We start from the raw sequence: 55,497 nt of genomic DNA, 5'->3' as shown, positions 1-55,497 counted from the left end.
CCCGGCCCAGGCTGCTCATCGCCACCCGCCAGCCGTCGTTCACCCGGCCGATCACGTTCGCGGCCGGGATCCTGACACCGTCCAGGAAGACCTCGTTGAAATCGGTGGTCCCGGTGATCTCGCGCAGCGGCCGCACCTCGACCCCCGGACTGCGCATGTCCAGCGCGAACGCCGTGATGCCCCTGTGCTTCGGGGCCTCGGCGTCGGTGCGCGCGAGCAGGTAACCCATGTCGGCGTGCTGGCCGTTGGTCGTCCAGACCTTCTGGCCGTCGACGACGAACACCGCCTCGTCGCCCTCGCGGCGTGCCCGGGTACGCAGCGCCGCCAGGTCGCTGCCCGCCTCCGGCTCGCTGAACAGCTGGCACCACACGTCCTCACAGCTGCGGATGCGGGGCAGGAAACGTGCCCGCTGCTCGTCGGTGCCGAAGTCGATGAGGGCCCCCGAGGCCAGCGAGGCCGCGCCGACGGGCGGCCAGGTGCGGGCGCGGGCGATCTCCTCGGCGACGACGGACGGTTCGAGGGGGTGGGCGTCGGGCCTGCCGCCGTACTCGACGGGCCAGTCGATACCGAGGAAGCCCGCCTCGTAGAGCTTCGCGGTCCACTCCCGGATCGCCGGCATCAGCCCGGGTTCGGGGGCGCGCACTCCGGAGTGCGTCTTGATGCCGGGCGCGTGCTCCGTCACAAAGGCGCGCACCTTCCCGCGGAACGCCTCCAGCTCGGGCATGGACTCCAGTCGCATCGCTGTCGGCTCCTTGTCGTCCTGCGGCCGTGGGACGGGTCGTCCTGTGACCATGAGGCGAAATGAGTATACTTTAACCATGGCCTTGGCCCGTCTGCCAGTGCCCGGTGTTTGTGGCGAATAGACTGGGGATCCGCAATATCCCCGCAGAGGAGTTGGCCCATGGCGACTGCCGTCGACCGCGAGCCCGCCGACGGCGAGACCGGTCTGCCGGTCGGGAAGCTGGCCGCGCAGACCGCGCAGCGCATCGAGGCGACCGTGATCCGCCAAGGCTGGCCCGTCGGAGAGTCGCTGGGCTCCGAAGTGGACCTGCGCGAGCAACTCGGCGTGAGCCGCGCGGTGCTGCGTGAGGCCGTACGGCTGGTCGAGCACCACCAGGTCGCCAGGATGCGGCGCGGCCCGAACGGCGGGCTGATCGTCTGTGCCCCCGACGCGGGACCGGCTACCCGGGCCATGGTGATCTACCTCGAGTACGTCGGCACCAGCGTCACCGATCTGCTCCAGGCCCGCCAGCTCCTCGAACCGATCGCCGCCGGCCTCGCCGCCGACCGGATCACCGAGGAGGGCATCGCCACCCTCCGCGCCACCCTCGACTCCGAACTCACCCACTGGGACGACCCGTCGGTCCACTCCCAGGACCCCCTGCACCCGGTGCTCGGCCAGCTGTCCGGCAACCCGGTCCTGCACCTGTTCATCGACGTCCTCACCCGCCTCACCGCCCGGTACGCGCACACCTCCCGGCGCATCTCCAAGGCGGAGATGCACTCGGCGAAGGAGACCTCGCACCGCGAGCACCGCGCCGTGGTCGACGCCGTTGTCGCCGACGACGGAGCCCGCGCGCAGACCGAACTCACCGCTCATCTGGAGTCGGTGGCCGCCTGGATCGAGAAGCACCGGGTGCGCCGCGGGCAGCGGATCTCCGGGAACGTCGTGGAGCCGGAGCTGGTCGAGGGGCCGCGGGCCAAGCTCGCCGAAGTGGTGGCCGCCCGGATCCACGACGACATCGCCGCGCGGGGCTGGCAGGTCGGCATGGTGCTCGGTTCGGAGACGGATCTGCTCTCCCGCTACGAGATCAGCCGGGCCGTCCTGCGCGAGGCCGTACGGCTGCTGGAGTACCACCAGGTTGCCCGGATGCGCCGCGGCCCCGGCGGCGGTCTCGTCGTCACCGAGCCCGAGCCGCAGGCCAGCATCGACACGATGGCGCTCTTCCTCGAATACCAGGGAGTCAAGGCCGACGACCTGCGGATCGTCCGCAACGCCATCGAGCTCGGCATCGTCGCCCGGGTGACCGCCCGCCAGGCCGCGGGCGACACCGAGGTTGCCGAACGCCTCGCGAAGGCGGTCCGGTGGACCACCGAGGGCCCGGCCGACGACCTCCGCAAGGCCGACCTGTTCCACTCCGAACTGGCTGCGCTGGCGAACAACCCCGTGCTCTCCCTCTTCCTCGCCATCATCACCGAGCTGTTCCGCCGGCACGCCTCCGGCCACGACCGGCCGCTCCCGGGAGACAGGGCGGCCGACGAGGTCCAGCACGTCCACCAGCGCATCCTCGACGCGATCGCGCAGGGCGACGCCGGGGTCGCCCGGCACCGGATGCGACGGCATTTGGATGCACTCATTCCCTGGTGGCACTGATCATTCGGCAGATTACCTAGACCCGTAGGGGCAATTACGTATACTCAATAGGGTCCGATCGAAGGAGATTCGATGCGCCGGACTCTGTTCGAGCAGGATCACGAGGATTTCCGCCTCCTGGTCCGCGACTTCATCGCCCGCGAGGTGCTTCCGGTCTACGAGGACTGGCGGCGGGCCGGGCTGGTCCCCCGTGAACTGTTCACCGCACTGGGCAAGTTGGGCATCATCGGCACGGCCATTCCCGAGGAGTACGGCGGGGGCGGCCAGGACGACTACCGCTTCAACGTCGTCATCCAGGAGGAGTGCGCCCGCGCGGGCGTCACCCTGGGTGGCCTGCGGACCCATCTCGACGTGGTGGTCCCGTACTTCACGGGTCTCGCGAACGCCGAGCAGCGGGTCCGCTGGTTCCCGGGACTGGCCTCGGGCGACCTGTACACCGCGATCGCGATGAGCGAACCGGGTACGGGATCCGACCTGGCCGGTGTCGCGACGAGGGCGGTCCGCGAGGGCGACCACTACACGCTCAACGGTGCCAAGACCTTCATCACTGGTGGCCACCACGCCGATCTGGTGATCGTCGTGGCCCGCACCGCCATCGACGCGGACGACCGGCGCGCCGGACTGACCCTGCTGGTCGTGGAGAAGGGCACGCCCGGCTTCACCGTCGGGCGCAAGCTGGAGAAGATCGGCCTCGCCGTGCAGGACACCGTGGAACTGTCCTTCGACGACGTCCGCGTGCCTGTCGCCAACCTCCTCGGTGAGGAGGGCGCCGCCTTCACACTGCTCGGCCGCAACCTCGCCCAGGAGCGGCTGGCCATCGCGGTCGGAGCCGTCGCTCAGACCCGTGCCGCGATCGACCTGACTCTCACCTACGTCCGCGACCGCACCGTGTTCGGCAAACCGGTCGCCCACTTCCAGAACACCAAGTTCGAACTCGCCGCCATGGCCGCAGAGTTGGAGGCCGCCCAGGCCCTCCTGGACGCGGCGATCACCGCGCTCGTCGCCGGTGAGCTGAGTCCGGCCGACGCGGCCAAGACCAAGCTGTTCTGCACCGAGACGCAGGGCCGTGTGGTCGACCGCTGTCTGCAACTGCACGGCGGCTACGGCTACATCCTCGAGTCGCCCATCGCCTGGCTGTACGCCGATGCGCGGGTGACCCGCATCTACGGCGGCACCAGCGAGGTCCTGAAGACCATCATCAGCAAGTCCCTGGGCCTGTAAGGAGTTTGATGTGAACATCGACGGATCGTCGGGGCTGGTCACCGGCGGCGCCTCCGGCCTGGGACTGGCCACCGCGCGCCGCATCGTCGACCGTGGCGGCCGGGTCGTCCTGGCCGACATCTCCGAGGAACAGGGCGTCAAGGCGGTCGCCGACCTCGGTGAAGCCGCCCGCTTCGTCCGCGCCGACGTCACCGACGAGGCCTCGGTCAACGCGGCCCTCGACGCAGCACAGGATGTCGGTCCGCTGCGCTTCGTCGTGCACTGCGCCGGGCGCGGCGGCGACCGCACCCGGATCATCGACCGCGACCGCACCCCCGGCGAGCTCACCGCCTTCGCCGAGGTCATCCGCGTGAACCTGATCGGCACCTACAACGTGCTGCGCCTGGCCGCCGCCCGCCTCTCCGGCAACGAGATCGTCGGTGGCGACCGCGGAGCCGTCGTCCTGACCGCCTCCGTCGCCGCCTTCGACGGCCAGATCGGCCAGACTTCCTACACCGCCGCCAAGGCGGGCGTGCACGGCCTGACCCTCGTCGCCGCCCGCGACCTGGCCAGCTGGCAGATCCGGGTGAACACCATTGCCCCCGGCATCATGGACACCCCCATGCTCGGCCGGCTCCGCGCCGACATCCGCGACGGACTCGCCGCGACCGTGCCGCACCCCAAGCGCCTCGGCGAACCCGACGACTTCGGCCGCCTCGCCGTGGAGATGCTGGAGAACCCCTACCTCAACGGCCAGACGATCCGCCTCGACGGCGCCATCCGCATGGCCCCGCGATGACATCGGCGACGACACAGGCCGAGACCGACGAGCAGTTCCGCGCCCGCCTGCGCGCGTTCCTGACGGAGCAGCACCCCGGCCGCCGCCCCAAGGACCCCGTCGAGCGCCTCGCCTGGCAGAAGAAGTGGCTGGCCACGCTGTACGACGCCGGTTACGCCGGCCCGAGCTGGCCGCGTGAGTACGGCGGCATGGACCTGTCCTTCGCCCGCCAGGTCAGCTACCAGGAGGAGTACGCACGAGCCCGTGTCCCCGGCCCCCTGGGCACCGGACTGGGCATCGCCGCCCCCACCCTCATCAAGTACGGCACGCCCGAGCAGAAGGAGCGCCACCTGCGCCCCATGCTGCGCGGTGACTCGGTGTGGGCCCAGGGCTACTCCGAACCGGAGGCGGGCTCCGACCTCCCCGCCCTGCGCACCACAGCACGCCGCGAAGGCGCGGAGTACGTCGTCAACGGGCAGAAGGTGTGGAACAGTTCGGCCGACATCGCCGACGTCCTCTTCACCCTCGTCCGCACCGGACCGCCCGACTCCCGGCAGAACGGCATCAGTTACCTCCTGATCGACGCCCACGCCCCCGGAGTGACCGTCCGCCCGCTGCGGGACCTCACCGGCGACGCCCACTTCTGCGAGATCTTCTTCGACGACGTGCGCGTGCCGGTCGCCGACCGGATCGGCCCCGAGAACGGCGGCTGGCCCCTGGTCCGCACGAGCCTCGGCCACGAGCGCGCCGCCGGAGCGATGAACCAGGCGGCCCTGTACCGGCGCGTGCTCGACGAGTTGGTCGAGCTGGCGCACGAACGCGGGGCGACCGCCGACCCCCTGGTCCGCGACCGGCTGGCGGACTTCGAGATCCGCGTGACGATCATGCGGCTCACCGGGATGCGGACCATCGCCGACATCATGGCGAAGGGCGAGCCGGGACCGGCCTCCTCGACGTCACGGCTGTTCATCGTGACCTTCGAGCAGGAACTGCACGAGTTCGCCCTGGAGTTGCTGGGCTCCTACGGCATCCTCGGCCGGCGCGATCCGCACGCCGTGCAGCGCGGCCGCTGGGTGTGGGGCTTCCTGCGCACCCGGGCCTCGACGATCGGCGCGGGCACCGCCGAGATCCAGCGCAACACCATCGCCGAGCAGGTACTGGGCCTGCCCCGGGACCCGGCGATGCCGACCACCGGAAGGACGCGATGAGAGCCGCACGCTGTACGCAGTACGGGCCTCCGAACCGTCTGGAGGTCGTCGAACTGGACGACCCCGCACCCGGCCCGGGCGAGGTCCTGGTCCGCGTGCACGCCGCCGCGGTCAACTTCCCGGACGTCCTGCTCGTCTCGAACCGCTACCAGGTCCCCGCACCGCTGCCGTTCACCCCCGGCAGCGAGTTCGCCGGAGTCGTGACCGCGCTGGGCCCCGGCGTGACCGGGCCCCCGGTCGGCTCTCCGGTGGCCGGGGCAGTCATGACGGGTGCGTTCGCCCAGCAGGTCGTCGTGCCGGTCACGGGCCTGCGCCCCGTCCCCGACGGGCTCGACATGATCCATGCCGCCGCCTTCCACGTGACGTACGCGACCGCCTACCACTCGCTGGTAACCGTCGGGCAGGCCGTCGAGGGGGAGTGGGCGGCCGTGCTCGGGGCCGCCGGCGGGGTCGGCTCCGCGGCCGTCGACATCGCGACCCGCCTCGGGATGCGCGTCGTGGCGGCGGCATCGAGCCAGGAACGGCTCACGGTCGCCCGCAAACTCGGCGCGGAGGCCGGTGTGGACTACGTCCACGAGGACCTGAAGACACGCGTCCGGGCGCTGACCGGCGGCGAGGGCGCGCACCTCGTCGTCGACCCCGTGGGCGGCGACCACGCGGAGGCCGCCCTGCGCGCGCTGCGGCGGAGCGGCCGGTTCGTCACGGTGGGGTACGCCGACGGGAAGATCCCCCGGATCCCGCTCAACCTGGTCCTGCTCAAGGACGCGGTCGTACGGGGCTTCGAGATCCGCATGCTGCGCCAGTACGCCCCGGACGCGGTGGCCGCCGGCGACCGGGCGCTCGCCCGGATGGTCCGTGACGGGATGCGCCCGCTCGTCTCCCGCGTCCACCCCCTCGCCGAGGTGGCGTCCGCCCTGACGGACGTGGCGGAACGGCGCACCACCGGCAAGGTGGTCATCGACTTGACCGCGGGAGCGTGAACTCCGCTCAGAACGTCGGGAGTTGGGGGCGCCGCTTGACGTAACCGCCGGCGTCCACACGCATCTGCATGCCGGTCACGTACTGGGACTCGTCCGACACCAGGAACAGCACCATGTCGGCGATGTTCTCCGGCTCGACGTAGGGGATGCCGAACCCGGTCGTCGCCGGGAAGGAGGGCAGTGCGTCCTCGCGGGTGGGGTTCTCCAGGTCGGGCCGGAACGTGCGATACATGACGTCGCTGTTGAGCATGTCCGTGTTGACGTTGGTGGGGTGGAGCGCGTTGACCCGGATCTGCCGGGACGCGAGGACCGTCGCCAAGTCATGGACGAAAGAGGCCACTTGGCGCTTGGCGAACGAATAGCCCAGCCCGCCGGGCCCGTTGGCCGGGTTGTCCGTGGTCGCGGGTATCAGCCCGGCGATCGACCCGGTCGCGACGATCGAGGCGCCGTCGGGCAGATGGGGCAGAGCGGCGTCGACCGCGTGCACGACGCCGTTGAAGTCGACCGTGACGGCGTCCAGGAAGGCCTGGACGCTCTTCCCGGCCCCGATCGGGCAGATGCCGGCCTGGGCCACGACCGCGTCGAGCCGTCCCAGCTCGGCCACCCCCTCCGCCACCACCGCCTTGAGCGCGGCCGGATCCCGCACATCGGCCTTGCGGGCGACGATGCGCCGGCCGAGCTTCTCGACCTGCCGGACCGTCTCCTCCAGGTCCTCGGCGGTGGCCAGCGGGTAGCCGTTGGTGGCGATGTCCTCACAGAGGTCCACGGCGATGATGTCGGCGCCCTCCGTGGCGAGCCGGATCGCCTGGGCCCGGCCCTGGCCGCGCGCGGCCCCGGTGATGAAGACGACCTTGTCCTGCACTCGACCCATGGGGTCTCCTTCCGTCGAACAAAAGAGTAGCCTTAATGCTGGCTCAGTGAGCCTGAGCGTCTCGATGATCGCCGAATCATGCGGGACATCGGTGATCGCTTCCGCTGAGTGGGACTTGTTCAGTGCACACAATGTGCCCGGTGCTAGAGAGTCTGCGAGACCGAGGGAGCGCAAAGTGCCGTTGCAGCCGTGGATGAAGTTGCTGTCGACCGACGACCATCTGATCGAGCCGCCGCACCTGTGGTCGGACCGACTGCCGGCGAGGTTCCGGGAGGCGGGTCCGCGCATCGTGGAGAAGCCGAGGGGAGAGGGGCAGGCGCCTGCCGAGGTGTGGGTCTACGAGGACCGGGTCTACCCCTACATCGGCCTGAACGCCGTAGCGGGCAAGAGCCCCGAGGAGTTCGGCCTCGAACCGACGCGCTACGACGAGATGATCCCGGGCTGCTACGACCCGAAGGCCCGGATCCGTGACATGGACCTGGACGGGGTGTGGGGCGCCCTGTGCTTCCCGTCATTCCCGGGGTTCTCCGGACATGTCTTCCTGGACGGCAAGGACCGGGAGCTCGCGCTGCTGTGCGTCCAGGCCTGGAACGACTTCGTCCTGGACGAGTGGTGCCCCACCGCGCCGGGCCGGCTCATCCCCCTGGCCATCATGCCGCTGTGGGACGTCGACGCCTGTGTCGCCGAGATCCACCGGACCGCCGCCAAGGGCGCCAAGGCGATCTCCTTCCCGGAGAACCCGGCCCCGCGCGGTCTGCCGTCCTTCCACACCGACTACTGGGACCCGCTGTTCTCGGCGGCCGAGGAGACCGACCTGCCCCTGTGCCTGCACTTCGGGACCTCGGGCCGGGCACCGAAGACCGCCGACGAGGCCCCGTTCGCCGTGACGATCGCCCTGTTCGGCTGCAACGCCATGTACGCCACCGCCGACCTGCTCTTCTCCCCGGTGCTGCACAAGCACCCCAAGCTGAAGATAGGCCTCTCCGAGGGCGGCATCGGCTGGATCCCCTACCTGCTGGAGCGCAGCGACGGCACCTGGGAACGGCACCGCTTCTACCAGAACGTCAACCAGAGCGTGCGGCCCTCGGAGCTGTTCCACAGGCACTTCCACGGCTGCTTCATCGACGACCGCTTCGGCGTCGAGAACCGCCACCACGTCGGCATCGACAAGATCACCTGGGAGTGTGACTACCCGCACTCCGACTCCTACTGGCCCAAGAGCCGCGCCTACGCCGCCGAGGTCCTGGCCGACGTGCCCGACGACGAGGTCCACCAGATCGTGGAGCTGAACACCCGCCGCATCTACAACCTCCCCGCATGAGCCGCCTCCCGGAGTCCGAGCGCTCCGACTGGACCGACCTCGACCTGCTCACCCGCGAGGAGGCCCACGGCCGTCTCCTGGCCGAGATCGCCGACACGGACGTTCGCCTGGCCGAACTCGGCGAGGGTGAGTCCGACGCGGCCGAACGTGAGCTCCTGCAGTCCCGGTTGCGCGCTCTGCGGGAGGCCGCCGAGGACCTGATCGACCACTCGAAGAAGGGCTGAGGCGGGCATGGGACGTGTGGAGGGCAAGGTCGCGCTCATCACCGGAGCGGCGCGGGGGCAGGGCCGCTCGCATGCCGTACGGCTGGCCGAGGAGGGCGCGGACGTCGTCGTCACCGACGTCTGCCACGACATCAGCGAGGAACTGCCGTACTCGCTGGCGACGAAGGAACAGCTCGAAGAAACGGCCGAGTTGGTGAGGAAGACCGGTCGGCGATGTGTCGCCGTCCAGGCCGATGTCCGTTCTATCGCCGAGATGCGCGCCGCCGTCGACGCGGCTCGCGAGGAGTTCGGGCGGCTCGACATCGTCCTCGCCAACGCCGGTGTCATGAGCATCGGTGCGGCCTGGGAACTGTCCGAGGACGCCTGGGACGTCGTCGTCGACGTCAACCTCAAGGGCGCCTGGAACAGCGCGCGGGCCGCGATCCCCTGGATGATCGAGGCGGGGGAGGGCGGCTCGATCGTCATCACCAGCTCGGCCGCCGGTATCCGCGGCCATGTGCCGTACGCCCATTATGTGGCCGCCAAACACGGAGTGGTTGGCCTGATGAAGGCCCTGTCCAACGAACTCGCCCCGCACCGCATCCGGGTGAACACCGTCCACCCCACCGGCGTCAGCGACACGGGCATCACCGTCGGCGTGCCCATCGAGGAACTCGCCGCGCGCGAACCGCTGTTCGGCCTCGCCGCGATGAATCCGCTCGCCCCCTACGTTGAGCCGCGGGACGTGTCGAACGCCGTCCTGTTCCTGGCCTCGGACGAGGCACGGTACGTCACGGGACTTCAGTTCACCGTCGACGCGGGGTCGACCAACAAGCCGTAGGTCGGGGAGGGCACATGACAATGTCGACGGTCGGGTTCCTCGGCGCCGGGCAGATCGGCGAACCCATGGTCGAGCGGCTGCTCGCGGCCGGTCACCAGGTGCGCCTGTACGCACGGCGGGCGGAGGTGCGCGCGCGGCTCTCGGCCGCGCAGCTCGTGGCGGAGCCGGCCGACGTGGCCGCTTCCGACGTCGTCGTCAGCTGCCTCTACAGCGACGCGCAGATGCTCGACGTATTGCCCGAGGTCGTGGCAGCCATGGACGCCCGCACGGTGCTCGTCTCGCACACGACCGGAAGACCGGGCACGCTCGAGCGCCTGGCCGCGTACTCACCTGAGGGGCGGGCCGCGATCGTGGACGCGGCGTTCAGTGGAACGGCCGACGCGGTGCGTGCGGGCCGGCTCGTGGTCTACCTGGGAGGCGAGGCCGGGCACGTCGCCACGGCCCGCCAAGTGGTCGCCGCCTACGCCGAACCCGTGCTCACCACGGGCGGGCGCGGCTCTGCCCTGCGCGTGAAGCTCCTCAACAATTTGTTGTTCGCCGCGATCGCCCAACTCACGCTGGGCGGAGTGGAAGCGGGGAAGGCTCTCGGCATCGAGGAGAGTGCCCTGCTCGACGCCCTCGCCGTCAGCAGCGGCGGTTCGACGGTCGGCCGGTACATCACCGCCCGGGGCGGGGCCCAGCCCTTCATCGCGACGGTCACGCCGTATCTGCGCAAGGACGTGGAGGCCTGCGGAGACGTCGCGGCGGAGGCCGGTGTCGACCTGTCGACGCTGCTGACCGCCGCCCGCAGTGGGCCGATACGGCTCGGCCGCCCCTCACCTTCGGAAACGGAGCTGTTGCATGAAGATCACCATTGACACGACGATGTGCTCCGGCCACGCGCGGTGCGCGGCTGCCGCACCGGAAGTCTTCCGTCTGGACGACGACGGCTACGCGCTGCCCTTCGACGGAGAGGTCCCGGAAGGCCTCGAAGAGGCGGCCCGCGACGGCGAACGGGCCTGCCCGGAACGGGCGATCACCATCGAGTGACACGACTGAGCCCCACGGTCCGAGGCCGTGGGGCTCAGTCATTCCCCCGCCTGCTCAGCCGGCCGGCTGCGGCGGCGGCGTGAAGTGGTGGCCCCAGAACGCGCCGTCCGTGATCTCGTAGACGGGAACCGGCTCGGGCACCTTCAGGCCGTTCCAGCCGAACTCGACGGCGTAGTTCTCCGGCGACCAGACATAGAACGACACCATGTGGTCGTTGGTGTGCTTGCCGAGCGAGTGCATCATCGGCACCTCGTACTTGCCGGCCCGGTCCAGGGCCCGCCCCACGTCGTCCAGCGTCGCGCCCTCGACCATGAAGTGCAGCAGCCGCCCGGGACCCGGCATCGGCGTGACACCGAGAGTGTGGTGGCGGGGATTGCAGCCCATGAACCAGGTCGTGCCGCCGGGGGAGCGCATGGTGTTGCGCTCGATGAAGCCCAGGACATTGACGTAGAAGTCGAACGTCGACCGCGCGTCCTCGGCCGAGATGATGGCGTGCCCGAAGCCCATGTCGCCGGTGACGAACTTCGATACCAGCGGGGTCTGCACCGGCACATGGTCGAGGGTCGTGCCGTAGAACAGCTCGACCGGGTTGCCGCCCGGGTCGTTGAACTTGACGAAGCCCGTGACCTTCCGCTCCGCCGCCTCGGCCTCGGTGCCGGCCGTCACCTTGATCCCAGCCTTCTCGACATCCGCGACCAACCGCGCCAGCTCCCGCTCGTCGAGGACCTCGAAGCCCAGCGCCGTCATCGTGGGCTGAGCGCCCGGAGAGATCACGATCCGGGCCGGATAGTCGTCCATCCGGAAGGACAGCGACTCCGAGTCGCCGCCCTCGACGGGCATCAGGCCGAGGAAGTCGGCTCCGAAGGCCCTCCACTTGTCGAGGTCGTTGGACTCCAGACGCAGGTACCCGAGTGAGCGAACACCCATCAGGCCCTCCCCTCACATTTGGTCAGGTCCGGGGCGGCCCGTCGGGCCCCCGGTATCGGTACCTTCGTGACGTTAGACAGCCCGGCCCCCCTGCCGCCGGGGCCGTCCCACTGATCGGGAGACGTACGGCGACCGAGCCCTCGCCGGTGCGACGGTGAGCGTCATGACACTCAGCTACGACGACACCCTGCGTGAACTCCCCACCGACGACGGCACGTTGCGCTACCACGAGGCCGGTGACGGTCCCCCGTTGCTCCTGTTGCACGGGTCGGGGCCGGGCGTCACCGGCTGGCGCAACTACCGGAACAACCTGCCCGTGCTCGCCGAGCACTTCCGCTGCCTGGCCCTGGAGTTCCCCGGCTTCGGGGTGAGCGACCCGACCGCCGAGAACCCGATGGCGGCAGGTCCCAAGGCCGTCCTGCGCTTCCTCGACGGCCTCGGCCTCGACCGTGTCGACGTCATCGGCAACTCCATGGGCGGGTTCGTCGCCGTGGGGCTCGCGGTCGCCCACAAGGACCTCTTCCGCAGGATCGTGACCATCGGCGGCGTGGGCCGCAACATCCTCTCCCCGGCGCCCAGCGAAGGCCTCAACCTGCTGGTTGAGTTCGCCGAGAACCCGACCCGGGACAACCTCGTGCAGTGGCTGCGGGCGATGGTCCACGACCCGGCCCTGCTCACCGAGGAACTGATCGAGGAGCGCTGGGCGAGCGCCACCGAGCCTCAGACGCTGGAGGCCTCCCGCCGGATCTACGGGCGGCAGGCCATGGCCGCGATCCAGGCCGCCCAGTCCCAGTCCGACCAGCCCATCTGGGCCGCACTCCACAAGGTCACCGCACCCACCCTGCTGACCTGGGGCCGGGACGACAGGGTCACGCCCCTGGAGAGCGCGCTGCTGCCGATGCGTACGATTCCCAAGGCCGAACTGCATGTGCTGCCGGACTGCGGGCACTGGGCGATGATCGAGCAGAAGGCGGCCTGGGAGAGCGCGGTGCTGGCCTTCCTGACCCGCCCGGAGGCCGGCTGAGTGCCGACTGCGGGAGCAGCCGACGACAGGGGGGACGACGACGTGGCGAGACCCGCAGAGGTACGGCAAGCAGCCGCTCCGACGTCGAGCCGGCAGGCCGCCCGTCGGGTCCGCATCCTGGGCGCGGCCGCCGAACTCGGCGCGCGCGAGGGGCTGGCGAGCGTGCAGATGCACGATGTGGCCAAGGAGGCGGGCGTCGCGATCGCCACGCTCTACCGCTACTTCCCCTCCAAGCCCTACCTGTTCCTCTCGGTGCTCGAATGGCACATCGACCAGTTCCTCGGAGGCCGCGACACCGGCCCGGCGGCCGACGAGGTGGCGGACCCCGCGGCCGAGGTGGCGGAGATGCTCATCGCGCTGAGTGGGAAACTGCTGGGCAGTCCGCTGCTGGCCTCGGCGGTGGCGCTGTCGTCGTTCACTGAGTACGCGAGCGCCGTCCCGACACAGATCGACATCGTGGAGCGATCGCTGGGACAGCGGCTCCTGCACCTGCTCGGGGACCGTGCGGACGCCCGCAGCAAGGTGCGCCTGCTCGTCTACACGTGGTGGGGTCTGTTCGTCGCCATGCTGACCGAGGAGATCTCCACCGATCAGGGTGAGACCGACCTCCGGCTGGCCGCACGGCTGATCACGGCGCCGTAGCGCACAGCACAGTGCCCGGGACACTCGCCGTGTCCCGGGCACACGTGCGTCACGTCAGTCCGCCGATCCCGCCATGTCCAGCACCGCCAGATACCCGAACGCGAGACTCGAACCGATCGGCGTACCCGCCCCCGGGTACACCCGCCCCGACATCGCGGCCGCGGTGTTCCCGGTCGCGTACAGGCCCTCGATCGGCCGGCCGTCCGGCCGCAGCACGCGCGCGTGGGTGTCGATCCGCAGACCGCCCTTGGTGCCGATGTCGGACGGGACGATGGTCGCCACGTAGTACGGCGGCTCGTCGATGGGCAGGAGCAGCGGGTTCGGCCACTCGGGCGACGGTTTCGCGGGGAAGTTCTGCCGGGGGTCGGCCGGGAAGGGGACGATGTGGTGGAACATCTGGTCCCACGGCGTCTCACCCCGGTGGAACCGCGCGTCGACACCGGACTTCGCGTACCCGTTGAACTCCTCGACGGTCCGCTTCAGGGCGTCGAACGGCACGTCGATCAGGCGCGCCAGCTCCTCCAGACTGTCGGCTTTCTTCAACGCCCCAGACTCCAGCCACTGTTCGGCCCCCGGCGTGGCGGGCGGGAAGCCGATGCCGTCCCGGTCCATCTGCCGCTGGTCGAAGATCCAGTGCGCCGGAATGTGGCTCACTCCGGTCGTGTGGTGCAGCCGTACGATCTCGTGCGCGGCCTGGTCGTACGGCCGTGTCTCGTTGACGAAGCGTTCGCCCGCGCCGTTGACCCAGATCCCGCCCCGGGTGCCGGTGTGGAAGACCGGCAGCCCGTCCGGGTGGACCAGCCCCGGGACGAACCAGGCCTCGTCGAGCAGGTCGGTGTCCGCGCCCACCGCGATGCCCGCCCGCAGGGCGTCACCGGTGTTGGCCGGGGCACCCTCGGACCACTCTCCGGTGAGCGGCGCCTGGTGCTTCTCACGGAGCTCGCGGTCGCGCTCGAAGCCGCCGGCCGCGAGGAGTACACCTCGCCCGGCCCGGATCCGGACCCGCTCACCGTCGCTGAGGACCTCGACGCCCACGACCCTGCCGTCCTCGACGACCAGGCTCTCCAGCGCGGTGTTCAGCCGCAGTTCGCCGTTGCCCGTCTCCAGGAACGCCGACAGCGCACGGCCGATCAGGGAGCGGCCGCCAGAGAGCATCGGGCCCTCGTCGAAGCGGAACCGCTCGGTGGGAAGCGATCCGCGCACCAGTGCCCGGCGCTCTGCGAGCTCCGCGACCTCGAGCGGGGGAGGGAAGACGGTGTGCCCGGTGGGTGACGATCCCGGGGCCGAGGCGTAGTAGTCCGGGACCGGCCCGTGGACGAAGGTCTGGAACCAGGAGTTCTGCTCCAGTTCGTCGATCAGCCGGGGCCCGGCCGCCAGATACGCGTCCTGGAGCGCCTCCCGGGACGGGTCGTCGACGACACTGCGCAGATATGCCCGCACCTCCTCGACGTCGTCCCCGAGACCGGCCCGGCGCAGCGGAGCGGATCCCGGGAACCACAGGCCGGCTCCGGAGTACGCCACGGTGCCGCCGACCCGGTCGGTCTTCTCGACGACGAGGGTGCGCAGGCCGCGCGACGCCGCCACGTACGCCCCGACCAGACCTCCGCCGGACCCCACGACCACCACGTCGTAGGCATCCTCGTTGATGCTCATCCGAACCTCCTCATGAGTGCCGACCGTGCTGGGTGGGGCGTGGGGGAACGAACAGGGTGCGCCCAGCGGTTCGCCGGACGACGCTAACGAGGCGGTGTGGGGCCGTCGTTGTGCCATCTCGCTCATCGAGACCCGGGCGCCGGCGAGTCCCGGTGAGCGGAACGCTCGCGGCTGCCCGCCGGCACGGCGGCTCAGGCTGAAGGCCGGCACGAGTTGAGGATGGCAATGACAGACGTTTGGGAACCGACTGCCGTCGCGAACCGTGAGACCGCGGTGGCCGAGGCGGCCGTACGACTCACCCGGGCAGCCCGTGACCACCGGCCCTGTGCGCCGGTACGGGACCTGCTCGGCGCGAGTGACATCAGCCTCGCGTACGCCGTTCAGCGACGCGTCATCGGGGACCGGATCGCTGCCGGGGCACGGGTCGTCGGCCGCAAGATCGGGCTGACCTCGGAGTCGGTGCAACGTCAAGTGGGCGTGGACCGGCCCGACTTCGGTGTCCTGCTGGACGACATGGACGTCACCGGACTGCCGGCCGTCCCCAGCGACCGGCTGCTCCAGCCCCGGGTCGAGGCGGAGATCGCGTTCGTGCTCGCCGAAGACCTGGACGGTGACGACCTCGACGTCGAGCGGGTCAGGTCGGCGGTCGGGCACGCCGTGGCCGCGCTGGAGATCGTGGACAGCCGGGTCGCCGACTGGGACATCGCGATCACGGACACGGTCGCCGACAACGCCTCCAGCGGCCTGTTCGTCCTCGGACAACAGCGGGTCGGGCTGGGGGAGTTCACGCCCCGGGACGTGACCATGCGGCTGTACGCCGACGGCGAGCTCGCCTCCGAGGGCGACGGCGCGGCCTGTCTGGGCGACCCGCTGGCCGCCCTGCTGTGGCTGGCGCGCACCGCCCGGGAGTTCGGCGACCCGCTGCGCGCCGGGCAGGTCGTGCTCTCCGGTGCCCTCGGTCCGCTCGTCCCCACCCCGCCAGGCAGCACCGTACGGGCCGAGATGTCGGGCCTGGGTTCGGTGACCGCGACCTTCTCACCCAAGGAACAAGACGGATGACGAAGACCAAGGTGGCCGTAATCGGCTCCGGCAACATCGGCACCGACCTGATGATCAAGGTCATGCGCCTGTCCGACACCCTGGAGATGGCCGCCATGGTGGGCATCGACCCGGACTCGGACGGTCTGGCGCGCGCCGCCCGACTGAAGGTCCCGACCACCCACGAGGGCGTCGACGGCCTGATCCGCATGGACGGCTTCGACGACATCGAGATCGTCTTCGACGCCACGTCCGCGAAGGCACATGTCGACAACGCCAAGAAGCTCGCCCCGTACGGCAAGCGGCTCGTCGACCTCACTCCGGCGGCCCTCGGCCCGTACGTGGTGCCGACGGTGAACCTGGACGAACACCTGACCGGCGCCGACAACGCTGTCGACAACTTCAACATGGTCACCTGCGGCGGCCAGGCAACGATCCCGATCGTCCACGCGGTCAGCCGGATCACGCCCGTGCCCTACGCCGAGATCGTCGCCTCGATCTCCTCCAGGTCGGCCGGACCCGGCACCCGGGCCAACATCGACGAGTTCACCGAGACCACCTCCGGCGCCATCGAGAAGGTGGGTGGCGCCCGGCGCGGCAAGGCGATCATCGTGCTCAACCCGGCCGAACCGCCGCTGATCATGCGGGACACGGTGTACTGCCTGATCGGCGCCGCGGACCACGACGCGGTCCGGAACTCGGTCGAGGAGATGGTGGCCGCGGTCGCCGAGTACGTGCCCGGCTACCGGCTCAAGCAGCAGGTGCAGTTCACGCCGGTCCCGGCCGAGGACCCCATCCACACGCTGCTGCCCGACGACATCACGGAGCGGCCGGCCACCAAGGTCTCCGTCTTCCTCGAGGTCGAGGGCGCCGCCCACTACCTGCCCGCCTACGCCGGCAACCTCGACATCATGACCTCGGCCGCCCTGCGCGTCGCCGAGCGCATCGCCCGCCGGACGACCGCTGAGGTGACCAAGTGACCCGCAGGCTCTATGTACAGGACGTCACCCTCCGGGACGGCATGCACGCCATCCGGCACCGGATCACGCCCGAGTTCGTGTCCAAGATCTCTGCGGCACTCGACCGCGCGGGCGTGGATGCGATCGAGGTCGCCCACGGCGACGGACTGGCCGGCGGTAGCCTCAACTACGGGCCGGGCAGCAACACCGACTGGGAGTGGATCGAGGCGGCAGCGGACGCCATCGACCGCGCCGTCCTCACCTCCCTGCTCCTGCCCGGCATCGGCACCATCGTCGAACTGAAGCGGGCCTACGCCCTCGGCGTCCGCTCGGTGCGCATCGCCACCCACTGCACCGAGGCGGACGTCGCCGCCCAGCACATCTCCACCGCCCGCGAACTCGGCATGGACGTCTCCGGGTTCCTGATGATGGCCCACATGGCGTCCCCGGAGGCGCTCGCCGAGCAGGCCAAGCTGATGGAGAGCTACGGCGCGCACTGCGTGTACGTCACCGACTCCGGCGGCCGGCTCACCATGGACGGCGTACGCGACCGCATCCGCGCCTACCGGGAGGTCCTCGACCCGGCGACTCAGATCGGCATCCACGCCCACGAGAACCTCTCCCTGTCGGTGGCCAACTCCGTGGTGGCCGTGGAGGAAGGGGTGACCCGGGTCGACGCGTCGCTCGCGGGACAGGGTGCGGGAGCGGGCAACTGCCCGATCGAGCCGTTCGTCGCCGTCGCCAACCTCTACGGCTGGAAGCACGACTGCGACCTGTTCGCCCTCCAGGACGCCGCCGAGGACCTGGTCCGGCCTCTCCAGGACCGCCCGGTGCGCGTCGACCGGGAGACTCTCACCCTCGGCTACGCCGGCGCCTACTCCAGCTTCCTGCGGCACGCCGAGACCGCGGCCGAGCAGTACGGCCTGGACGCCCGCACGATCCTGGAGGAGGTCGGCAGGCGCGGCCTCGTCGGCGGACAGGAGGACATGATCGTGGACATCGCCCTGGACCTCACCGCCCGCGGCTGACACGGATCCGACGTACCGCTCCCCGGAAACGTTCTTCCGGGGAGCGGTACATTTTTGTGCTCCGCAGAAAATAGACCGACCGTCCCAATTAATCGGTGCACGACTCTATCTCTGCGGCCCGAGGCATTGATACCTTGACGCCGGCGCCGAACTAGAATTGATTTCAGTTTGAGCAGAGAGGCACCGACGATGACGTCTGCCCTTCGCCTGAGCATGCGATCCCCCGAGGTGGACGGGGCCGCGCTGCCTCCGTCGATGATGGAGCGCGTGACGTTGATCATGGACCTTTTCGAAAGTCCACAGACCCACCTGACCCTCGAAACGGTTTCCCGCCGGACACATTTGCCCCGCTCGACCTCTCACCGGATACTCGACCAGCTGGTCCGGCTGGACTGGCTGCGGCACACGGTGGCCGGATACACGCTGGGACCCCGTGCGCTCGGCCTGGGAGGCCGGGAGATCGGACACAGCGCGCTGCGGGCCGCCGCCGCACCGCACCTGCTGGATCTCGCCGTGCGCACCAGGATGGTCGTCCACCTGGCCGTGCTGGACGGGCCGGAGATCTACTACCTGGACAAGGTGGGAGGCCGCGCGGCGGTGGACATCCCGTCGCGGGTCGGCGGCCGGGCGGTCGCCCACTGCACGGGGCTCGGCAAGGCCATGCTCGCCTGGCTGAGCCCGGAGGAGATCGATGCCCGGTACGCGCAGGTGATCGAGCGCCGCACCCACCACAGCATCGGCCGCCTGGACCAACTGCACCGCGAACTCGGCCTGGTGCGCCGCCGCAACGGGCTGGCGATCGACCGGGGCGAGTGTTTCCCCGATCTCGGCTGCGTCGGCCTCGCACTGCGCGGGCCGGAGGGGCCGGTCGGGGCGATCTCGGTGGTCGGGGACGGCCGCTCCTCGCTGGAGCTCGTGGCCCCGCTGGTGGTCAACGTGGTGCGGGCCGTCTCCAAGGAGCTCTTCGGCACCTCGGAGTCCTACCCCCGGGACGTGCCGTCCGTGGTCGGATAGCGGGAAGCCGCCCCGGCTCGCTGGGGCGGCTTTCTGAGGTTCCAGCCACGTCAGCCGGCCACCCGCGGCGCAGTCACCACGCCGTCCAGCCCCCGTCCACGGTGACGGTCGTACCCGTCACGAAGCGCGAGGCGTCCGAGGCGAGGAACACCGCGGCGCCGCCCAGTTCCTCGACGTTGCCCACCCGGCCCAGGGGCGTGCCTCCCACGATCCGCTCGCCCCAGCGGCTGTCCAGCAGACCCGAGCTGAGGTCCGTACGGAAGTAGCCGGGCGCCAGGGAGTTGACCCGCACGCCACGGTCGGCCCACTCGACTGCGAGGGACTTGGTGAGCGCCTCGACGCCGCCCTTGCTGGCTGCGTACGCGGCGATCCGCTCGAAGCCGGTGCTCGCGTGCACCGACGAGACGTTGACGATCGACCCGGACCCTTGCGCCAGCATGACCCTGCCGGCCTCGCGGCAGCAGAAGAAGGTGCCCTGGAGGTTGATGTCGAGCACCCGCCGGAAGTCCTCGTCGGTGACGAACTCGCTGCGGATGAAGTGCGGGCTGATCCCCGCGCAGTTGACGACGGCGTCCAGTCGCCCCGTCGCCCCGGTGATCCGCTCGACCGTAGTGCGGACCGCGTCGGAGTCGGCGACGGAGCCGGGCAGCACCAGCACCTTGCCGCCGTACCCGGCGAGTTCGGCCTCCAGGCTCTCCAGGTCCGCGGCGGTACGGGCGGTCACCGCCACGTCCGCCCCGGCCTGGGACAGGGCGACCGCGATCGCCCGGCCAAGACCCTTGCCCGCACCGGTCACCCAGGCGGTCCTGCCGTCGAGGCGCAGGTCGGTGTTGACATCGGCCATGGGTCAGCCCTCCACGGGGATGTCGCGCAGGGTCCGCTTGAGGACCTTGCCCGAGGGGGTGCGGGGAAGTTCGTCGACGACGTCGAAGCGGACCGGCACCTTGAACTTGGCCAGCCGCTCCAGGCAGAACTCCCGCAGCTCGTCCGGCCCGGCGCCCGCTCCGGGCCGGAACACCACGAAGGCGCGCGGGACTTCACCCCAGCGGGGGTGGGCCAGGCCGACCACCGCGGCCTCCAGGACGGCCGGGTGTTCGTACAGCACCCGCTCGACCTCGGGCGTGGCGATGTTCTCCCCACCGGAGACGATCATGTCCTTCTTGCGGTCGTCGATGAAGAGGAAGCCGTCCTCGTCGACGTGCCCGATGTCCCCGGTGTGGAACCAGCCGTCCTTGAGAGCGGCGGCGGTGGCCTTCTCGTCACGCCAGTAGCCCGCGAAGACCTTCGGGCCGCGCAGGGTGATCTCGCCGAGCTCGCCGACCGAGACCTCCTTGCCGGTGTCGTCGACGATCCGCACGCGCGTGTGCGGCACGGGACGGCCGACCGAGCCCAGTTTGGACAGCGCGTGCTCGCGGTCCAGGAAGGTGTCGCCCGAGACGGTCTCGGTCAGTCCGTAGGCGTCGGCGAACCAGGCGTTGGGGAAGGCGTTCATGATGCGCCGCAGGACCGGCTCGGGCGTCTTCTCGCCGCCGCCGAGGATGAAGCGCATCGAGCTGGTGTCGTACGACACCCGGCCCGGGACCTCTAGGACCGCGTTGACCATCGCGGGGGCGAGCCAGGCGTTCGTCACCCGGTGCTCCTGGATCGCGCGCAGGGCGCCCTCCGGGTCGAACTTCCGCTGGAGCACCACGCTTCCGCCCGCGTACAGGACTCCGAGGGCCGGCATGTCCAGTCCGCCCACGTGGTACAGCGGCCCGCAGACCAGCGTGGTGTCGGCCGCGGTCAGGCCGAAGTGGACGATGTGCGCCAGATTCTTGGCCTGCACGTTCCCGTACGTGATGCGCACGCCCTTGGGCCGTGAGGTGGTGCCGGAGGTGTACATCAGCCGCTGAAGGTCGTCCGCCGCGACGTCCACCGGCTCGACCCGGGCGCCGTGGTGCAGGTCGAGGAGGGCCTCGTAACCCGTCCATTGTCCTGCCGGGGCCTGACCGTCCACCAGGACGCGGTGCTCCAGGCCGGCCAGCTTCCCGGCGATGCGGTCCGTGGCGCGCACGAACTCCGGCTCGGTGACGATCACCTTCGCCTGGGCGTTGTCCAGGATGTACGCCCACTCCTCCTCGGACAGGCGGTAGTTCAGCGGCAGGAAGACCGCCCCGACGCGGCTCGCCGCATGGACCAGCTCCAGGAACTCGGGCCGGTTGTAGAGGAGCAGGGCCACGACGTCGCCGCGCCCGACGCCCAGCTCTGTCAGGCCGGCGGCCAGCCGGTTCACCCGTTCATGGAGTTCGCGCACCGTCAGACGGCGGTCCTCCTGCGTCACGGCCACAGCGTCGGGCCGCTGGGCCAGGTGGTAATCGAGGATGCTCGAGAAATTGTGCACGGCGACTCTTCCGGCTCGGCGGCCAGGATTATCCCGACCGGTCGGTTGCCCGCTACCAAGATTTAGTGTACCTCTTGGTCTATAAAACGTTGAGCCGCACTTTACGACGGAGCCCACTGGTCGACAACCATCCGGACTGGCTCTAAGTCACCCCCACACCGAGGAGGGCCCCTTGCCTCGCATCCGCCTCGACACCGACGGACCCGTTGTCACGGTCCGCCTCGAACACCCGCCGATGAACGCCTTCGACACCGCCCAGCGCGCCGAGCTGGCCGCCGCTGTGCGCGAGCTGGCGGACGACCGCGCGGTGCGGGCCGTGGTGCTGTACGGCGGCGAGCGGCTGTTCGCCGCGGGGGCGGACGTCAAGGCGCTGGCCGTGATGGGCCCCGAAGAGGTCCGGGGCTGGAACCGGGCACTGCAGCGGACCTTCGACGAGGTCGCCCGGCTGCCCGTGCCGGTCGTCGCGGCGGTCACCGGGTACGCGCTCGGCGGCGGCCTCGAACTGGCCCTCGCCGCCGACTACCGGGTGGCGGCCGGCGACGCGGTCCTCGGCCAGCCCGAGGTGCAGCTCGGCATCATTCCGGGGTCGGGCGGCACCCAGCGGCTGACCCGGCTGATCGGGCCGTCCCGTGCCAAGAACCTCCTGATGACCGGCCGCCGGGTGGACGCGGAGGAGGCGCTGCGCCTCGGACTCGTCGACGAGGTCGTGCCCGCGGGCGAGGTGTACGACACCGCCCTGCGATACGCCCGGAAGCTCGCCGAGGGTCCCGCCGCGGCTCTGGAGGCGATCAAAGAGGCCGTCGACCACGGCGCCGACTCCGGTCTGTCCGCCGGGCTGGCGCTCGAACGCTCCCTGTTCACGGGAGTGTTCGGCACGGCGGACGCCGCCACCGGCATCCAGTCCTTCCTCGAACACGGCCCGGGCAAGGCGCGCTTCGAGGGACCAGAGCGAGACAAGTAGGCGATTGGGAAGCGCCCCCGAAGGGGCGCGGGGAACTGCGCGCCCAGCCACGACGGCGCAGCAGCAAACGAACAACCCATCGCGGCACTGAAAGGGGCGGAGAAGATGAAGGCACTGCGCTGGCACGCCGCACGCGACCTACGACTGGAGGAGGTCCCCGACCCCCCGCAGCCCGCGTCGCACGAAGCGGTCGTCGAGGTCTCCTGGTCGGGCGTGTGCGGCACCGACCTGCACGAGTTCCTCGAAGGCCCGCACATGATCCGCAGCGATCCGCACCCGCTCACCGGTGCCAGCCCGCCCCTCGCCCTCGGCCACGAACTGAGCGGCACCGTGGTCGCGTTGGGCAGGGCGGTGCCCGGCATCGCGATCGGTGACCGGGTGACCGCCGACCCCGTGTGGCGGTGCGGTGTCTGTTTCTGGTGCGTGCGCGGCGAGTACCACATCTGCCCGAAGAGCGGCTCGGTGGGCCTCGCCTCGCCCGGCGCCTTCGCCGACCGCGTCACCGTGCCGATCGCGGGTCTCACTCGGCTGCCCGACAACGTCAGTGACGAGATGGCGGCCGCCGCCGAACCACTCGCCGTGGGCCTGCACGCCGTCACCCGGGCTGGTGTCCGGCCCGGCGACAACGTCCTGGTCGTCGGCGGCGGCCCCATCGGCTTCGCCGTCGTCCTCGCGGCCCGCCTCGCCGGCGCCGCCGGGCTCTACGTCAGCGAACCCCTCGAGGAACGCCGGGAGAAGCTCCTCGACATCGGTGTCACCGAGGCCTTCGACCCGCGCGAGACCGATGTACGCCGTGAGGTGTTCGTGAAGACCGGCCGCATCGGCCCGGACGTCGTCATCGACGCGACCGGTGTCCCCGCGCTCGCGGCCCAGGCGGTGGCCACCGTCCGGCGCGGCGGGCGGGTCGTGCTCGCCGGTGTCGGCCACGGCAGCGTCGAGTTCGACATGGGCCAACTCGTCTTCTACGAGCGGTCCGTGCTCGGCACGCTCGGCTACAACTTCGACATCCCCCGGGTGATCGACCTGATGAGCACCGGGCGCCTGGACGCCTCGCCCCTGATCACCGGACGTTTCTCGCTCTCGGAAGGAGCCGGGGTCTTCGCGGACCTGGCAGCCGACCGCGCAAAGCACCTGAAGGTGCTGCTGACCCCGAAGGGACTGTGACATGGATTTCGACCTGCCGGAGGAGACGCGGGACCTGCAGGACATGGTCCGCGAGTTCGCCGCCAAGGAGATCACCCCCAACGCGGCCGAGTGGTCGGAGAAGGAGGAGTTCCCGACGCACATCTTCACCAAGCTCGGCGAACTCGGCCTGATGGGCATGCTCGTGCCCGAGGAGTACGACGGCGCGGGTTCCGACACCGTCTCCTACGTCGCCGTCATGGAGGAACTCGGCGCCGCCGACCAGTCGGTGGCCTCCTCCTGGAACGCGCACTCCACCATCGCCACCCTCCCGCTGCTGGCGTACGGCACCGAGGAGCAGAAGCGGCGCTGGCTGGCCCCGCTGGCCCGGGGCGAGGCCATCGGCGCGTTCGGCCTGACCGAGCCCGGTGCCGGTTCCGACGCCGCGGGCATCACCACCACGGCACAGCGGCGCGACGGCGGCTGGGTGATCAACGGCACGAAGATGTTCATCACCAACGCCGGCACCGACATCAGTCAGGGCGTCACGCTGCTGGCCACCACGGGCAGGAACGAGGACGGGCGGAAACGGTTCGCCACCTTCTACGTCCCGACCGGCACCCCCGGCTACACCTGCGGGGCCAAGCTGAAGAAGCTCGGCTGGCACGCCATGGACACCCGCGAGTTGATCTTCGACGACTGCTGGATCTCCGACGACCACCTCATCGGCGACGAGGGAGGCGGGCTGCGCCAGTTCCTCTCCGTCCTCGACAAGGGCCGTATCAGCGTCGCCGCCCTGGGCCTGTCCCTGGCCAAGGCCGCGCTCGCGCTGGCCGTCAAACACGCCACGGAGCGCCACCAGTTCGGCCGGCCGCTGTCGTCCTTCCAGGCGGTGGCGCACAAGATCGCCGACATCGGCACCGAGTTCGAGGCCGCCCGCTGGATGGTCTACCGCGCCGCCTGGCTCGCCGACCACGGCCGCCCGTACAGCAAGGAAGCCGCGATGGCGAAGCTGTACACCTCCGAGGTCGCCAACCGGGCCGCCTCGCACGCGCTGCAGATCCACGGCGGCTACGGCTACGTCCGCGAGTCGGAGATCTCGCGGTTCTACGCCGACGCCAAGATCCTCGAGATCGGCGAGGGCACGAACGAGATCCAGCGCGATGTCATCGCCCGGGCGCTGGTGAAGGAGGCATGAAAGGCGAAGGGGCCCGCGGTGTGCGCCGCGGGCCCCTCGGTCAGCCGGTGACCTCGGCGGACTGCCACTCGGCTTCAGGGTCGAGCGGCAGATCGGGGCGGTCGCGCTTGAATGCGTCCGCCTCCTCCTCCACGTCCGGCAGGGCGGCGCCCGGCGCGCCGAAACCGCGCAGGAGGGTGCCGCAGTACTCACGCGACAGCTGGGCCGCGTCCCAGCGGCCGTCCGGCTTCACCCACTGGTAGGTGTGGTTGTGCAGGTTCAGGAACTGCAGGGTGGCCAGCCGCGGCGGCATCGCACGGAAGCGGCTCTGTCCCAAGGCCTCCGTGAGCAGTCCTCTGACCAGCCGCTCGAACTCGGCGCGCTGGCCGAGCAGCGTGTGCAGGTAGTCGCCGGTGAGACTGCGGTAGTCGTGCTCGTAGACCCAGATGTGGTCGAGCCTGCGCAGGATGATCGTCAGCAGCGACTCCGACAGCAACCGCAGCCGCACCAGCGGATCCGCGTCGAGGGCCGCGATCTCCCGGGCCCGGGACAGCAGCGGGGTCATCACCCGGGACTGGATCTCGATCAGCAGGTTCTCCTTGGAGCCGATGTAGTAGTACAGCGCTCCCTTGGCGAGCCCCACCGCCCGGCCCAGGTCGTTGACGGAGGTCGCCGCGTAGCCCTGGCGGGCGAACAGCTCGGCGGCCGTGTCGATGATCTTCTGCCGCCGGACCTCGTAGTCCGGCCCGTGGCCCGGTGGTCTGGGCATTTCGTCTCTCCCCGGCCGACGAACAGTTTGATAGACCAGACGGTACATTAAAAGTAGGAGTCAGGCGGTGCGCTCGCGTGCCGCCACGCGAGCAAGGCGAGGACGCGCATGACGACCGAGGCACCACAGCAGACCACAAACGGAACCACGCACGCGGATCAGCTCCTGGAGATGTACCGGCGGATGCGCCGTATCCGGCGTTTCGAAGAGCGGGCCTCCGACCTGTACAAGGCGACGGAAATCCCCGGCTTCCTCCATCTGTCGATCGGTCAGGAGGCCAGTGCCGTGGGCGCCTGCTGGCCCCTCGGCCCCCGGGACGGCATCACCTCCACCCACCGCGGCCACGGCCACGTGCTGGCCAAGGGCCTGGACTCGGCGTCCATGATGGCCGAGCTGATGGGCAAGGAGGCCGGAACGTGCCACGGCCGCGGCGGCTCGATGCACATCGCCGACCCCGGTCTCGGGATCTACGGCGCCAACGGCATCGTCGGCGCCGGACTGCCCATCGCCGCAGGAGTGGCGACCGCGGCCAGACTGCGCGAGGCCGGTGACGTGGTGGTGGCGTTCTTCGGAGACGGCGCGGTCGCCCAGGGCATGTTCCACGAGGCCGTGAACCTGGCCGCCGTATGGGACCTGCCGGTCGTCTTCCTGTGCGAGAACAACCATTACTCGGAGTTCTCGCCCGCCGCCGAGCAGCACCGGGCCACCTTGTCGGCCCGCGCGGCGGGTTACGGGATCGGGTACGCACACGTCGACGGCAACGACGTGCTCGCGGTGGCGGGGATGATGACCGACGTGGTGGCGCGGCTGCGCGCCGGTGGCGGACCGGTCCTCGTCGAGGCGGAGACCTACCGCTGGCACGGCCACTACGAGGGCGACCCCGAGCGCTACCGCAGTACCGAGGAGGTCGCCGCGGCCAAGGAGCGCGACCCGCTGCTGGTGGCGCGCCGGTACCTGGCGGCCGCCGGAGTGCCGGCCGCGGAGGCCGACGCGGTCGACGAGGAGATCGACAAGGAGATCGAGTCGGCCGTGCAGTGGGCCAGGAGCCTGCCCGAGCCCGCCCCCGAGACCCTGTATGACTTCGTCTCGGCGCCCCGCCCCGCCCTGCCGGAGCCGGCCGCCCCGGCCGCCGGCGGCGAGATCTTCCGCTCCATGGACGCCGTCAGGCTCGCGCTGGAGCACGAACTCGCCGCCGATCCCACCGTGTTCGTCGCCGGTATCGATGTCGGCGCGGGCGGCAACGTCTTCGGGCTCACCCGGGGTCTGGCCCAGGCGTTCCCGGGTCGGGTCCGTGACACGCCGATCAGCGAGAGCGCGATCCTCGGTACGGCCGTGGGGGCGGCGATGGCCGGCATGAAACCGGTCGTCGAGATCATGTACATGGACTTCATCGGCGTCGCCCTGGACATGCTGCTCAACCAGGCCGCCAAACTGCGCTTCATGACCGGCGGCCGGGCCTCGATGCCGCTGGTGGTGCGCACCCAGTTCGGCGCCGGGCGCTCCTCGGGCAGCCAGCACTCGCAGAGCCTGGAGGCGATGCTCGCGCACATCCCCGGGCTGACCGTGGTGATGCCGTCCAACCCGGCCGACACCTATGGCCTGTTGAGGGCGGCCATCCAGGACCCCAACCCGGTCGTCTTCATCGAGAACCGGCTGCAGTACGGACTCAAGGGCCCGAAGCCGCCGGTCGACCACATGATCCCGCTGGGCAAGGCCAAGGTCGTCCGCGAGGGCACCGACATCACGCTCGTCTCCTGGTCACGGATGGTCCAGGACGCCCTGGCCGCCGCGGAGCTGCTCGCCACGGAGGGCGTCAGCGTGGAGGTCGTCGACCTGCGCACGATCGCCCCCCTGGACCGGGAGACGGTGCTCGCCTCCCTCGCCAAGACCAACCGCCTGGTCATCGCGCACGAGGCGGTGCGGGACTTCGGCGTCGGCGCCGAACTGGCCGCCCTCGCCGTCGACGAGGGCTTCTGGCACCTGGACGCGCCGGTCACCCGGGTCGCGGCGCCGGCGATGCCCGCCCCGTACGCGCCGTCGCTGGAACGGCTGTGGCTGCCGTCGCGCGACACCATCGCCGACACGCTGCGGCGGATCGCGGCGGTGTGAACGTACGCACGGCAAAGGGGATGGCCCCGGGATCGAGTCACGGGGCCATCCCCCTTCTGCCATCCGCCGCCGACCCGGCCATATCGGCAGGACCAGCCGTGGCCCGCGGCGGATGCCGGTCGCCGCCGCGTCAGACGGTCGCGACCGGAGTGAGCGGACTGCCCTGGGTGCCGGGCAGGTTCAGCGGGGGAGCGGTGAGCAGGAAGCGGCTGCGCCGGTGCTCGCGCAGCCAGGTGGCCAGGTCGTTGAGGTACCACAGCTCACCCATCGGCACACCCAGCTTGAACAGGCACAGGTGATGGAGCGGGAGCAGCGTGTGCGGGCCCTGGGCCTGGGTGACGCCCACGCCCTCGATCGCGTAGTTGTCCGAGGCGATCGCGGAGATCTGCGACTCGGCGACCCAGTCGAGCAGCTTCGGGTCGTCCGCGTCGAGGTAGGCCGCTGTCTGGTGGATGGCGACCGGGTCGGGGTTCTTCTCCCAGGCGAGGACCTGGGTGGCGAAGCCCGTGTGCAGCAGGAGGATGTCTCCCGGCTCGACCACGACGTCGTCCGCCGCCATGATCTCCTGGAGCTGCTGGAAGTTGACCGGCTGGTAGCCGGTGCCCAGGTGATGGGCGATGTCGATCAGTACGCCGCGGCCCTGCACCCCGTGCTGCGCCATGTGCTCCAGGCCGAGGTGCCGGGCAAAGCTCAGGCTTCCGCTGCCGTCGCCCTTGGCGTCCTCGGCGGGGCCGACGAGGTCGGTGTCCGCCCGGTAGCCGTTGTAGTAGACCGGCTCGGCGACCCCGTCGCCGTCGGCGTCGAACTCGGCGCCCTGGTGGGCGAGGGCGTCCCACTGGGTGGAGTACTGCAGCCACAGGGTGACCACGTCGTCCGACCATACGTCGATCAGGTCGGGTGAGAAGTGCTCGCTGGCCTTGATGTTGTAGAAGACGTCCTGCTTGTGCTGGAGGTCCTCGGTGGGGCGCAGGATCGGCGGGTAGCGGCGCTGGTTCAGCGACGTGCCGCCCGGATAGTCCAGCGGCAGGCTCAGGCTGAAGCTGATGCCGTGCTCGACCTCCCGCACGCCCTGCAGGACCTTCTCGGGGGTGAGCAGGTTGATGCGCCCCAGCTCGTCGTCCTCACCGAAATCCCCCCACGTCGAACCAGGCGGCCGCTGCTTCCAACGCTTCGTCACGATAAACGCCTCCTTAGGCGACAGTCCCCGTCGACAGTCGTCCGCATGCTATTTCGAATGTACCGGGTGGTCAACAAGCCTGTACGTTTCGGTACGGGTCTTCTTATTGCTTGAGAGTGAGTAATAGACTGGGCGGTCGAAACGTCTACCTCTTGGAGAAGTGATGAGCGAATCCACACAGGCGTGGGTCGCGGCGGGCGTGCGTGCCGTGATCGGGGCGCACACCCAGGCTCAGGACGCCGGCCGCACCGACGACATTGTCGCGCTGTACACCCCCGACGCGGTCCTGGAGCTTCCGGGCATGGAACCCCTCCAGGGACACGACGCGCTGCGCGCCGCCTTCAAGGGGTGGGAGCCCACGCAGCCCCAACTGCACCTGGTGGGCAACACGGTCGTCGCCTCCTTCGGGCCCGACGAGGCGACGGCGGCGAGCGACGTCGCCTTCTTCCACCGCGGCGACTCGGGCTGGACGGTGCAGGTCGTGGGGCACTACGACGACACATTCCGCCGGGTCGACGGCACCTGGCTGCTCCAGCGGCGCGTGACGACCTTCCAGGCCTGATCCAACCCCCTCAGGAGAGAAACGATGACCGTAACCGCCGAAGAAGCACTGGCCGGCGTACAGAACGCCATCGCCGCCTACACCCACGCCCTCGACGCGGGCCGTACCGAGGAGATCCCCGAGCTGTTCACCGAGAACGGCGTCGCCGAGATCGTCGGGCAGGGCACCTTCGAGGGCCGGGAGGCGATCGGCAAGGCGTTCGCGGCCTTCGTCCCGCAGGCCCCGCAGTTGCACCTGGTCGGCAACACCCTCCTCACCTCGCCGCCCGGCGACGAGGTGACGGCCAGCAGCAGCCTGGTCTTCTTCGCACGCGGCGAGGAGGGCTGGGCCGTACAGCTCGTCGGGAGCTACGAGGACACGCTGGTCCGCGTGGACGGCGCATGGAAGTTCCGCAAGCGGGTCACGTCCTTCCTGCCGTAGCGCTCGGCCCGAACACCGACGCCCGTGCCGCCCACGTCCAGGGCGGCACGGGCGTCCGCGCGTTCAGGCGTCGGGGGCCTCGGCCTTGGAGAAGACGAACGTCGCGTACTCGTTCTGCTTGACGGCGCCGATCGCCTCCTGGAGCGCCCACCGGCCCGTCGGGTTCAGCAGCTGCTTGACCGGCTTGCCTGGGATGTTGCCGCCGTAGAAGTAGCTGCTCTCGAGGAAGGAGGACATCTTGCTGTTGTTCATGCTGTCCGTCCACTCCGTCTCGGCGGCCTCGGACACCTCGATGGTGTCGTAACCGTTGGCGCGCGCGTGGACGATCGCGTCGGTGACGATCTCCACCTGGTCGCCGGCGTACCGAGGGTTGTTGCCCGTCGCGCCGTGCGGACCGCCGGGGAAGAAGAAGTTCGGGAAGCCGGCCGTCGCCACCCCGAGGTAGGTGCGCGGGCCGTCCGACCAGTACTCCTTCAGCGGGAGGCCCTGACGCCCCTGCACGCCGAGCCTGTTGAGGGCGCCGGTGCCGAAGTCGTAGCCGGTCGCCCAGATGATGATGTCGAACTCCTCGGCACCCGCGGAGGTTTCGATCCCGTCCTCGGTGATGCGGGTGATCGGCGTCTCGTTGATGTCGACGAGCGAGACGTTCGGCTTGTTGAACGTCTCGTAGTAGCCGGTCCCGAAGGGGGGCCGCCGCCCGCCGTAGCCATGGGCCTTGGGGATCAGCTTGTCCGCCGTCGCCGGGTCCTTGACGATGCTGCGGATCTTCTCGGCCATGAACGCGCACCACTCGGCGTTCACGGTCTCGTTCGACAGCATGTCCATGTAGTGCTCGGTCAGCTTGGTGAAGCCGGGGCCGTTCCACCGCTCCTCGTAGAAGGCCTGGCGTTCCTCCGGGCTGTCCTCGAGGCCCGAACGCATGACGATCTGGTGGAGGAACCCGCTCGGCGAGGTGTTCAGCGTCTCGCGGATGGACTCGAAGTTCGCCTTGAGCTCCGCCTGCTCCTCGGGCGTGATCGGCCCGTTGTTGAGCGGCGTGAGCCAGTCGGCGTCCTTCTGGAAGACGGTCAGCTGGGCCACGTCGTCCGCGATCGCGGAAATGATCTGCACACCGCTGGAGCCGGTGCCGATCTGGGCCACCCGCTTGCCGGTGAAGTCGACGGGGGTCTTCGGCCAGCGGGAGGTGTGGTGCTGCTCGCCGCGGAAGTCCTCGCGGCCCGGGATGCCCGGGATGAACGGTACCGAGAGGTTGCCGGTCGCCGCGACGACGAACCGTGCCCGGACCTCGGTGCCGGCTGTGGTGCGCACGGTCCAGGTTCCGGTCGTCTCGTCCCAGGCCGCCGAGGCCACCCTCGCGCCGAACGAGATGTGGCGCCGCAGGTCGAACCGGTCGACCACGTGGTTGAAGTAGCGCTCGATCTCCGGCTGGCCGGCGAAGCGCTCCGACCACTCCCACTCCTCCCACAGCTCCTTGGAGAACAGGTAGCCGTAGGTGTAGCTCTCGGAGTCGAAGCGCGCCTCCGGGTAGCGGTTCCAGTACCAGGTGCCGCCCACACCGCTGCCCGCTTCGAGCAGCTTCACCGAGAACCCGGCCTCCTGGGCCCGGTAGAGCTGGTAGATGCCGGTGACGCCGGCTCCGATGACCAGTACGTCAACGAGGCCCTGGTCCGCCGGGTCCGTCTTCGTGGTTTCGCTCATGTGCTCTCCCGCGTGAGCCTGGATTGATGTTTCGACCGGTCAGTCGAATAATGAGGCTGAGAGTAGAGGAGGGGCCGGATTCCTTCAATGGATGTGAATCTCGCCCGGGAGATTGATTGTACCGACCGTTTGGTCTAACTTTCGCTCAGGGACGCGAAGCCGCGCAACGGGAGTCAGTCATGAGCGACAAGACCGTCGAAGAAACAACCGATCTGCGGGCCTCGGGCTGGAAGGCCATGCGGGCCGCCCTGCCGGGCGTGTTCCCCGAGGAGGAAGTCGACCTGCGGGACGGTCGCCTCGGGGAGGAACTCGTCGACATCGGCCTCACCAGTGTCTGGGGGGCGCTGTGGGGGCGTGCGGGCCTCGCCCCGCGCGATCGCAGCCTGGTCACGCTCGGCATCCTCATCGCCCTCGGGGCGGAGACCGAGCTGAAGACCCACGTCCGCATCGCGCTGACGAACGGGCTGACCGAGGACGAGATCGCCGAGGTCATCTACCACGCCAGCGGCTACACCGGGTTCCCCCGGGCGGTCGCCGCGCGCACCGCCGCACGCGAGGCGCTGGAGGGCTGACGCGGCCACCGGCCGGGGCGTCAGCCACCGCCACCCCACATCGAAAGAGCCGAGGAGTACACATGTCACTGCAGGGAAAGGTCGCGGTCGTCACCGGCGGCGCGCGGGGAATCGGACGCGGGATCGCGACCGTGCTCGCCGCCAAGGGGGCCGCCGTGGCGGTCTGGGACCTGAACACCGAGGGCGCCGAGAAGACCGTCGCCGAGATCCAGGCGGCGGGCGGCAGGGCCCTCGCGGTGGGCGGTGACGCCGCCGATGCCGCCGCCGTGGCCCGGTCCGCCGCGCGCACACGCGAGGAGTTCGGGCCGGTCACGATCCTGGTCAACAACGCCGGGACGACCGCCTACGAACCCTTCACCAACATCAGTGAGGCGTCCTGGGACCGCATGATCGGGATCAACCTCAAGGGCCCCTTCCTGGTCACCCGGGAACTGGTCCCCGACATGCTCGAGGCGGGCTGGGGCCGGATCGTCAACATCTCCTCGTCGTCGGCCCAGACCGGCGCACCGGCCATGGCCCACTACGCGGCCTCCAAGGGCGGTGTCATCGGCCTGACCCGGGCGCTGGCGATCGAGTACGCCGACAAGGGCATCACCGTGAACCACGTCCCGCCCGGCTTCATCGACACGCCACTGGTGCGCCAGGGTCCCGTCGACGTGGAGGCGGTCGCGGCCCACATGCCGATGAAGCGCGCCGGGCAGCCCGAAGACGTCGCCTATGCAGTGGCGTACCTCGCCTCCGAGGAGGCGAGCTATGTGACCGGTCAGACGCTCAGCACCAACGGCGGGCGCTACCTGGCGTGAGGTGGGTGCGGGAGCCTTCCTGACTCTTTCCTGACGGCAGTCAGGCGCTTTCCCGACATCGATTGATGTCTTAGACCAGTCGGTCTATTTTTTATTCCCTACGAGTACGGCGCCCCCACAGCTGTAACGGAGCACGCATGACGATCGATCACGTCCTGGTGGTGGGCGCATCCGCGTCCGGTCTGACCACCGCGGAAGCGCTGCGGCGCAAGGGCTACGCAGGCCGGATCCGGATCCTCGGGGACGAGCCGCACGCCCCTTACGACCGCCCGCCGCTGTCCAAGCAGGTGCTCTGCGGAGCCTGGGAGCCGGACCGTGCCGCCCTGCGCACGCAGGACGTGCTCGACGGCCTGGACGCCGAGTTCGTCCTCGGCGACCCGGCCGTCTCCCTGGACACCGCGACCCGCACGGTACGCACCGGATCCGGGCGCGAGCTGCAGGCCGACGCGATCGTGATCGCCACGGGCGTACGGCCACGCGCCCTGCCCGGCCAGGAGGGCCTGTCCGGCGTGCACGTCCTGCGCACCCTCGACGACTCCCTGGCCCTGCGCAAGGAACTGCTCGGCGCCTCCGGCGTCGTGGTCGTCGGAGAGGGCGTCCTCGGTTCCGAGATCGCGGCCACCGCCCGCACCCTCGGCCTGGACGTCACCCTCACCGGTCCGCTCGAGGCGCCGATGGCCCTCCAGGTGGGCCCGCTGGTGTCGGGAGTGCTCGGCGAACTGCACAGCGAACGTGGCGTACGGCTGAGGCTGGGCGCCGGCGTCGGGGGGTTCACCTCCGAGGCGGGCCGGGTCACGGGCGTACGGCTGCTCACGGGCGAGGAGCTGCCGGCCGACGTCGTGGTCGTCGCCATCGGCGCCGTCCCGGCCACCGAGTGGCTGGCGGACAGCGGCCTCGAACTCGACAACGGAGTGGTCTGCGACTCCCGTTGCCGTGCCGGGGAGGGCATCTACGCCGTGGGCGACGTGGCCCGCTGGCACCACGAGCACCTGGGCCGGCTCCTCCGCCTGGAGAACCGGACCAATGCAACCGAGCAGGCCATGGCGGTCGCCGCCGACATCCTCGGCGGCGACCAGCCGTACACGCCGGTTCCGTACTTCTGGACCGACCAGTACGACGCCAAGATCCAGGTGCACGGCTTCCTGCCCGTGGACGCCGAAGTGGACGTCGTCGAGGGCGACCTGACGGCCCGTCGCTTCGTCGCCCGGTACCACAGCGAGGGCCGGGTCACCGGCGTTCTCGGCTGGAACATGCCCAAGCAGGCCCGCCTTCTGCGCCAGTCGGTCGTCGACGGGCTGCAGGCTCCCACCCCCACCCACTGAACGATCGGAGAACTCCCATGAAGGTTGTTGTCGACGAGGACAAGTGCGTCGCCGCCGGACAGTGCGTGTCGGCCGCCATGGACGTGTTCGACCAGCGCGAGGAGGACGGCATCGTCATCGTCCTCGACGAGAACCCGCCGGCGGAGCTGGCCGACGACGTCCGCAACGCCGCCGCCGTGTGCCCGGCGCTGGCCATCCGCATCGAGGAATAGCACCGCCCCAGCTTGCCCCGTTCCCCCCACACCCCCATCACTGGAGGAAACCATGGCCGAGACGCAGCTCGCCCCCGACGAGCAGGTCTACTACTACCAGGACGACCGGGACCCCAAGTGCCCCTTCGCCCCGGCGCCGGGGCTGCGCGCCCTGAACGAGAAGGCCCCGATGACCCGGGGCCGGATCTGGGACGGCAGCACCCCGTGGCTCGTCACCGGCCACGCCGCGCAGCGCGCCATCCTGTCCGATCCCCGGGTGAGTTCGGACGACAAACAGCCCGGCTTCCCGCTTCCGAACCAGGCCATGGCGGAGAACGTCCAGCACCACCCGCTCACGATCTTCAACGCGGACGGCGCCGATCACACGCGCATCCGCCGCATGATGACCCGGCCCTTCACCCGTCCTCGGATGGAGGCGCTGCGGCCGAAGATCCAGCAGTTCACCGACGAGCTGATCGACAAGATGCTCGCCGGCCCGAACCCGACGGACTTGGTGACCGCGCTCGCCCTGCCGCTGCCCTCGCTGATGATCTGCGCGCTGCTCGGTGTGCCGTACGAGGACCACGACTTCTTCCAGGAGCACGCCTCCTTCGCCACCCGGAGCGACAAGTCGGCGGAGGACGACCGGCGGGCGAGCGAGGCCCTCGGCGGCTACCTGGCCCAGCTGATCCAGGTCAAGATGCAGACGCCCGGAGACGATGTGCTCTCCGACTTCGCCGCCCGGGTCAAGGACGGCGACCTCACCCTCCCCGAGGCCACCCTGCTGGCCATGATCCTGCTGATCGCCGGTCACGAGACCAGCGCGACCATGATCACGGTGGGCACTGCGCTGCTGCTGGAGAACCCCGACCAGCTGGCGGCGCTGCGCGAGATCGACGACACGAAGGCCGTCGCGCCCGCGGTCGAGGAGCTCCTGCGCTATCTGACCGTCGCCCAGTTCGGGCAGCGGCGGATCGCCAAGGAGGACTTCGAGTTCGAGGGCGTGCAGATCAAGGCGGGGGACGGCATCGTCGTCCCGCTGCCCGCCGGCAACTGGGACCCCACGGCGTTCCCCGAGCCCGAGAAGCTCGACCTCACCCGCAAGGCGACCCACCACCACGCCTTCGGCTGGGGCATCCACCAGTGCCTGGGCCAGCAGCTCGCCCGTATCGAGCTCCAGGTCGTCTACGGCACCCTCTACCGGCGCGTCCCGACTCTCCGCCTCGCCGTCGACCGCGACGAACTCGCGTTCCGTCCGGCCGACGCGCTGGCCTTCGGCATCGCCGAGCTGCCGGTCACCTGGTAGCCGGCCGCCCTTCCATCGATCCGCGGGTCCCTCCCGTACGGGTGGGACCCGCGGCCGTATCCGCAGGACAAAGGAGTCAGGCATGAGCGAGTTCAGCTTCGAAGGACGCGTCGCCGTCGTCACCGGCGCGGGCCGGGGGATCGGCCGGGCCCATGCCCGCCTCCTGGCGGCGCAAGGGGCGAAGGTCGTCGTCAACGACCTGGGCGGATCCATGGAGGGCGACGGCTCGGACGCCGGACCCGCCCAGAAGGTCGTCGACGAGATCACCGCGGCCGGTGGCGAGGCCGTCGCGGACACCCACGACGTCTCCACGCCGGCCGGCGGCGAGGCGATCATCAACACCGCGATCGAGCACTTCGGGCGCGTCGACATCCTCGTCAACAACGCCGGGATCATCCGGTGGGCAGGTCTGCCGGAGGTCGACGCGCAGAACCTGGAGCGCCATCTCGCCGTACACCTCGTCGGTTCGTTCAACACGCTGCGGGCCGCCTGGCCGCACTTCGTGGAGCAGAACTACGGCCGGGTCGTCCTGACGACTTCGAGCGGCGTCTTCGGACTGCCCAACAACCTGTCCTACGCGGCCGCCAAGGGCGGCACGATCGGACTCGCCCGCAGCGCGAAGCTGGCGGGCGAGCCGCACAACATCAAGGTCAACCTGATCGCGCCGGCGGCCATGACCCGGATGGGCGGCGGCTCCGAGGAGGAGCCCACGGAGGCGGTCCCCGGTCAGCCGTACATGCCGTCGGACGCGGTGGCGCCGATGGTGGCGTACCTCGCCCACGAGAGCTGCCCGGTCAGCGGCGAGATCTACACGGCCGGCGCCGGCCGCTTCGCCCGTCTCTTCATCGGCTCGACCGAGGGGTACGTGCACCAGAGCGGTTCTGCGACCGTGGAGGACGTGGCGGGGAACTGGGACGCCATCAACGACGAGAAGGGCTACTACGTGCCGTCGGACCTGATGGCCTGGTCTGGCGCGTTCCTGCAGCACCAGTTCGCGCCGAGCGCGGACTCGTAGGCGGGCGGGCGGCGACACGGCGAGGGGGCGTGCCGCCGCGCCGGTCGCGGTGTGGAGGGTGTGGCCGAGGGGCCGGGCGCGGACTGCCCGGCCCCTCGCGCTGTGCCACGCAAACCAGGGGCGGGGGAGCGGGCTTCCGGGGGAGTGCGTGCCAGGGCCCGCCGCGCCGGTATGAGCCGACGGGCGGGCCACAAAGCCGTGCGGTCAGGCCGCCTGACCGACCTCCGCCTCGTCAAGGCGCTTGCTCCTGGGGATGAGGAGGACGAGCAGCGCGCCCACGGTGCAGCAACCGACCACCAGCCACAGGCCGTTGGTGAAGCCGGCGTCGAGGTAGAACTGGGTGCCCTTCAGGATCGCGCCGTGCTGGGCCATCACGACGAAGGCCAGCTGAGAGACGGCGATCTGCGCGACGCCCTGGCCGAGGGTCTGGGCGCCGTTGGCCAGCGCCTGCTCCTCGGGGGTGACCACCTCGATGATCATGATGGGTACGACGGCCATGACCATGCCCGTGCCGAGCCCAGCGATGAGGCCCATGCCCACGATCTGGGGTGCGCTGTGGTGCAGTTGGGTGCCGATGCCGTAGCCGAGCACGGTGAGCGCGGAGCCGGTGCCCAGGAGGATGCGGGCATCCGTCCGGCGGGCGAGGAAGCCGGTGCCGACGGCCGCCACGAGAATCATCGCGCTGATGGGGCTGGTGACGATGGCGTTGTGGGTGCCGGACCAGCCCAGGCCCTCGGAGACGTGGGGGATGGCGGGCATCAGGATCAGCAGCTGGATCACGACGCCGACGGCGCTGAGCGAACCGGCCGCGATGGAGGTGGCCAGCAGAACGGTCCACACCGGGCGGCGCCGTGTCATGGCCGGCGGAAACAGCGGCTCGGCGACCCGGCGCTCGACGAGGACGAAGGCGATCAGCGCGACCAGCGCCCCGGCGACATAACTGGCGAACTTGCCACTACCCCAGCCCCAGTGCGAGCCCTGGCCGACGGCGTACACGAGCGCCGTGATGCCGCCGCCGAGGAGGATTCCGCCGAGCCAGTCCATCCGGCCGCCCCCCGTGCGGACCGGGCTTTCGGGCACGAAGGCCGCCACCAGGACGAAGCTCGCGGCGGTGCTGATGGCCATGAACCACAGCACGCCGCGGAAGCCGTAGTCGTCCAGGAGCCAGCCGGACAGGAACGGCCCGCCGAAGGCGACGAGTCCGACGCCGCCCGCGAGGATGCCGCTGGCGATCCCGACCCAGCGGCGGGGGAACACGTCGCGGGTGATCGCGTAGGCGAGCGGCGCGGTGGCGGCGTAGATGCCCGCGATGCCCCGCCCGATCAGCAGCGTGCGGTAGTCGGTGGCGACGGCGGCGACCAGGTCGCCGATGAAGCCCAGCCCGGTGGCGACGAGCAGCACCTTCTTCTTGCCGAAGAGGGCCGCGGCCTTGACCGCGAACGGCAGGAAGAAGGTGCCCGTCAGCAGGGTCATCAGGGTGAACCACGCGATTTCCGTGGTCCGGAAGTGGATCGCGACGTCGGCCTGGACGATGCCGGACAGGGCGGCCATGAGGGCGACGAGTTGGACGGTCCACACGAGTGCGATGACGACGAGTACGTTGCGTGTGGTGGAGGGGGATCTCTCTTGGGTGGGGGGAGCGGTGGTTCGGGTCTGTGACATGGGGTGCCTTCCCGTGGAGCGGCTGCCGGAAAGATAGACCTAACGGTCGGTACAATGCGCGAGGTGCGCAGGAAAGCAGATGTGTGGCCTGTCGCCCGGATCACGTCCCGCTCAGTGGAACCCCTGCGCCAAGGACGTGTTTGCTTGACTTAAGGCGAACCACGTGGCTAGCCCATGAAGACGGCTCATGGGCGAGGGTGACGGCCCATGGCAATGAACAACCGACCGTGCGCCAAAGCGGGCCACAGCGCCTGTGGGATGTCATGGATGAGATCCGTGCTTAGCTTGTCTTTTAACCTCTGAGGCCGTCGCGCTCGATGATGCTCTCGGGGCGTCTGGTCGTTTTCCCGACGCCATAGCGGATCGCGGGTCGGCGATTTTTGGAGCCAAGTGGCCTTCCTGGCCCAGGTGTTGAGGGTTTCGGTGCACGGGCCGGACAGGCAAGGTGCGGGCGGAGGTTCCGAAACCCCCGGCGGACACGGGCCGGGGTGAGCCGTGCGGGCTCGGCCGGCCTCTCCCAGGGGCGGCGGAGATCCGCCACGGCTTCGCGGGTGAGCCGGAGCTGGGTGTGGGCGGCGATGATCAGCCACGTCCAGCGGTCTCCGGCCTCGGGGGTGCGGAGCTTGGGCCGGGTCCAGCCGAGGGTCTGCTTCATCAGCCGGAAGGTGTGCTCGATGTCGAACCTGCGCAGGAACGCCTGCCAGCGGACGTCGACGTCCCCGCCACTCAGTCCGGTGGCCGACGACCACAGCCAGAGGGGCAGCGGGTCTCCGCCGCCGGGGAGGCGGTCGACCTGGAGGCGAATCAGCGTGCCTTCGATGATGGGGGGTTCGCCGGTGTGGTCGATCCACGCGGAGCGGGTGGTCAGGCGGGAGTGGATGCGGTCCCAGGCCATCGCGCGGGCGGTGCCGTACCGATCGGTGACCTGCACCGTCGCCGCGTCCGGATCGCCCCAGGTCTCCGGCTTGGCGAAGCGGAACTCCTTGCCGTGCTTCGGCGGGCGCCGCCCTGGGGATAGGACATGGCGTACTCCTTGAGCGAGGGCGTCGGCCGTCGCATGACGCGGTCGGAGCGCATCCGTCCCAGCACCTCGACCGGGAGGCCGTCGATGAGGTGGGCCATGCGCGGGGCGTCGTAGCCGGCGTCGAAGACGATCAGGATGTCGCGGTCGCCGAGGTGCCAGCGGCCCATCTCGATCAAATCGACGACCACCCGGCGGACCTGGGCGGCGGTGACCTCGGCGACGTCGTCGTCCGGACCGAGACGCACGGCGTCCAGGAGCTGGCACCAGGACGTCCGGCCCAATTCCAGGGCGGCGACGAACGAGTACGGCCAGCCGGGTATGAACTGGTCCGAGGACCGTCCGCTGCGGCCGTAGACGTGGCAGAACAGGCGGTCCGCGCTGGTCGGGGCGTCGGGGCGGAGCCAGTTGCTGATGTCGACGGCGAGGACCAGGCGGCCGTCGGCGGCGTGCGGCATGGGCAGGCCCACCAGTACCTGCCGCAGCCGGGGCACGTCCACGTTTCCGCTGTTCAGTGCGTCGTACATCGCGCCGTGCCCGCGCCGGTGCTCGGCCACCAGCGTCAGGTCCACCGGAGCTCTGACCGGTCCGTCCGCACACAGCAACGCGTCGGTGAGGTCGAACAGTTCGTCCCTGCGCGCGGTCAGGCAGTCGAATAAGTCCTCCCGGAAGCGTGACGCTTTCGCGAACGCTTCCCCCGGAGCATGATCAGGCAGCAGACTCACCTTCACGGCCTTCGTCGTGGTCACGTGTGTCCTTGGTCGGAACACATGATCAGACGAAGGCCGCCTCAGCGTCCGGCGAACATCCAGGTGAGCGGCCTAGTTCGAGGAGCATTTCGACTCATCGGTAGCCTGCATCACCATGATGCGCGCTTGGACCTTGCCGATGCTGCTTGTACTCAGCGGCTCAGCTGTCGCGGCTGGGCAGATCTTCAAGGGGAGCCCCGGCACAGCCGCAGCACTCCTGCTGGCGTTCCTGGCGCTCGCCGGCGTGAACTCACCCCTGATCTTCCCGAGGTCGATCGGTGCGCAGGAGGCACAACGCCGCAGCGCGGTCGACGGCCGACCGGTCGTCTTCTGGCGGCCGGGCTGCAAGTACTGCATACGACTGCGCATCCGGCTGGGCCGCAGCGCCCGCCAGTTGCACTGGGTCAACATCTGGCGCGACCCGGCAGGAGCCGCAGCGGTGAGAGCAGCCAACGACGGCAACGAGACCGTGCCCACCGTCGTCGTGGCGGGCCAGCCACACACCAACCCCGATCCCGAATGGGTGCGCGAACAGCTCTCCCCTTCAGCGTGATGTCCCGTCGCAAGTGATCTGGTCCGAGTGTGCGGCGTTGATCAGCGGCAACCAGCTCAGCTGAGACGTCCGGTTGCCGGAGATCTCAGCTGAGCTGGTCCCGTGAGCACGGATGCGGTTCGCTGTCTCGACCCATGGGGCCCGGTGCCGGTGTTTTCGTTGGGTGATGCGGATTGCGGGTGCGGTGTCGCTGGTGTGGGGTGGTGGGCCTACGAGGTGCGTTCCAGGAGGAGGGCCATGCCCTGGCCGCCTGCGGCGACGAGGCTGATCAGGGCTGTGCTGAGGTCGTCGTGGCGCAGGGTGGCAAGGGCGGTTGTGGTCAGTCGGGCTCCGGCCGCGCCGTAGGGCTCGCCGAGGGCGATCGAGCCGCCGTGCGGGTTCATGCGCTCGGGCTCCAGCCCGAGTTCGGTGCAGTAGGCCAGGATCTGGGCGGCGAAGGGTTCGTTGCCGGCGACGGTGTGGACGTCCGCCAGGGACAGGCCTGCTCTGGTCAGGACGGTTCGGGTCGCGGCGACGGGGACCGGGCCCTCGGTCTCGGGAGTGCCCGCGCTGACGGCGGTGGCCAGGATGCGGGCGAGCGGGGTGTGGCCGTGGGCGTGGGCGTAGGTTTCGGACATGACGACGACCGCGGCGGCTCCGTCGGACAGCGGGGCGCTGTTGCCTGCGGTGACCCTGCCGTCGGGGCGGAACCGTGGCTGCAGGGCGGCGAGGCTCTGCTGGGTGACGCCCGTGCGCGGGCAGTCGTCGGTGGTGGCGGTGGTGCCGTCCGGGGTCTTGATCGGGACGATGTCGCCGAAGTGGAAGCCCTGGTCGAGGGCTTGTTGGGTGAGGTGGTGGGAGCGGGCGGCGTAGGTGTCCATGTCGGTGCGGGTGATGCCGTACAGGTCGGCGGTGTTCTCGGCGGCCAGTCCCACCGGGATGTAGGGGTCGGGGTGCCCGCCCTGGTCGCGTGGGTCGCTCCAGGGGCCCGCGTCGGCTCGTGAGCGCCGGATCGTGCGTTGCCCGGCGGTGTGGAAGGCGGGGTTCTCGGTGCCGGGCCAAGTGTCCGAACTGCCGTGGGCGAGACGGGACTGTGACTCGACTCCGGCTGCGATGACGACGTCGGCGTCCCCGCAGCGCACGGCTTGCGCGGCGATGCGGATCGCCTGCAGTGAGGAGGTGCAGAAGCGGTTGACGGTCACCCCGGGTACGTGGTCCCAGCCGAGCAGGACGGCGGCGATCCGGGCGATGTTGAAGCCCTGTTCACCGCCGGGCAGGGCGCAGCCCACGACCAGGTCCGCCACCTGTCCCGGTTCCAGGCCGGGGGTGCGGGCCAGGGCTTCGGCGAGGGTGCGGGCGAGCAGGTCGTCGGGACGGACGGCGGCCAGAACGCCCTTGTGGGCGCGTCCGATGGGGGTGCGGACGGCTGTGGTGATCACGGCGTGCTGCATGACGGTGTCGGTGTCCTGTGCGGTCTCGGCGACGGGGGCGGTCAGAGGTGGAGGGTGGGGCGGTGGGTGCGCAGCCAGTTGTCCAGGTCCAGGACGAGTTCCAGTCCCTCACGGGGGAAGCGGTCCGTGCCGGTGGGTTCGAGGAGCAGGCTGCGTACGGCGGCAGTGTTCAGCAGGTCGGTGGCGGGGCCGGCCTTGGTCAGGAGGCGGTCGACCTGTGCGGTGAGAGCCGCGCGGTAGGCGGGGTCGCGGACCATGGGGTAGGGGCTCTTGCGGCGGGTCAGGACCGGTTCGGGGAGCAGGTCGGTGACGGCGGCGCGCAGCAGGCCCTTCTCGCGGCCGTCGAAGGTCTTCATGTTCCAGGGGGTGTTGAAGACATACTCGACCAGGCGGTGGTCCAGGAACGGCACCCGGACCTCCAGGCCGACGCCCATGCTGAGGCGGTCGGCGCGGTCCAGCAGGCAGGGCAGGAACCGGGTGAGGTTGAGGTAGCTGTCGCGTCGCAGCGCGGCCTCTGCGGGTGTGGTTCCGGGTAGGTGCTCGATCTCGGTGCAGGCGGACTGGTGGAGTTCGGCGCGGTGTGCGGGCAGGTTCAGGGCGGCGGTGAGGGCCGGGTCGAGCAGCCGGGTCAGGTCCGCGCGGTCCAGCACGCTGTCCCAGGGAAAGGATTCCGCCGCCGCGGCCTGGGGGGTGAACCAGCGGTAGCCGCCGAAGAGTTCATCGGCCCCGTCCCCGGCCAGGGTGACCGGGAAGTCCTCGCGCACCGCCCGGTACAGCTGGAGCAGCGAGGTGTCGAAGTCCCCGAGCGTCAGCCCGTCGCGCAGGTGACCGACCCGGGCGCGCCGGACCGGGTCGGCGAGCGCATCGGCGTCCAGTGGTACCCGGCGGTGTGAGCTGCCCAGGTGGCGCACCATCAACTCGGCGTAGGGGCCGTCCGGGTCGCGCCCCATGGCGTCCCGGTCGGATGCCTGATTGCCGAGGTCCACCGACAGGGTGTGCAGGGTCCCGGCCGCGGGGCGGGCCAGCGCGGCGATCACGCTGGAGTCCAGACCGCCGGACAACAGGACGCTCACCGGCACGTCGGCCGCCAGTTGCCCGGTGACGGCCTCCTCCAGCAACTGCCGTACCCGCGCCACCGTGGCGGGCAGGCCGTCGCGGTGCTCGACCGGGGTCAACGTCCAGTAGCGGCGGGCGTGCACACCCTCGGGAGTCATGGTGACCGCGGTGGCCGGGGCGACCTCGTTCAGCCCCGCGAAGGCACTGCGCCCGGGTGTTTTGGTCATCGGGTGGGCGGACAGCAGCAGCTCCCGCAGTCCGTCCAGGTCCAGCCGCGCGGTCACCGCCGGGTGCGCCAGCACTGCCTTGGGCTCGGAGCCGAACACCACCGCGTCGCCGATTCGCGCGTAGCACAGGGGCTTGATCCCGAACCGGTCCCGCACCAGCGTCAGCCGTCGCGGGCCCGGCTCCCACGCGGCGTAGGCGAACATGCCCTCCAGCCGTGCGGGTGCCCCCTCGCCCCAGGCGTCGATCGCGTGCAGCACGACCTCGCTGTCGCAGCGGGTGGTGAACCGGTGTCCCAGGGCGGTCAGTTCAGACCGCAGCCGGGCGTGGTTGTAGACCTCGCCGGTGAATGCCACCGCCAACACCGTGCGCCCGTCGCGAGCCAGGATCATGGGCTGTCGGCCGCCGACCAGGTCCACGGTGGCCAGCCGGGTGTGTCCCAGACCGGCCACCCCCTCGGCCCACACGGCAGCGGCGTCCGGCCCTCGGCACGCCAGGGTCTCGGTCATCTCTTTGAGCGAGGTGTCTTCGGTGTCCTGGGGCACGTGGCCCGCGAAACCGGCATAACCGACCAACCCACACATCGTTGAAACTCCCCGACCCCAGCGCGGGGACGTGTCGCACGATCCGAATCCAAGGTCTCCCCTCACATCGCGGATACCGCGCGAAAGGGGAAGCCCCGGGGCCGAACCCGGTACGCCGGCCACCACCGCAGAAACGATCAAGACGCGCCCGGGTCACCCCTCTCGGACAGCGAACCGCCCGAACGAATGCCCATCTCAGTCGACGTGGCCCTTCCCAAGCGGATCGGACCAGATCATCTGAGATTGGAACCAGGTTGAGTGAGACGGGACACGTGATCAGAAACCACGACCTACCGGAGAGGCTGTCCTGTGCCACTGAAGATTGAACGTGTGTCATCGAAATCTGAGTGGCCTGTGTCACTCGTGGTCGCCGAGGGGCGGTCACGAGTACCCCAGGTCGACGACCAGATCGCATCGGGAAACGGCGGCGCTCTGTCGCATCGCCAGGTGCCGGAGTGCCAAGGGCTCATTCAGCCCACATCCCGAGCCGCTCGGCCAGGAAGGCGATGATCTCGTTCCGGGCCTGCATGGTGGGGTGACCGTCCTGGTCGACGAGGTGTGCCGTGACGACGCTGTGGGCGCAACCGACGACGTCACGGAAGAAGGGCGGAGGGTTCGTGTTCGCCGTCTCGGCTTTGAGTACGCGGCCGTCGAATGCGTCCCCGAGCAGCGCTCGGTAAGCCGCGAACCGCTGACCAGTGCACCACCTGTCGTTGTCGAAGCGGTAGGCGAGAACCTTCAATCCCTCTCGCGCTACGCGTTCAGCCACGGCAGCAGCGTCTTCGTCGCTGATCTCCAGACCGCCGGGATCGTCCAGCGGAAGCGACGGATGGTTGACCACTGGTGCGATGACAGCCGGTTCGAGCGCCATGGTCAAGGCGAAGTTGCCGGTAAAACACAGGCCGACGGCGCCGACGCCAGGCCCGCCACGCTCGGCGTGCGCCAGGCGGGCGAGGCCGCGCAGCCATGTGACGACGGGGCTGGTGCCGCCACCGGCGAAGGCTCGGAACTCGGCGCTGACGCAGGCGCGTCGAACGACGGTCTCGCGTGCCTCGGCGAGCGGGTAGGCACCGTCGACGCCGAAAAGAGAGGGCAGGTACACGGAGAAGCCGGCATCACGCACCCACCGCGCGAACCGCGCGACGTCGGGGCTGATACCCGGCATCTCGGGCATGAGGATGACTGCCGGTCCTGACCCGGCAACGTACACGGTCTTGTCGACGTCATCGACGCTGACGGCTCTCCGTGAGAAGTCGTCCAAGGGGTCGCTCTGTCCTCGCATGATTGTCATGACCGAGATGATGACGAGCGGCCGCCCTTCTGAGAAGCGGCGGCATCGCCACGTATCACGGTAATATCGCCACCCGTTCGAAGGTGCCGGAGGGGCCGCATGAGTCCGCTGCGCGTTGGTGTGCTGGCCTACCCCGGCTGCTTCGCGTCGGAGGTATTCGGCGTCCCTGACCTCCTGGCAATGGCAACTCACGTCGCCGCGGCGCAAGGGTCGGTTCAGCCGGCCTACGAGGCGTTGGTCATCTCGCCCCGGCGTCGTGTGATCGCGGCCGGCGGCTCGGTCCTCGACGTCTCGGCGGTTCGCCCGGTGGACGTCCTGATCGTGCCAGGATTCGAGCTTTCGCCCACGCTCGATCTCGACGCGACACTCGCAAACCTGGGACCGGAAGCAGCGTGGATTCGATCGCAGGCGGCCTCGGGGACTGCTGTCGTATCGATCTGCGTAGGCGCCTTCCTGGTCGCTGAAGCCGGGCTGCTCGACGGGCGCCAAGCGACCACGTCCTGGTTGTTCGCGGATCGGTTCGCCCGCCGGTACGCCGACGTGCGCCTCCGCCCGGAGAGCTTGGTCGTGACCGACCGGGGGGTGACGACCACAGCGGCCTTCAGTGCCATGTACGACTTCGCCCTACAGCTCATCCGCGAGCACGACGGCCCCCGCGTCGCCCGTAGCACCGCGCGTATCGCGCTTGTTGATGATGCGCGTTCCACGCAGGCTCCCTATGTCGACCCGGGGCTCATCCCCACTGTGGGCAGGGAGTTCTCGCTCAGCGTCAAGCGGTGGCTCGACCAGAACCTCAGTGCTCGCTATGACCTGCCCACCCTCGCTCAGGAGTTCCACGTAAGCACGAGAACCATGCTCCGCCGCTTCGGCGACGAAGCCGGCCAGACGCCACTCGCGTACCTGCAGACGGTCCGGGTGCGTCGAGCCAGACACCTGCTGGAGACGACCGACAGGACCATCGCGAGCATCGCCGCCGACGTCGGGTACGGCGACCCTGGGGCGTTCAGCGGCATCTTTGCCAGACATACGGGCCAGCGGCCGAGGGAGTACCGCGCGATATTCCATCGTCGCTGCGACCACCACGGGTCAACCCGAAGAACGGAGACTTGAGACCCGCCCGCGACGGCAACAGGCCCCCTCAAGGCCGGGCCAAAGCGCAGGCCTCCGCGAGCCCACAACCCCTACCCCTGGCACACCAGCACCCCGGCTGTGAAGCTTCGATGGCACGAACCACTGGCCATCACTCTTCGGTGGCAACGCTCAAGCTTGGATGTCACAGGACGGAGGCGCCCGCAGCCCCAAGCGCACCGAGGTTAAAAGACAAGCTGAGGGCGTCGCCCACCTGATGAATCAGCTGTCGAGTGATCAGCGGAGCGAGCTTCTGGAGCTGTTGGGGGCGATGGCTGCAGCCGAGACGGATCCGGCTCGGCGGGAGTTCCTGGAAGGGTTCCCGGAGGGCTTTGGACTCGTTGAGGATCCGGCTCTGCTTCACGAGTAGAGCAGGACGCGCCTGCGGAGCAGAGCGAAGCTGGCCCGGCCGAACATCTGGCGCTTGAGCATCTTGATCCGGTTGACGTGTCGTTCGACGACGCCGGAGCCCTGGGGAGGGTGAGTCCGGCGACGACGGCGTCGAGGTCGCGATCGTCTGGGCTGACTCCGTCAAGATGAACTGCACCCCCGCCAGGGCCGCACTGCTCGGCCGCCGGGTGAGGCTCCGCTCAGGAGCAGTTCCACTGGCGTGCCAGGGCGACGGGCGCGAACCGCGAGCAGTCATCGGTGGCCGGATAAGCGTCGGAGCCTACGAACCACCACCCAGTGCCGGGGGTGAACCGGAAGAACTGCAGGCCCGAGCCCTCGTCCTGGAGTTGGACCCGGTCGTCGCCTGTCGCGCCGGCACCAGCTTCGAAGCGGACGGCTGCATAGAGCGTGGTGCCGCAGCTGCCGTAGTAGAAGTTGCCGGGCTTCGGCTGGATGTGGCTGACCCTCTTGGCGTGCTCCCAGGTTTGGGTCACTGCAGACTTCACGTCGGCGTGGACCGCCAGGTTCTTACACGCGGCAGGGACGGCAGCGGCGGCGCTCGGCGTTGCCGTCGGCCGGGAGGCGCCGGCCATCGCTTTGGCGGTGGGGGCCGGAGAGGTGCTCGCCACCGCGGTCGGGCTGACGGATGCCGCCACCGCCTGCGAGTCCGTCGGTGTGGGCGAGGCCGAGGACGTTGCGGATCCCGATGCACTCCGGGCAGCCGTAGCCGCGGCGCTCGCACTCGCTGCCGAGCCGGAACCGTCGTTGCAGGCCGCCAGGCCCAAACAGGCTGCGAGTGCCAGTGCGGCGGTGGCCGCGGCCCGTCCGTAGTCGACGGCCATAAGTCCCCCACTCCCGACGCGAACTCTCGCGCTCCCGCTTCTCGCCGCAGACTATAGCCCCGGGCCTCGCCCACGATTCGCCTCGGACCGCATGAGGACGTGGCTAACGTGCCTCAACGACCGAGGCCATCGCTGAACTGCGCAGATGTCCGGCGACCACTAGACGATCAAGTCCTATGTCTGGCCTACGCGTCTCGCGAGATCCTGCCTTGGCTCGCTGACGGCTCCCCGAGCCGAGCGGTGGGGATAGGGCCAGGCAGGCGGCCCACGTTGCCTGTCCCGGTTCACCGCGCCTTGACCATGACGTCATGGGGGTGTGAGCGGCGCACTCGTTCTGGACGGGGTCCATGGGGGTGATGTGCGCTGCCATCCGTCGAGCATCTTCTAGGACAGGAGCTGACCTAGTTGAGGGCTAGCGTCATCGCCACATTGAGGCACTCGCACTCCAGGAGGCGGTCAGATGTCCGTAAACCCGGTTCCCCAGGGCTATACCACCGTGACGCCATGGATCATCTCCCGCGACACGGTGCAGCTCATCGACTTCATGAAGAGGGCGTTCGGCGCGGAGGAGCTCGCGTGCCTGGCCGGCCAGGACGGCAGCATCGAGCATGCGGAGGTGCGGATCGGTGACTCGGTGGTGATGATGTTCGACGCGCGGCCGGAGTGGCCGCCGACCCCTGGCTTCCTCCGCCTCTACGTCGAGGACGCCGACGCCGTGCACCGTCAGGCAGTTGCGGCCGGCGGCACCTCGGTCACCGAGGTCACTCACCTGTTCTTCGGAGACCGGGTCGGCCGGGTGCGCGATCCGCTGGGCAACCTGTACTGGATCCAGACCCGCGTGGAGGAGCTGAGTCCGCAGGAGATGGAACGCCGTATCGGGGACCCGGAGTTCACCAAAGCGATGGAGTACGTCCAAAGTGCCGACTTCTTCCCAGGCCGGGCCTCTGGCCTCGGCTGAGCGATGACCGGCGGAGCGGCGCATCCACGAGTGAGGAGAGGCCGTCCAAGATCGTTGTGTGACGAACGAGAGCTTGGACACCTTGCTGACCGCACTCTACGTAAAGATCGACGACGAACTGGAAACGGGCCGACGGATGGGCAGGCCACCGCAGTTGACTGATGCAGAGCTGGTCACGTTTGCGGTGGCCCAGGCACTGCTCGGCTTCGGCTCGGAGACCCGCTGGTTGCGGTACGCGTATGCGCACCTGGCGTCGATGTTTCCGTATCTGCCGCAGCAGTCCGGGTACAACAAGCGGCTCAAGGTCGCGTTGCTGCTGGTGAAGAAGGCGATACGGATGCTCGCGGTGGATACGGACTTCTGGTTCGACAACCACTGGATCGTCGACTCGACGCCGGTGCCGTGCGGGATGTCGCGGCCGACGGTAAAACGCTCGGAGATGGCGGGCTGGGCCGGATACGGGTACTGCGCCTCCCACTCGCGGTTCTTCTGGGGCCTGCGCCTGTACCTGGTCTGCACCCCCACCGGCATGCCGATCCTGTGGGCGCTCGCCAACCCGAAGATGGGCGAGCGCGAGGTCTTGCAGGCCATGCTCGACGTCGAGTCGGACCTGGTCGCCCAGCGGCCCGGGCTGCTGCTGATCTCCGACAAGGGCTTCGCCTCCAAGGAGTTCGAGAACGACTTGGCCATGCAAGGCATCGAGCTGCTGCGGCCCTCGTTCAAACGGGAGAAGAAACGCAAGGGCGAGTCACTCCTCAAGTCCGTACGGCAGCTCATCGAGTCCGTGAACGACACACTCAAGGGGCAGCTGGACCTCGAACAGCACGGTGGGCGCACCCACGAGGGTGTCGCCGTCCGCGTCGCCCAGCGCATCCTTGCCATGGCCGCAGCTATCTGGCGAAACAACAAGACCGGAGCCCCCACCATGCGCTCCCTCGTCGCGTACGACCACTGAACACATCAGACTCATTCGTCTAGATAACGGCGGCTCCCGGCGACATCAACAGCCTTGCGCTGCCCACGACGTCGTGTACGCAGCGTCACGCTCCACACAACGAGAGCCAGAGCCCTGAAATTCAACGAGCCCCATCAACGGGGCGGAATTGCCGTCGGCGCACCGGGAGTGAGTGCGGTGGGGCTTTCGGGCGGTACGCGGGAGACGGGCGGCCAGGCAGAAAAGCGGGGCCAGCCGCCAGGTGGCGGCTGGCCCCACAGTGGCGGAACGGGCTGCGTTAGCGCCCCCAGGACGGTCGCGGTCGAAGGCAGCAACCAGGGCGGCCGTCGCGGCGATGACGCTTACGATGCCTTCGGCGATGAAGCCGATCGGCTGGTCGGTGCAGACCGCCAGGGTGATCAATGTGCCGAGGGCGAGGGTAACGAGGCAGACGAGCGACGTCGGCCGCAGGAGGCGGAACGCGCGTCGCCTCTCTGCCTCTGTGGTGTCGGCGGGGGTCGGGTCTGTTGTCACGGAGTGCGCTCCACTGGTGGTCTCGATGGACGTCGGCGGGCGAGGCGGCCTCCTGGGGGAGCAGGAGGCCGCACTCGTTGGTGGAGCGCGGCCTGCGGTCGCTGTACCCATGTATCCAGCCTGACCTGCATCAACTCCGGCTACGGAAAGCCTGCTTGACAGCTCGTTTCCGGCTGCGGCACCAGAGGGTTGAGCTGGCCTGATGCCGCGACGGCGGGATACTGGCAACCTCTCTTGACATGAACATGTCAATCCCCTCGAATCGTGGAGACCTTCCTATGCAGCCCGCCCCTCGCTGAGGCTGGCCCAGTAGTCGTGTTCGTAGTTGATCGGGCTCTTGAAGCCACACACGCTGTGTAGCCGTCGGGCGTTGTAGAAGTCGGTGATCCAGGTGGCGATCCGGATCCGGGCCTCGGTGCGGGTGGCGAAGGTGTGCCGATGGGCGTACTCGACCTTCAGGACGCTGTTGAACGCCTCGCTGACGGCGTTGTCGAAAAAAGATCCGACCCGGCCCATGGACTGGAAAACGCCCTGTTTGCGGCAGGCCCGGCGGAACCTCCGCGAGGCGTACTCGCTGCCGCGGTCCGTGTGGAAAATAACGCCGCGCACGTCGCCGCCGCGGGTCGCCGTGGCCATGTGCAGGGCGACGACGACCAGTTCGGCATCGTGGCGAACGCCCATCGCATAGCCCAACAGGCGGCGGGAGAACAGGTCGATGACCGTGGCCAAGTACAGCTTGCCCTCACCGGTTTCGATCTCAGTCATATCCCCGCACCAGACCAGATCGGGGGCCTCGGCGGTAAAGTCGCGGCGCACGAAGTCCGGGGGGCCGGCCGTCTGCCCGGCCGGGTCGGCCCCCGCCGTCTGCGCACCTTCCGCGCGACCAGGCCGAACTCGGACATGATCTTCGCGATGGTGTTCACCGAGACCTGCCAGCCCTGCCTCACCAGCCTGATCCAGATCTTCGGCGAGCCGTAGGTGCCGCCGGAGTCGTCGAACTCCTCCTTCACCGCTTCGATCAGATGCTGTCTGCGCAGCTCACGCCGGGTGGGCCGGCGGGTGCGGTGCTTGTAGAACCACGCCTCGCTCACGCCCAGAGCGCGGCAGGAGACGCGATGCGAAATGCCGTGCTCGGTCCTGAAGTCGCTGATCACCCCGACGACGGACGCCGGGTCCGCCACGGCTACTTCACCCACAGGACCATGCAGCGTTTGAGGACATCACGCTCCATGACCAGTTCCTTATTGTCCCGCTTGAGCTGGGCGTTCTCCCGCCGCAGACGCTCCAACTCGTCGCTCCCGCCGGCCTGTGAGGTCCCTGCCCGACGGGCGCGGGAGACCCAGCTCGCCAGGGTGGTCTCGTTGATCCCCAGGTCTTCGGCGACCTCGGCGATCGTCTTGCCGGTCTCCGTGACGATCCGTACGGCCCCCTCACGGAACTCCGGATCGAACTTCCGTCGCTTCTCCGCCATGACTCCCAACATCCCCTGCAGTCACGGTCTTCACGCTACGAGAGGAGGGACAGGTCGCTGTCTCGGCCGTGGGCTCGCCATCCGCCGCCGTCAGGTATCCGTCCGACCTTCTTCACGTCGATGTGCACCATGTGTCCCGGCCGGCGAGCGGTGATCGTGCGTGGTTTCCGCGTGGTGTGGCCGTCGGGGTCGATGAACCGTCGCCTGCTCAGACCGAGACGGGCGAGGTGCCGGGTGACGGTGCGACGGCTCACGGCGTGCCCGGTTTGGCTGAGTTCGAAGGTGATTCGTCCTGCGGACCACTTGTGGTTTCGGCGCATCTGCTCGGTCCGCTCCACGACCTCGCCCGGTGTGGCTGTGGGTTGGCGGTGGGGTGTGGAGGACCGGTCGCGCAGGCCGAGCTCACCATGACGCCGGTACCGGTTGACCCACTTGGAGGCGCATGCCCTGGAGATGCCCATCTCCGCCGCAACGTGGGCGATCGGGCGTGACTTGCATCGCTCGACGAGTCGCCTGCGGCCTTCAATGGAGAGAGGTGCGTTGGCATGGGTGCCCATCAGATGGCGGCGAGGTTGTTGAGCAGGTGGCCCAGCTCGGCCGGTGCCTGAATGTGGGCCAGGTGGCCCTGGCCGGGGAGTTCGTGGACTCCGGCGCGAGCGACGTGCTGCCGCACGTTGTCGAACGACGTTCCGTAGGGGGCTGTTCCGCGGTTGCACTGGCCGATGATCAGGTCGACTTGATCTGCCTGTCGCGCCATCGCATCCGGAGGCAGCGCCGCGTTGAGCGCGCCGAGTTCCGCGTACAGCGGTCCGCTCAAGCAACGCAAGACCGCCCAACCGTGCTGATCGGCCCGAAGATCCTCGACATGCGCAGCGGAGAAGCCGGAGATCTGCCGATTGACGATCTCGACGCAGCGATCCCAGTCCGCCGTCTCCGCCGCGTGCTTCAGGTCCGGCAGTGCATGATGTCCGAATGGCCGCATCACCGGCTCGTAGGCGATCACCTGGGGTATCGGGCGATCGTTGGCGGCCAGCAAGGTGATCAAGCCGCCGTAGCTCCAGCCGAAGAGCGCCCTCGTGCTGTCGAACTCGTCAAGGACCACGCCGAGGTCCTCGACCTCTGTCCGCAGCGAGTAGGAATTGGTCAACGGCCCCGAGGAAGCACGTCCCCGACGGTTCACGACCATCACTGAGGGCCAGGCATCGATGGCGCCCGCAACACGGCGCCACGTATGCGCATCGCTCATCACGCCTGGGACGACGACGAGGCCCGGGGCATCCGGCTCCCCGTACACATCGACCGTGACCCAACTGTCCCCGCCGACCGGCAGCCTCTTCTGAATCGTTCGCTCCATAAGTCTATTATGGAGCGAACGATCTATAATGCAAGCGTGACCGAACGCAACCGTGGACGACCTCGAGCCTTCGACCGCGACCGCGCGGTCCTTGACGCCGCTCGCCTCTTCTGGCGACGCGGCTACTCCGGCACCTCGACCCGGACCCTGACCGCGGCCCTCGGGCTCTCCACCTCCAGCCTCTACGCCGCTTTCGGCAGCAAGGCCGGGCTGTTCGAGGAAGCGGTGCGGGCCTACGCCGAGCGTTACCGCGAGATCTACGAGCAGGCTGTCGCCGAGAAGGACATCCAGACCGTCGTCGAACGCATCCTGACCGACTCGGTCCACGAGTTCACCCAGCCAAGCGACAGGCATCCCGGGTGTCTCATCAGCAGCGCCGTGATGACTGACAGCACGAGCACGCTCGATACCAGCGCCTACGTCGCCGAACTGCACAGCTCGAACGAGCAGGCCCTCCTCATGCGCATCGAACGAGCGATCCAGGACGGGGAACTAGCCGCGGGCACCAACGCAGCGGTCCTGACCGGGCTCATCCAATCCGTCTGGCACGGATTGTCAGTGCGGTCCAACGTCGACACGGCCCGCGAGGACCTGCTCGCGACGGCACAACTTGCTCACCAGCTGATCTGCCAACAACTCACGTCACCAACGTCATGACCCGCAACACCTAGTTCGCGGTGGCGACCTCGTCTCCAGGGCCTGCGCGCGGATGTAGTCGCGGTCCAGCCGGGCGGCGACGGCGAAGACCATGTGGCTCAGGGTCCCGGGTAGTATTCCTGCCGCCCGCCAGCGAAGATGCTCGCGTGAAGATGCCGATCGGGCGGCCGAGTCTGCGGCCCTACCTGCCGTACAAGCAGCGCCCCGCCACTGGCAGTGACGGGCTGACCGCACACTTCCTGGGCACCAGCTCGGTGCTGCTGTCGGACGGGCAGACCCGCGTGCTCAGCGACGGGTTCGTCACCCGGCCGGAGATGCTGCGAGTCGGCGTGGGCAAGATCGCTCCCGACCGCGCGCTGGTCCGGTCCGCCATCGACCGGCTGCACGTGGATGACCTGGCCGCGGTGGTGTGCGCGCACTCCCACTACGACCACGCCCTGGACGCACCGGTGTGGGCGTTGGAGACCGGCGCGGAGCTGGTCGGCTCGCCGTCCACCGCCAACATCGGGCGCGGCCTGGGCGTGCCCGAGCCACAGCTGCGGGTGGTCGGCGACGGCGACACCCTCACCTACGGCAGCTTCGAGCTGACGTTTCTGGACTCCGTGCACAGCCCCGGCGATCGCTACCCCGGCACCGTCGATGAGCCGCTGGTCCCTCCGGCCCGTGCCCGTGCGTGGAAGACCGGCACCGCCTACTCCGTGCTCATCAACCACCCCCGCGGGCGCCTGCTGCTACAGGCCAGTGCCAACTGCCGCCCCGGCGCCCTGCGCGGCCGCCACGCCGACGTCATCTACCTGGGCATCGGCAGCCTGGGCAACCAGACCCCACGGTTCCTGCACACCTACTGGGACGAGGTCGTGCTCGCGACCGGAGCCCAACGGGTCATCCTGGTGCACTGGGACGACTTCTTCACCGGCCTCGACCAGCCCCTGCGCCCCATGCCGTACTTGCTCGATCGCCTCGACATCACCATGAGCCGGCTGCTTCCCTTGGCCCGCCGGGACGGCATCGACGTCGTCCTGCCCGTCACCTGGCAACCAAGCGAACCACTCATCGGCCTCGGATGAACGCGGCGCCTCAGCCTCCTCGTCAGTCGAACTCACCGCTCCTCGTCGTCCTCGTCGGGCGTGGCCGGGCGGGCCCGGCGCGCCGAGCGGGACGGGGCTTCTGCACGGTGAGCCGCCGGTTCATCTGCCGCCGATCGCTGCGGGGTGGCACCACGTCCTTCTGACCGCTCGAGCAGGGTCGGCTCAGAACGCTGAGTTGGCGAACCAGCGGTCCAGCAGGGCGGGGCTCCCCTGGCGTTCGAAGCGGTCGTCCATCGGGTCCAGTCGGCCGTAGAGCAAGGGCAGGAGGTCGGCCGCGGCGCCGCGGAGGGTGGCGTCGGCGGCGGTCTCCCGGCCAGGGCCATCCGTTGCGATGCCGAAGCGGTCCGGCTGAAGACGGACCAGCCAGTCGCCTTCGCCGTCGATGCAGCGGAAGCGGATGGTCTGGCCGGTCCCGCGCAGCTGCGCCGTGTTCGGCGCGAAGAAGGCCGCAAAAGGCAGGTTGACCAGGAACTCGTCCACACCGTCCACCGCCAGCGCGCGGTCGACCATCGGCCGCCGTCCGAGGGCGAGCTCGGCGTCCACCCGGTGCACCAGCGTCTCGTACAACATCCGGCGGGCCCAGAACCGGGCGTGCTGGTCGGCCCCCCAGGCCCACATCGGGGTGTCCGGGGCGGTGGCCGCGAACGCCCCGGCGGCCTCGACCGCGCTCGCGGCCAGCCAGTCGGGATAGTCCTCCGGCCGCGGCGGGAGCTGTAGGTCCACGTCCCTGCTCGTCGGCGGCTGCTGGATCTCCTTTCGCAACAGCACGGCGAACCAGCGCTGCACACTGCCGGTGTGCTTTACCAGATCGGCCAGGTTCCATCCGGGACAGGACGGGACAGGGGTCGTCGGATCGGCGCCCTGGACCGCGGCCACGAACGCGGCGGTCTCGGCCG

52 protein-coding genes and 5 pseudogenes (2 of these 57 running past the window's edge) are annotated in these 55,497 nt (G+C 69.6%); 36 read left to right on the top strand and 21 right to left on the bottom strand.

All coding sequences use genetic code 11. From position 1 onward, the window contains the following. Window positions 1-739, bottom strand: partial view of an acyl-CoA dehydrogenase family protein gene (locus tag AB5J50_RS01120; RefSeq protein WP_369254021.1) — the 5' portion only. Its footprint begins 431 nt before the window's first position; 739 of the gene's 1,170 nt are visible here — the first part of the coding sequence; it begins with the start codon at window positions 737-739; its stop codon lies off the left edge, out of view. Between the two features lie 162 nt (window positions 740-901). Here AB5J50_RS01120 and AB5J50_RS01115 point away from each other — a divergent pair, with 162 nt between their 5' ends. The 5 genes from AB5J50_RS01115 to AB5J50_RS01095 all read left to right on the top strand — a co-directional run bounded on the left by AB5J50_RS01115 (window position 902) and on the right by AB5J50_RS01095 (window position 6,540). Beyond that, a complete protein-coding gene (locus AB5J50_RS01115) occupies window positions 902-2,374 on the top strand; it encodes a FadR/GntR family transcriptional regulator (RefSeq protein ID WP_369254019.1) in 1,473 nt (490 codons plus the stop codon). 72 nt (window positions 2,375-2,446) lie between these two features. Continuing rightward, window positions 2,447-3,595 carry an acyl-CoA dehydrogenase family protein gene (locus AB5J50_RS01110; protein WP_369254017.1) on the top strand — a complete coding sequence of 383 codons (1,149 nt, stop codon included), beginning with the start codon at window positions 2,447-2,449 and terminating at the stop codon, window positions 3,593-3,595. A 10-nt stretch (window positions 3,596-3,605) separates the two neighbouring features. Then, window positions 3,606-4,373, top strand: a complete 768-nt coding sequence (locus tag AB5J50_RS01105) for an SDR family NAD(P)-dependent oxidoreductase (RefSeq protein ID WP_369254015.1) — start codon at window positions 3,606-3,608, stop codon at window positions 4,371-4,373. After that, the gene (locus AB5J50_RS01100) at window positions 4,370-5,560 is read left to right on the top strand and encodes an acyl-CoA dehydrogenase family protein (protein WP_369254013.1); all 1,191 of its coding nucleotides are present in this window, start codon (window positions 4,370-4,372) and stop codon (window positions 5,558-5,560) included. Before AB5J50_RS01105 ends, AB5J50_RS01100 begins: the two co-directional genes overlap by 4 nt. Continuing rightward, window positions 5,557-6,540 (top strand): NADPH:quinone oxidoreductase family protein, encoded by a 984-nt coding sequence (locus AB5J50_RS01095; protein ID WP_369254011.1) that lies wholly within the window; start codon window positions 5,557-5,559, stop codon window positions 6,538-6,540. The genes AB5J50_RS01100 and AB5J50_RS01095 overlap by 4 nt, the downstream gene beginning before the upstream one ends. Before the next feature lie 7 nt (window positions 6,541-6,547). Here the strand turns inward: AB5J50_RS01095 and AB5J50_RS01090 are convergent, their stop codons facing one another. Next, entirely contained in the window at window positions 6,548-7,411 is an 864-nt protein-coding gene (locus tag AB5J50_RS01090) for a mycofactocin-coupled SDR family oxidoreductase (RefSeq protein WP_369254009.1), read from the bottom strand. 175 nt (window positions 7,412-7,586) lie between these two features. Here AB5J50_RS01090 and AB5J50_RS01085 point away from each other — a divergent pair, with 175 nt between their 5' ends. From AB5J50_RS01085 to AB5J50_RS01060, 6 genes and pseudogenes are all read left to right on the top strand, one after another. Next, a complete protein-coding gene (locus AB5J50_RS01085) occupies window positions 7,587-8,732 on the top strand; it encodes an amidohydrolase family protein (protein ID WP_369254007.1) in 1,146 nt (381 codons plus the stop codon). After that, the gene (locus AB5J50_RS01080) at window positions 8,729-8,956 is read left to right on the top strand and encodes a hypothetical protein (protein ID WP_369254005.1); all 228 of its coding nucleotides are present in this window, start codon (window positions 8,729-8,731) and stop codon (window positions 8,954-8,956) included. The genes AB5J50_RS01085 and AB5J50_RS01080 overlap by 4 nt, the downstream gene beginning before the upstream one ends. 7 nt (window positions 8,957-8,963) lie before the next feature. Then, complete coding sequence (locus tag AB5J50_RS01075; RefSeq protein ID WP_369254003.1) at window positions 8,964-9,776, top strand: mycofactocin-coupled SDR family oxidoreductase; 813 nt, start codon at window positions 8,964-8,966, stop codon at window positions 9,774-9,776. A gap of 5 nt (window positions 9,777-9,781) precedes the next feature. After that, window positions 9,782-10,243 (top strand): annotated as a pseudogene (locus AB5J50_RS01070) (NAD(P)-binding domain-containing protein); the annotation flags it as partial. Continuing rightward, window positions 10,226-10,633: an NAD-binding protein gene (locus AB5J50_RS01065; RefSeq protein ID WP_369265267.1), complete on the top strand. Its 408-nt coding sequence runs from the start codon at window positions 10,226-10,228 to the stop codon at window positions 10,631-10,633. The pseudogene AB5J50_RS01070 and the gene AB5J50_RS01065, both read left to right, overlap by 18 nt. After that, window positions 10,617-10,805 carry a ferredoxin gene (locus AB5J50_RS01060; protein WP_369254001.1) on the top strand — a complete coding sequence of 63 codons (189 nt, stop codon included), beginning with the start codon at window positions 10,617-10,619 and terminating at the stop codon, window positions 10,803-10,805. Before AB5J50_RS01065 ends, AB5J50_RS01060 begins: the two co-directional genes overlap by 17 nt. Window positions 10,806-10,859: 54 nt before the next feature. On the opposite strand, the gene AB5J50_RS01055 is transcribed toward AB5J50_RS01060, so the two are convergent. Next, window positions 10,860-11,732 (bottom strand): VOC family protein, encoded by an 873-nt coding sequence (locus AB5J50_RS01055; RefSeq protein WP_369253999.1) that lies wholly within the window; start codon window positions 11,730-11,732, stop codon window positions 10,860-10,862. Between the two features lie 163 nt (window positions 11,733-11,895). Between AB5J50_RS01055 and AB5J50_RS01050 the strand changes: the two genes are divergently transcribed. Both AB5J50_RS01050 and AB5J50_RS01045 read left to right on the top strand, forming a co-directional pair. Further along, window positions 11,896-12,756 (top strand): alpha/beta fold hydrolase, encoded by an 861-nt coding sequence (locus tag AB5J50_RS01050; RefSeq protein ID WP_369253997.1) that lies wholly within the window; start codon window positions 11,896-11,898, stop codon window positions 12,754-12,756. A gap of 42 nt (window positions 12,757-12,798) precedes the next feature. Further along, window positions 12,799-13,398 (top strand): TetR/AcrR family transcriptional regulator, encoded by a 600-nt coding sequence (locus tag AB5J50_RS01045; protein ID WP_369253995.1) that lies wholly within the window; start codon window positions 12,799-12,801, stop codon window positions 13,396-13,398. A 54-nt stretch (window positions 13,399-13,452) separates the two neighbouring features. On the opposite strand, the gene AB5J50_RS01040 is transcribed toward AB5J50_RS01045, so the two are convergent. Continuing rightward, window positions 13,453-15,051, bottom strand: coding sequence for an FAD-binding protein (locus AB5J50_RS01040; RefSeq protein ID WP_369253993.1), 1,599 nt, complete (start codon window positions 15,049-15,051; stop codon window positions 13,453-13,455). Between the two features lie 225 nt (window positions 15,052-15,276). On the opposite strand from AB5J50_RS01040, the gene AB5J50_RS01035 reads away from it, so the two are divergent. From AB5J50_RS01035 to AB5J50_RS01020, 4 genes are all read left to right on the top strand, one after another. Next, window positions 15,277-16,110: a 2-keto-4-pentenoate hydratase gene (locus tag AB5J50_RS01035; protein ID WP_369253991.1), complete on the top strand. Its 834-nt coding sequence runs from the start codon at window positions 15,277-15,279 to the stop codon at window positions 16,108-16,110. Further along, window positions 16,107-17,069, top strand: a complete 963-nt coding sequence (locus AB5J50_RS01030; RefSeq protein ID WP_369253989.1) for an acetaldehyde dehydrogenase (acetylating) — start codon at window positions 16,107-16,109, stop codon at window positions 17,067-17,069. The genes AB5J50_RS01035 and AB5J50_RS01030 overlap by 4 nt, the downstream gene beginning before the upstream one ends. Continuing rightward, window positions 17,066-18,076 carry a 4-hydroxy-2-oxovalerate aldolase gene (gene dmpG / locus AB5J50_RS01025; protein WP_369253987.1) on the top strand — a complete coding sequence of 337 codons (1,011 nt, stop codon included), beginning with the start codon at window positions 17,066-17,068 and terminating at the stop codon, window positions 18,074-18,076. The genes AB5J50_RS01030 and dmpG overlap by 4 nt, the downstream gene beginning before the upstream one ends. A 213-nt stretch (window positions 18,077-18,289) precedes the next feature. Further along, window positions 18,290-19,090, top strand: a complete 801-nt coding sequence (locus AB5J50_RS01020; protein ID WP_369253985.1) for an IclR family transcriptional regulator — start codon at window positions 18,290-18,292, stop codon at window positions 19,088-19,090. Window positions 19,091-19,163: 73 nt separating this feature from the next. Here AB5J50_RS01020 and AB5J50_RS01015 read toward each other — a convergent pair whose 3' ends face one another. Together AB5J50_RS01015 and AB5J50_RS01010 are read right to left on the bottom strand one after the other, a co-directional pair. Next, entirely contained in the window at window positions 19,164-19,934 is a 771-nt protein-coding gene (locus tag AB5J50_RS01015; RefSeq protein WP_369253983.1) for an SDR family NAD(P)-dependent oxidoreductase, read from the bottom strand. 3 nt (window positions 19,935-19,937) lie between these two features. After that, a complete protein-coding gene (locus AB5J50_RS01010) occupies window positions 19,938-21,470 on the bottom strand; it encodes a long-chain fatty acid--CoA ligase (RefSeq protein ID WP_369253981.1) in 1,533 nt (510 codons plus the stop codon). 172 nt (window positions 21,471-21,642) lie between these two features. Here AB5J50_RS01010 and AB5J50_RS01005 point away from each other — a divergent pair, with 172 nt between their 5' ends. The 3 genes from AB5J50_RS01005 to AB5J50_RS00995 all read left to right on the top strand — a co-directional run bounded on the left by AB5J50_RS01005 (window position 21,643) and on the right by AB5J50_RS00995 (window position 24,751). Next, the gene (locus AB5J50_RS01005) at window positions 21,643-22,431 is read left to right on the top strand and encodes an enoyl-CoA hydratase/isomerase family protein (protein WP_369253979.1); all 789 of its coding nucleotides are present in this window, start codon (window positions 21,643-21,645) and stop codon (window positions 22,429-22,431) included. Window positions 22,432-22,536: 105 nt separating this feature from the next. Beyond that, window positions 22,537-23,595, top strand: coding sequence for an alcohol dehydrogenase catalytic domain-containing protein (locus tag AB5J50_RS01000; protein ID WP_369253977.1), 1,059 nt, complete (start codon window positions 22,537-22,539; stop codon window positions 23,593-23,595). Between the two features lies 1 nt (window position 23,596). Further along, window positions 23,597-24,751 carry an acyl-CoA dehydrogenase family protein gene (locus AB5J50_RS00995; RefSeq protein WP_369253975.1) on the top strand — a complete coding sequence of 385 codons (1,155 nt, stop codon included), beginning with the start codon at window positions 23,597-23,599 and terminating at the stop codon, window positions 24,749-24,751. Between the two features lie 40 nt (window positions 24,752-24,791). On the opposite strand, the gene AB5J50_RS00990 is transcribed toward AB5J50_RS00995, so the two are convergent. Next, window positions 24,792-25,499 carry a TetR/AcrR family transcriptional regulator gene (locus tag AB5J50_RS00990; protein WP_369253973.1) on the bottom strand — a complete coding sequence of 236 codons (708 nt, stop codon included), beginning with the start codon at window positions 25,497-25,499 and terminating at the stop codon, window positions 24,792-24,794. Between the two features lie 108 nt (window positions 25,500-25,607). Here AB5J50_RS00990 and AB5J50_RS00985 point away from each other — a divergent pair, with 108 nt between their 5' ends. Beyond that, entirely contained in the window at window positions 25,608-27,608 is a 2,001-nt protein-coding gene (locus AB5J50_RS00985) for a pyruvate dehydrogenase complex E1 component subunit beta (protein WP_369253971.1), read from the top strand. A gap of 130 nt (window positions 27,609-27,738) precedes the next feature. Here AB5J50_RS00985 and AB5J50_RS00980 read toward each other — a convergent pair whose 3' ends face one another. Continuing rightward, the gene (locus AB5J50_RS00980) at window positions 27,739-28,785 is read right to left on the bottom strand and encodes a cyclase family protein (RefSeq protein ID WP_369253969.1); all 1,047 of its coding nucleotides are present in this window, start codon (window positions 28,783-28,785) and stop codon (window positions 27,739-27,741) included. Window positions 28,786-28,948: 163 nt separating this feature from the next. Between AB5J50_RS00980 and AB5J50_RS00975 the strand changes: the two genes are divergently transcribed. After that, window positions 28,949-29,347, top strand: coding sequence for a nuclear transport factor 2 family protein (locus AB5J50_RS00975; protein WP_369253967.1), 399 nt, complete (start codon window positions 28,949-28,951; stop codon window positions 29,345-29,347). Window positions 29,348-29,371: 24 nt separating this feature from the next. Then, a complete protein-coding gene (locus tag AB5J50_RS00970; protein ID WP_369253965.1) occupies window positions 29,372-29,767 on the top strand; it encodes a nuclear transport factor 2 family protein in 396 nt (131 codons plus the stop codon). A gap of 63 nt (window positions 29,768-29,830) precedes the next feature. On the opposite strand, the gene AB5J50_RS00965 is transcribed toward AB5J50_RS00970, so the two are convergent. Then, the gene (locus tag AB5J50_RS00965; RefSeq protein WP_369253963.1) at window positions 29,831-31,465 is read right to left on the bottom strand and encodes a flavin-containing monooxygenase; all 1,635 of its coding nucleotides are present in this window, start codon (window positions 31,463-31,465) and stop codon (window positions 29,831-29,833) included. A gap of 179 nt (window positions 31,466-31,644) precedes the next feature. On the opposite strand from AB5J50_RS00965, the gene AB5J50_RS00960 reads away from it, so the two are divergent. The 6 genes from AB5J50_RS00960 (at window position 31,645) to AB5J50_RS00935 (ending at window position 36,674) form a co-directional block, all read left to right on the top strand. Continuing rightward, on the top strand, window positions 31,645-32,037 hold the full coding sequence (locus AB5J50_RS00960) for a carboxymuconolactone decarboxylase family protein (RefSeq protein WP_369253961.1): 393 nt from the start codon (window positions 31,645-31,647) through the stop codon (window positions 32,035-32,037). A 62-nt stretch (window positions 32,038-32,099) separates the two neighbouring features. Continuing rightward, entirely contained in the window at window positions 32,100-32,840 is a 741-nt protein-coding gene (locus tag AB5J50_RS00955; protein ID WP_369253959.1) for an SDR family NAD(P)-dependent oxidoreductase, read from the top strand. Between the two features lie 137 nt (window positions 32,841-32,977). Next, a complete protein-coding gene (locus tag AB5J50_RS00950; RefSeq protein WP_369253957.1) occupies window positions 32,978-34,162 on the top strand; it encodes an NAD(P)/FAD-dependent oxidoreductase in 1,185 nt (394 codons plus the stop codon). Window positions 34,163-34,179: 17 nt separating this feature from the next. Then, window positions 34,180-34,374, top strand: coding sequence for a ferredoxin (locus tag AB5J50_RS00945; RefSeq protein WP_369253955.1), 195 nt, complete (start codon window positions 34,180-34,182; stop codon window positions 34,372-34,374). 52 nt (window positions 34,375-34,426) lie between these two features. Further along, entirely contained in the window at window positions 34,427-35,659 is a 1,233-nt protein-coding gene (locus tag AB5J50_RS00940) for a cytochrome P450 (protein WP_369253953.1), read from the top strand. A gap of 82 nt (window positions 35,660-35,741) precedes the next feature. Further along, window positions 35,742-36,674, top strand: a complete 933-nt coding sequence (locus AB5J50_RS00935) for an SDR family NAD(P)-dependent oxidoreductase (protein WP_369253951.1) — start codon at window positions 35,742-35,744, stop codon at window positions 36,672-36,674. A 204-nt stretch (window positions 36,675-36,878) separates the two neighbouring features. Here AB5J50_RS00935 and AB5J50_RS00930 read toward each other — a convergent pair whose 3' ends face one another. Beyond that, a complete protein-coding gene (locus AB5J50_RS00930; protein WP_369253949.1) occupies window positions 36,879-38,336 on the bottom strand; it encodes an MFS transporter in 1,458 nt (485 codons plus the stop codon). Between the two features lie 292 nt (window positions 38,337-38,628). Beyond that, a pseudogene (locus AB5J50_RS00925) lies at window positions 38,629-40,082 on the bottom strand (NF041680 family putative transposase). A gap of 139 nt (window positions 40,083-40,221) precedes the next feature. Between AB5J50_RS00925 and AB5J50_RS00920 the strand changes: the two are divergent. Then, window positions 40,222-40,659: a glutaredoxin domain-containing protein gene (locus AB5J50_RS00920; RefSeq protein ID WP_369253947.1), complete on the top strand. Its 438-nt coding sequence runs from the start codon at window positions 40,222-40,224 to the stop codon at window positions 40,657-40,659. Window positions 40,660-40,868: 209 nt separating this feature from the next. Here the strand turns inward: AB5J50_RS00920 and AB5J50_RS00915 are convergent, their stop codons facing one another. The 3 genes from AB5J50_RS00915 to AB5J50_RS00905 all read right to left on the bottom strand — a co-directional run bounded on the left by AB5J50_RS00915 (window position 40,869) and on the right by AB5J50_RS00905 (window position 45,236). Further along, a complete protein-coding gene (locus AB5J50_RS00915) occupies window positions 40,869-42,089 on the bottom strand; it encodes an acetyl-CoA C-acyltransferase (RefSeq protein ID WP_369253945.1) in 1,221 nt (406 codons plus the stop codon). Between the two features lie 41 nt (window positions 42,090-42,130). After that, window positions 42,131-43,954 (bottom strand): asparagine synthase (glutamine-hydrolyzing), encoded by a 1,824-nt coding sequence (gene asnB / locus AB5J50_RS00910; protein ID WP_369253943.1) that lies wholly within the window; start codon window positions 43,952-43,954, stop codon window positions 42,131-42,133. A 466-nt stretch (window positions 43,955-44,420) separates the two neighbouring features. Continuing rightward, entirely contained in the window at window positions 44,421-45,236 is an 816-nt protein-coding gene (locus AB5J50_RS00905) for a dienelactone hydrolase family protein (protein WP_078973280.1), read from the bottom strand. A 108-nt stretch (window positions 45,237-45,344) separates the two neighbouring features. On the opposite strand from AB5J50_RS00905, the gene AB5J50_RS00900 reads away from it, so the two are divergent. Next, on the top strand, window positions 45,345-46,355 hold the full coding sequence (locus AB5J50_RS00900; protein WP_369253941.1) for a GlxA family transcriptional regulator: 1,011 nt from the start codon (window positions 45,345-45,347) through the stop codon (window positions 46,353-46,355). A 608-nt stretch (window positions 46,356-46,963) separates the two neighbouring features. Here the strand turns inward: AB5J50_RS00900 and AB5J50_RS00895 are convergent. Then, complete coding sequence (locus AB5J50_RS00895) at window positions 46,964-47,257, bottom strand: hypothetical protein (protein ID WP_369253940.1); 294 nt, start codon at window positions 47,255-47,257, stop codon at window positions 46,964-46,966. A 109-nt stretch (window positions 47,258-47,366) separates the two neighbouring features. Between AB5J50_RS00895 and AB5J50_RS00890 the strand changes: the two genes are divergently transcribed. The 3 genes from AB5J50_RS00890 to AB5J50_RS00880 all read left to right on the top strand — a co-directional run bounded on the left by AB5J50_RS00890 (window position 47,367) and on the right by AB5J50_RS00880 (window position 49,518). After that, the gene (locus tag AB5J50_RS00890; RefSeq protein ID WP_369253939.1) at window positions 47,367-47,594 is read left to right on the top strand and encodes a hypothetical protein; all 228 of its coding nucleotides are present in this window, start codon (window positions 47,367-47,369) and stop codon (window positions 47,592-47,594) included. Between the two features lie 471 nt (window positions 47,595-48,065). Continuing rightward, window positions 48,066-48,563: a VOC family protein gene (locus AB5J50_RS00885; RefSeq protein WP_369253938.1), complete on the top strand. Its 498-nt coding sequence runs from the start codon at window positions 48,066-48,068 to the stop codon at window positions 48,561-48,563. Window positions 48,564-48,621: 58 nt separating this feature from the next. Continuing rightward, window positions 48,622-49,518, top strand: a complete 897-nt coding sequence (locus tag AB5J50_RS00880; RefSeq protein ID WP_369253937.1) for an IS982 family transposase — start codon at window positions 48,622-48,624, stop codon at window positions 49,516-49,518. Window positions 49,519-50,307: 789 nt separating this feature from the next. Here AB5J50_RS00880 and AB5J50_RS00875 read toward each other — a convergent pair. The 5 genes and pseudogenes from AB5J50_RS00875 to AB5J50_RS00855 all read right to left on the bottom strand — a co-directional run. Then, a pseudogene (locus AB5J50_RS00875) lies at window positions 50,308-50,997 on the bottom strand (IS3 family transposase); the annotation flags it as partial. Beyond that, window positions 50,904-51,122: pseudogene (locus AB5J50_RS00870) on the bottom strand (transposase); the annotation flags it as partial. The pseudogenes AB5J50_RS00875 and AB5J50_RS00870, both read right to left, overlap by 94 nt. A 92-nt stretch (window positions 51,123-51,214) precedes the next feature. Continuing rightward, entirely contained in the window at window positions 51,215-51,502 is a 288-nt protein-coding gene (locus AB5J50_RS00865; protein WP_369253936.1) for a transposase, read from the bottom strand. 53 nt (window positions 51,503-51,555) lie between these two features. After that, window positions 51,556-52,059, bottom strand: a pseudogene (locus tag AB5J50_RS00860) (leucine zipper domain-containing protein); the annotation flags it as partial. After that, on the bottom strand, window positions 52,059-52,856 hold the full coding sequence (locus tag AB5J50_RS00855) for an alpha/beta fold hydrolase (RefSeq protein WP_369253935.1): 798 nt from the start codon (window positions 52,854-52,856) through the stop codon (window positions 52,059-52,061). The gene AB5J50_RS00855 and the pseudogene AB5J50_RS00860, both read right to left, overlap by 1 nt. A gap of 36 nt (window positions 52,857-52,892) precedes the next feature. On the opposite strand from AB5J50_RS00855, the gene AB5J50_RS00850 reads away from it, so the two are divergent. Then, window positions 52,893-53,513, top strand: a complete 621-nt coding sequence (locus AB5J50_RS00850) for a TetR/AcrR family transcriptional regulator (RefSeq protein ID WP_369253933.1) — start codon at window positions 52,893-52,895, stop codon at window positions 53,511-53,513. A 152-nt stretch (window positions 53,514-53,665) separates the two neighbouring features. Continuing rightward, window positions 53,666-54,580, top strand: a complete 915-nt coding sequence (locus AB5J50_RS00845; RefSeq protein ID WP_369265266.1) for an MBL fold metallo-hydrolase — start codon at window positions 53,666-53,668, stop codon at window positions 54,578-54,580. A gap of 183 nt (window positions 54,581-54,763) precedes the next feature. Here AB5J50_RS00845 and AB5J50_RS00840 read toward each other — a convergent pair whose 3' ends face one another. After that, window positions 54,764-55,497: the 3' portion of a maleylpyruvate isomerase family mycothiol-dependent enzyme gene (locus AB5J50_RS00840; protein ID WP_369253931.1), read on the bottom strand. It continues 58 nt past the right edge of the window; the window shows 734 of its 792 coding nt (coding positions 59-792); the start codon falls outside the window, past its right edge — the gene reads right to left on this strand; its stop codon occupies window positions 54,764-54,766.

Origin of the sequence: Streptomyces sp. R35, from assembly GCF_041053035.1 — a bacterium.
Classification (GTDB): Bacteria; Actinomycetota; Actinomycetes; order Streptomycetales; family Streptomycetaceae; genus Streptomyces; species Streptomyces lutosisoli.
Note: the sequence above shows the minus strand (reverse complement) of the source record. Positions and strands in the feature narration are given on the sequence as shown.

Coding starts and splice junctions, on each gene's coding strand:
- AB5J50_RS01030 (WP_369253989.1), top strand. CDS start 16,107: ATGACGAAGACCAAGGTGGCCGTAATCGGCTCCGGCAACATCGGCACC.
- AB5J50_RS01060 (WP_369254001.1), top strand. CDS start 10,617: ATGAAGATCACCATTGACACGACGATGTGCTCCGGCCACGCGCGGTGC.
- AB5J50_RS00985 (WP_369253971.1), top strand. CDS start 25,608: ATGACGACCGAGGCACCACAGCAGACCACAAACGGAACCACGCACGCG.
- AB5J50_RS01075 (WP_369254003.1), top strand. CDS start 8,964: ATGGGACGTGTGGAGGGCAAGGTCGCGCTCATCACCGGAGCGGCGCGG.
- AB5J50_RS01050 (WP_369253997.1), top strand. CDS start 11,896: ATGACACTCAGCTACGACGACACCCTGCGTGAACTCCCCACCGACGAC.
- AB5J50_RS00970 (WP_369253965.1), top strand. CDS start 29,372: ATGACCGTAACCGCCGAAGAAGCACTGGCCGGCGTACAGAACGCCATC.
- AB5J50_RS00990 (WP_369253973.1), bottom strand. CDS start 25,499: ATGCCCAGACCACCGGGCCACGGGCCGGACTACGAGGTCCGGCGGCAG.
- AB5J50_RS00935 (WP_369253951.1), top strand. CDS start 35,742: ATGAGCGAGTTCAGCTTCGAAGGACGCGTCGCCGTCGTCACCGGCGCG.
- AB5J50_RS00915 (WP_369253945.1), bottom strand. CDS start 42,089: ATGCAGCACGCCGTGATCACCACAGCCGTCCGCACCCCCATCGGACGC.
- AB5J50_RS00965 (WP_369253963.1), bottom strand. CDS start 31,465: ATGAGCGAAACCACGAAGACGGACCCGGCGGACCAGGGCCTCGTTGAC.
- AB5J50_RS01100 (WP_369254013.1), top strand. CDS start 4,370: ATGACATCGGCGACGACACAGGCCGAGACCGACGAGCAGTTCCGCGCC.
- AB5J50_RS00855 (WP_369253935.1), bottom strand. CDS start 52,856: ATGGAGCGAACGATTCAGAAGAGGCTGCCGGTCGGCGGGGACAGTTGG.
- AB5J50_RS01080 (WP_369254005.1), top strand. CDS start 8,729: ATGAGCCGCCTCCCGGAGTCCGAGCGCTCCGACTGGACCGACCTCGAC.
- AB5J50_RS00945 (WP_369253955.1), top strand. CDS start 34,180: ATGAAGGTTGTTGTCGACGAGGACAAGTGCGTCGCCGCCGGACAGTGC.
- AB5J50_RS00950 (WP_369253957.1), top strand. CDS start 32,978: ATGACGATCGATCACGTCCTGGTGGTGGGCGCATCCGCGTCCGGTCTG.
- AB5J50_RS00940 (WP_369253953.1), top strand. CDS start 34,427: ATGGCCGAGACGCAGCTCGCCCCCGACGAGCAGGTCTACTACTACCAG.
- AB5J50_RS00905 (WP_078973280.1), bottom strand. CDS start 45,236: ATGCGAGGACAGAGCGACCCCTTGGACGACTTCTCACGGAGAGCCGTC.
- AB5J50_RS00845 (WP_369265266.1), top strand. CDS start 53,666: ATGCCGATCGGGCGGCCGAGTCTGCGGCCCTACCTGCCGTACAAGCAG.
- AB5J50_RS00900 (WP_369253941.1), top strand. CDS start 45,345: ATGAGTCCGCTGCGCGTTGGTGTGCTGGCCTACCCCGGCTGCTTCGCG.
- AB5J50_RS00995 (WP_369253975.1), top strand. CDS start 23,597: ATGGATTTCGACCTGCCGGAGGAGACGCGGGACCTGCAGGACATGGTC.
- AB5J50_RS01115 (WP_369254019.1), top strand. CDS start 902: ATGGCGACTGCCGTCGACCGCGAGCCCGCCGACGGCGAGACCGGTCTG.
- AB5J50_RS01040 (WP_369253993.1), bottom strand. CDS start 15,051: ATGAGCATCAACGAGGATGCCTACGACGTGGTGGTCGTGGGGTCCGGC.
- AB5J50_RS00920 (WP_369253947.1), top strand. CDS start 40,222: ATGATGCGCGCTTGGACCTTGCCGATGCTGCTTGTACTCAGCGGCTCA.
- AB5J50_RS00885 (WP_369253938.1), top strand. CDS start 48,066: ATGTCCGTAAACCCGGTTCCCCAGGGCTATACCACCGTGACGCCATGG.
- AB5J50_RS00865 (WP_369253936.1), bottom strand. CDS start 51,502: ATGGCGGAGAAGCGACGGAAGTTCGATCCGGAGTTCCGTGAGGGGGCC.
- AB5J50_RS01095 (WP_369254011.1), top strand. CDS start 5,557: ATGAGAGCCGCACGCTGTACGCAGTACGGGCCTCCGAACCGTCTGGAG.
- AB5J50_RS00960 (WP_369253961.1), top strand. CDS start 31,645: ATGAGCGACAAGACCGTCGAAGAAACAACCGATCTGCGGGCCTCGGGC.
- asnB (WP_369253943.1), bottom strand. CDS start 43,954: ATGTGTGGGTTGGTCGGTTATGCCGGTTTCGCGGGCCACGTGCCCCAG.
- AB5J50_RS01015 (WP_369253983.1), bottom strand. CDS start 19,934: ATGGCCGATGTCAACACCGACCTGCGCCTCGACGGCAGGACCGCCTGG.
- AB5J50_RS01055 (WP_369253999.1), bottom strand. CDS start 11,732: ATGGGTGTTCGCTCACTCGGGTACCTGCGTCTGGAGTCCAACGACCTC.
- AB5J50_RS01000 (WP_369253977.1), top strand. CDS start 22,537: ATGAAGGCACTGCGCTGGCACGCCGCACGCGACCTACGACTGGAGGAG.
- AB5J50_RS00930 (WP_369253949.1), bottom strand. CDS start 38,336: ATGTCACAGACCCGAACCACCGCTCCCCCCACCCAAGAGAGATCCCCC.
- AB5J50_RS01035 (WP_369253991.1), top strand. CDS start 15,277: ATGACAGACGTTTGGGAACCGACTGCCGTCGCGAACCGTGAGACCGCG.
- AB5J50_RS00975 (WP_369253967.1), top strand. CDS start 28,949: ATGAGCGAATCCACACAGGCGTGGGTCGCGGCGGGCGTGCGTGCCGTG.
- AB5J50_RS00955 (WP_369253959.1), top strand. CDS start 32,100: ATGTCACTGCAGGGAAAGGTCGCGGTCGTCACCGGCGGCGCGCGGGGA.
- AB5J50_RS01020 (WP_369253985.1), top strand. CDS start 18,290: ATGCGATCCCCCGAGGTGGACGGGGCCGCGCTGCCTCCGTCGATGATG.
- AB5J50_RS01090 (WP_369254009.1), bottom strand. CDS start 7,411: ATGGGTCGAGTGCAGGACAAGGTCGTCTTCATCACCGGGGCCGCGCGC.
- AB5J50_RS01110 (WP_369254017.1), top strand. CDS start 2,447: ATGCGCCGGACTCTGTTCGAGCAGGATCACGAGGATTTCCGCCTCCTG.